Origin of the sequence: Streptomyces amritsarensis, from assembly GCF_001953875.1 — a bacterium.
In the GTDB taxonomy this organism is placed as follows: domain Bacteria; phylum Actinomycetota; class Actinomycetes; order Streptomycetales; family Streptomycetaceae; genus Streptomyces; species Streptomyces amritsarensis.
Window position 1 is genome coordinate 1 of sequence record NZ_MQUR01000025.1, and the last position, 56,449, is coordinate 56,449.

A 56,449-nucleotide genomic window follows, 5' to 3' on the forward strand; every position below is an offset into this window, starting at 1 on the left:
GAGCTGGGTCGACAGCGACGAGAGCTGATCTCGCCGCGGCGGGGCCGGGACGGTAGGGTCCCGGCCCCGCCGCGCATCACCGTGCGGTACGGCACTTTCCGCGATCGGTGACCGGAGCGCCGGGATCGCAGCCCTCACGGGGGCCGCTTGTCCAACCCGGCCAACCACGGAAGAGTGATCCTTCCGTACAGGCGGAAAACCGGTCCGTCCGCGCCACTACACTGCTCAACACATACGCGTCAGGCCCACAGTGTCGTGCGTCTTCCACGCGGCTACCCCCTCCACCGCCTGCGGCCGTCGGGACGGCCGTCCGCACTGGACTTGTGAGGATGACCCACGTGAGCTCGAAACCTGTCGTACTCATCGCCGAAGAGCTGTCGCCCGCCACGGTGGACGCGCTCGGTCCGGACTTCGAGATCCGGCACGTCAACGGTGCCGACCGCGCGGAGCTGCTGCCCGCGATCGCCGACGTCGACGCGATCCTCGTCCGCTCCGCGACGAAGGTCGACGCCGAGGCCATCGCCGCGGCGAAGAAGCTGAGGGTCGTCGCCCGCGCCGGCGTCGGACTGGACAACGTCGACGTCTCCGCCGCCACCAAGGCCGGCGTGATGGTCGTCAACGCCCCGACCTCGAACATCGTGACCGCCGCCGAGCTCGCCTGCGGCCTGCTCGTCGCCACCGCCCGCAACATCCCGCAGGCCAACACCGCCCTGAAGAACGGCGAGTGGAAGCGGAACAAGTACACGGGTGTCGAGCTCAGCGAGAAGACCCTCGGTGTCGTCGGCCTCGGCCGCATCGGCGTCCTCGTCGCCCAGCGCATGTCCGCCTTCGGCATGAAGATCGTCGCGTACGACCCCTACGTCCAGCCCGCGCGCGCCGCCCAGATGGGCGTGAAGATGCTGACGCTGGACGAGCTGCTGGAGGTCGCCGACTTCATCACGGTGCACCTGCCCAAGACCCCCGAGACCCTCGGTCTCATCGGCGACGAGGCCCTGCACAAGGTCAAGCCGTCCGTCCGCATCGTCAACGCCGCGCGCGGCGGCATCGTGGACGAGGCCGCCCTGTACTCCGCCATCAAGGAGGGCCGCGTCGCCGGCGCCGGCCTCGACGTGTACGCGAAGGAGCCCTGCACGGACTCCCCGCTCTTCGAGCTCGACCAGGTCGTCTGCACCCCGCACCTCGGCGCGTCCACGGACGAGGCCCAGGAGAAGGCCGGCGTCTCGGTCGCCAAGTCGGTGCGCCTCGCCCTCGCCGGCGAGCTCGTGCCGGACGCGGTCAACGTCCAGGGCGGCGTCATCGCCGAGGACGTCCGTCCGGGCCTGCCGCTCGCCGAGAAGCTCGGCCGCATCTTCACCGCCCTCGCGGGCGAGGTCGCGGTCCGCCTCGATGTCGAGGTCTGCGGCGAGATCACCCAGCACGACGTCAAGGTGCTCGAACTGTCCGCGCTCAAGGGTGTCTTCGAGGACGTCGTCGACGAGACGGTCTCCTACGTCAACGCCCCGCTGTTCGCGCAGGAGCGCGGTGTCGAGGTGCGCCTGACCACCAGCTCGGAGTCCCCGGACCACCGCAACGTGGTGACCGTCCGCGGCACCCTGTCGGACGGTCAGGAGGTGTCGGTCTCCGGCACCCTCGCCGGCCCGAAGCACCTTCAGAAGATCGTGGGCATCGGCGAGTACGACGTGGACCTGGCGCTCGCCGACTACATGGTCGTACTGCGCTACACCGACCGGCCCGGTGTCGTCGGCACCGTCGGCCGCGTCCTCGGCGAGGGCGGCCTGAACATCGCGGGCATGCAGGTCGCTCGTGCGGAGGAGCACGGCGAGGCCCTCGCGGTCCTCACCGTCGACGCCGAGGTGCCGGCGAACGTCCTCGCGGACATCGCCGCCGAGATCGGCGCCGTCTCGGCGCGCACCGTCAGCCTCGCCTGACGCCGCCACGGCAGTGACATGAGGAAGGGCCCGGGGGAGACCCCGGGCCCTGGCGCGTTCCGCCGCGCGACGCCGTCCCGCGCCGCACCGGCCGGTGGTACGCCGCCTCGTGCCCCCGCGCCCCGGCGAGCCGGCCGCCCCGAGCCGCAGCGTCCATGACGCTTGTATGGAACGCTTGTCCGGGACTGCCGTCCAGGACGGCTGTCTTGCTACGGTCAGGCCATGGGACACCGCGAAGACCTGCTTGAGGGCGCCAAGAAGTGCCTGGTGGAGAAGGGGTTCGTACGCACCACCGCACGCGACATCGTCAGCGCCTCGGGGACGAACCTGGCCTCCATCGGCTACCACTACGGCTCGAAGGACGCCCTGCTCGCCGAGGCGTTCACCGGGCTGATGGAGCAGTGGGGAGCGGTCTTCCAGGACGGCCTGGACGGTGAGGGCGGATCGGCGGAGCGCTTCCGTGCCCTGTGGGAGGGCGTCCTCGCGCAGCACGAGAAGTCCGCGCCCGTGTGGGCGGCGAGCCTGGAGGTGGCCCTCGGCCGTGACCAGCGGCCGGACCTGCGGGCCATGCTCGCGGCCTCGCAGGCCGAGGGGCGCCGCAGGCTGGCCTCGCTGCTCACCGGCACCCCGGAGGGCGAGCTCGACGAGCGGGACGTGCGCACCGTGGGCTCCTTCTACCAGGCGCTGCTCGACGGCCTGATGGTCCAGCGGCTCTTCGACCCGGAATCGGCAGCCACCGCCGAGGAGCTCACCGAGGGCATGCGCCGGGCCGCCGAGGCGATGATCCGGCCGGGGGAGCGGGCCGGAGGGCGGCCTGCACCGTGAAGAAGACCCGCCGCGGGTGAATTCCGCCGGGGGCCGGCGCGTCGGCGCGCGACGGGTCACCGCTTGACCACCGGCCCAAGGCGGCGTCCCAGCCCCGGCCCGGCACGGATGAACCCACGGGGGCCGGCGCCGAGCGGCCGCACGAGCTCCCCGCTGCTCGCGCCGCGCGCCTCTGCGCGCTGCTCGGGCCGTACGCGCCGCTCGGGCCGAACGGTGAGGGCTCCCCGCCCGCCTGACGCGCCGTCGAGCGGTACCCATGGCCCGGCCCCACGCGCCCCGCGCCGTACAGGCCCGCCCCTTCAGGCCAGGCGGGAGGCCTTGAGGGCCATGTGGAGCAGCAGGCGGTCCTCGCCCGCGTCGAGGTCGAGGCCGGTCAGCTGTTCGACGCGGCCGAGGCGGTAGTAGAGGGTCTGGCGGTGGATGCCGAGGGCGGCGGCGGCGCGGCCCGCCTGGCCTGCGCAGTCCAGGAACACCTCGGCGGTGCGGGCCAGTTCGCGATGGGCCGGGGCGAGCAGGGTGCGGGCCGCCGGATCGTCCACCGGGTCGGCGGCCAGGCCCGCCAGCAGCCGGTAGGGGCCGATCTGCGACCACTGGGCGACCGGGCCGAGCCGGGGCTCGGCGACGGCCGCGCGGGCCGCGGCCACGGCCTGCTCCCAGGCGGCGGGCAGTTCGGCGAGGCCGCGTACGGGGTCGGCGACCCCTGCGGTCATCCGGAGCGGGCCGGTCGCCGCCGCGGGCCCGGCTCCCGCGGACGGTGCGGGCGCCGCCTCGGCGCGGGATGCGGCGGAGCCCGCGCCGGCCGCTGCCGCCGCCGGCTGCGCCGCGCGCGGCAGCAGCCGTGCCACCGCCGTCAGCGCCGGAGCCAGCGCGTCCGTCGAGCGCAGCCGCAGCAGTACGGCCAGGGCCAGGCCGCCCGCGGGCCCGGCGGCGGACGCGTCGCCCGGCTCCCCGGCGCCGCCGCCCCGCCGGGGCACGACGCACACGGCCGCCGCGCCCGGCACGGACGCGGGGGCCTCGCCGGGCCACGGCGCGATGCAGACCGCCGCGTGCAGGCCGTCCCCGCCCGGCCCGAGGGCGGCCCGCAGTGCGGCCACCGCCATGTCCTGCTGCCACCCCCGCCCGGCCGTGAGCACCGCCTGGAACTCCCGCGACAGGTCCGCGCCCGCCTTCGCCTCCTCGGCGAGCAGCACCCCGATCCGCTGGGCCACCTCCATGGCCGCGGCCAGCGCCGCGGGGTCGGGGCCGGGCTTGCCGGGCTCCTGGTCGAGCAGCCACACGTAGCCCTGCACGATGCCCCGGAACCGCACCGGCAGGCAGATCCGCCCCCGGAACACTCCTGCGTCGGGCGCCGCCGGGATGCGGACGGGACCGGTGGCGCGGGCGATGCCGAAGCCCTCGAACCACGACCGCACGGCCGCCGTCGACTGCCGGGTCAGGATCGAGCGGGTCCGCACCGGGTCCATGGCCAGATCGTCGTCGCTGTCGTGGGCACCGAAGGCGATGAGGCGGAAGTCCCGGTTCTCCAGGGTCGCCGGGGCGCCGAGGAGCGCCGAGATCTCGTCCACCAGGTCCTGGTAATCGCCCTTCACCCGGCCATTCTCCCACTCCCGCCCCTCCTCTTCAGACAGATGTATGAGATCGCGGACACGGATGCGTGACAGCTGTCGATGGCAGAGGATCAAAGCGATCCTTAGGTTTCACGGTGGTTTTACTTGCGCTTTTCTTCTGCCACCCGCTGGAGGTGCCCCGTGCTGGGTCCCGTGATCCTCGCCGCTTCGCGCAGCGACAAGATGCGTCGTATCGTCTCGGCCGCCCCGGTGACCAAGCCCGTGGTGAACCGTTTCATCCCCGGCGAGACGGTCGACCAGGTCATCCCGATCGTCGAGGACCTCACGCAGGCCGGCCTCGAGGTCACCCTCGACGTCGTCGGTGAGGACATCACCGAGGTGGAGCAGTCCCACGCCGCGCGCGACGCCTACCTCCAGCTCATCGAGCGCCTCGCGGAGCTCGGCCTCGGCGAGAAGGCCGAGATGTCCGTCAAGCTGTCCATGTTCGGCCAGGCCCTGGAGGGCGGCCACGAGCTGGCGCTCGCCAACGTCCGCCCGGTCGTCGAGGCCGCCGCCGCCATCGGCACCACCGTCACGCTGGACGCCGAGGACCACACCACCCTCGACTCGATGTTCGCCATCCACGAGGAGCTGCGGAAGGACTTCCCGCAGACCGGCTGCGTGATCCAGGCGTACCTCTTCCGCACCGAGGCCGACGCCCGCCGGCTGGCCGCGAACGGCAGCCGCGTGCGGATCGTCAAGGGCGCCTACAAGGAGCCCGCCGAGGTCGCGTACCAGGACAAGGCGGAGATCGACAAGGCGTACGTCCGCATCCTGAAGATCCTGATGGACGGCGAGGGCTACCCGATGATCGGGTCCCACGACCCGCGTCTGATCGCCATCGGCCAGGAGCTCGCCCGCAAGGCCGGGCGCAAGCTGGACGAGTACGAATTCCAGATGCTGTACGGCATCCGCAGCGAGGAGCACCTGCGGCTCGCCGCCGAGGGGCACCGGATGCGTGTCTACACCGCGTACGGGACGGACTGGTACGGCTACTTCATGCGCCGCCTCGCGGAGAAGCCGGCCAACCTGCTCTTCTTCGTCCGCTCGATGATCACCAAGAACTAGCCAAGAACCAGGTCTAAGGAGTTGTCAGCCCCCATGGATGCTGTGACCCAGGTCCCCGCGCCGGTCAACGAGCCGGTCCACTCGTACGCCCCCGGGACCCCGGAGCGCGCGCGTCTCGAGGCGCAGCTCAAGCTGCTGTCCGAGAACCCGGTCGACCTTCCGATGACGATCAACGGCGTCAAGCGGATGGGCGGCGGCGAGCGTTTCGACGTGGTTCAGCCGCACGACCACAAGTCGGTGCTCGGCACGTACGCCAACGCCACCCAGGCCGACGCGCAGGAGGCCATCGACGCCGCCCTGGCCGCCGCCCCGGCCTGGCGCGCGATGTCCTTCGACGACCGCGCCGCGATCATCCTGCGCGCCGCCGAGCTGCTGTCCGGCCCGTGGCGCGAGAAGCTCGCCGCCTCCACCATGCTCGGCCAGTCGAAGACCGCCCAGCAGGCGGAGATCGACACCCCGTGCGAGCTCGTCGACTTCTGGCGCTTCAACGTCCACTTCGCCCGCCAGATCCTGGCCGAGCAGCCGGTCGCGAACTCCGCCGGCGTGTGGAACCGCAGCGACCACCGCCCGCTCGAAGGCTTCGTCTACGCGATCACGCCGTTCAACTTCACGGCCATCGCCGGCAACCTGCCGACCGCTCCCGCCCTGATGGGCAACGTGGTCCTGTGGAAGCCGTCCCCGACGCAGACCCACTCCGCGGTCCTCCTCATGGAGCTCCTGGAGGAGGCCGGCCTGCCCAAGGGCGTCATCAACCTGGTGACCGGCGACGGCATCGCCGTGTCCGAGGTGGCCCTGAACCACCCCGAGCTCGCCGGCATCCACTTCACCGGCTCGACCAAGACCTTCCAGTACCTGTGGAAGACGGTCGGCAACAACATCGAGACGTACAAGTCCTACCCCCGCCTGGTCGGCGAGACCGGCGGCAAGGACTTCGTCGTCGCGCACCCGTCCGCGGACCGCGCGATCCTCAAGACCGCCCTGACCCGCGGCTCCTTCGAGTTCCAGGGCCAGAAGTGCTCGGCGTCCTCGCGCGCCTACATCCCGGCCTCCATCTGGAACGACGGCTTCAAGGAGGCCTTCGCGGCCGAGGTCGACGGCATCACCATGGGCCCGGTCACCGACCTGTCCAACTTCATCGGCGCCGTCATCGACGACCGCTCCTTCGCGAAGAACAAGGCCGCGATCGACCGGGCCAAGGCCGACCCGACCTGCGAGATCGTCGCCGGCGGCACCTACGACGACTCCGAGGGCTACTTCGTCCGCCCGACCGTCATCGTCTGCACCGACCCGGAGAACGAGGTCTTCACGACCGAGTACTTCGGCCCGATCCTGGCGATCCACGTCTACGAGGACGAGAACTACGACGCCATGCTGGCGCAGATGGAGTCCGTCTCGGCCTACGCCCTGACCGGCTCGATCATCGCCGCGGACCGCTACGCGGCGGCGGACGCAATGGAGAAGCTCCGCTTCGCGGCGGGCAACTTCTACATCAACGACAAGTCCACCGGCGCCGTCGTCGGCCAGCAGCCCTTCGGCGGCGGCCGCGCCTCCGGCACCAACGACAAGGCCGGCGCCGCGTCGAACCTGCTCCGCTGGACCTCGACCCGCTCCATCAAGGAGACCCTGGTCCCGCCGACCGAGTACGGCTACCCCCACATGGGCTGATCCCGGCCCCCAGCGACCCCGCCCCCGTTCCGGTACCCCCAAGTCCGGAACGGGGGCGGTTTCCATTTCCCGGCCGGACAACTCCTGCTGGCGGGACACCGCAGGACCGGGTGCGGATCGGGATGCGGCTCGCGGAGGCGCTCGGCGGCGGCGGGCAGGCCGCGGCGGCCCCGGAACAGGGCCCGGAGCCGCCCGGCGGGGAAGTCGTCACACCTCGACGATGACCTGGTCGAGGGACTTGCGGACGAGGTCCGGGACCACGCAGTCGTCCGCCGGGTAGCCGACCGGGATGACCGCGAAGGCCTTCTCGTTCGCCGGCCGGTTCAGGACGTGGCCGAGGAAGCGCATGGGGCTCGGCGTGTGGATCAGCGCGGCCAGGCCGCTCAGGTGCAGGGCGGTCAGGAGCATGCCGACCGCGATGCCGACCGACTCGTCCACGTAGTAGTGCTTGCGCTTCGTACCGTCGGGGCCGAGCCAGTACCGCTGCTGGAAGACCACGATCAGCGCGGGGGCGTCCGTCAGGTGGGTCTTCACGGCGTCCGTGCCGAGCGGGCGCAGCGCCGCCAGCCACTCGTCGCCGAGCCGGCCGTCGTAGGAGAGCTCCTCCTCCTGCTCGGCGGCCGCGCGGATCTGCCGGCGCACGGCCGGGTCCTTGACCAGGACGAAGGTCCACGGCTGCTGGTGCGCACCGGACGGCGCCGTCGCCGCGCACGCGATGGCGTCCCGGACGGCCTGCTCGGGCACGGGGTCGGGGGAGAAGTGGCGTACGGTCCGCCGCTCGTCCATCCGGGCCCGCAACCCGGCGGCGCGCGCCAGGGACTCGTGCTGCGGCATGCGCTCGGGCCGGTAGGGGGCGGGGCGGTACGGCTGGCCGTGGGTGGGGATCCACTGCTGGGTATCGGGCGACATGGGGCGAGTCTGCCGACGCATTGGTCCAGACCGCTAGAGCCGCTTCGGCCGATGGCGGCCGGTGTGCGGCGTTCGGTGTCCGCAATGCGGTGCCGAAGGTGGCCCCGCCCTTGGTACGTTCGCGGGATGAGCGACTGGGACGCGGAGGCGGTACGGGCCCGGCTGCGCGCGAAGCACTTCCGCCACGAGCTGAGGCCGCCGCTCGCCGAGGCGGAGGTCCGGGCCTTCGAGGAGGAGCACGGCATCCGGCTGCCCGAGGAGTACCGGACGTTCGTCACGACGGTCGGCGACGGCCCGGCGGGCCCCGAGGACCGCCGGTTCGACGAGGCCGAGGGGCTGACCCTCGGCACGCTCATGCCGGCCGAGGAGGGCTGCGGCATCTACTTGAGGCTGATCCTGAGCGGGCCCCTGGCCGGCCAGGTCTGGCACGTGGACCAGGATTTCGGCTGCCACATGCCTGAGAGCCCGGACTTCCGCACCTGGTACACCGACTGGCTGGAGCAGTGATGGACACGCGGACCGCGCACACCTCGCAACTGTCATCCGACGAGCTCCGCGCGATCCGGGCGCTGCTCGACGACGCCTTCGAAGGGGACTTCGCCGACGAGGACTTCGAGCACGCGCTCGGTGGGATGCACGTGCTGATCGGGGTGGACGGCCGGCTCGCAGCGCACGGCAGCGTCGTGCAGCGGCGGGTCCTGCACCGCGGCCGGGCCCTGCGCACCGGATACGTCGAGGCCGTGGCCGTACGGGCCGACCTGCGCCGCCGCGGTCTCGGCGGGCAGGTGATGGCCCGGCTGGAGCAGGTCGTGGCGGGTGCCTACGTGCTGGGCGCGCTGTCGGCGTCCGAGGAGGGGGCCGGGCTGTACCTGGCCCGCGGCTGGTCGGTGTGGCCGGGCGAGGTGGGGGCGCTCTCCCCGGACGGGCCGGTGCGGCTGCCCGAGGAGGAGGGCTCCACCTATGTGTGGGCGCCGCCCGGCGGGGTCCGGCCGGACCCCGCCGCGCGGCTCGACTTCGACTGGCGCGACGGGGACGTCCTCTAGGCCGGAGGGGTCACGACCCCGAGACGCTCGCCGAGCCCGTCTCGATGTGGCCCGTGTAGCGGCGCGACCAGGTGCCGTCGGAGTCGGCCAGGACCGTGAAGTCGTACCAGCCCTTGTGGTACGCCACCGCGTTGAAGAAGTCCTCACGGGAGGAGTTCGCCGGGACGGTGTACGTCCACGGCCCGTCCGAGCGGTAGGCGTTGGAGCGGATCGTGAAGGTGACGGGGGAGGCGGAGGAGTTCGCCATCTTGAACCAGATCGCCGTCCTGCCGGTCCCGGGCTCCACCGCGAACCGCGCCGCCACCTCGATCGCCCTGCCCGCCTTGGACGCGTCGCCGATGAAGCGCCGCAGGAAGCGGTTCGGCCCGTACATCGAGATGTCGTACTTGCCGGAGCCGTGACCCAGTCCGATGTGGAAGTAGTCCGTCGAGGTACCGCCCGGGTCCACCGTGTACTGCCAGGCCGCCGTGTCCCGGTGCTGGTGCGGATGGATCGAGAAGTGCGCGGGCCGCTTGGCCTGGCTGCCCTGGTTCGTCATCGAGAACCAGGCGGTGATCTGCCCGGCCGCCCCGAACTCGAAGCGGTCCAGATTGCCGTTGACCTGGTACGGGAGGGCGCGCGCCGGCCGGGTGCCGGGCTCCTGCGCCGGCAGGGCGTTGTCCTGCGGCACCGGGTTGGGCAGCGGGGCGCAGTTCGCCTGGCCGATCACCTTGGCGGTCGACGGCAGGCCCGCGGGGACGCCGTAGACGGGCCGGGTGAAATCGAAGACCCCGGTCAGGTCGCCCACCACCCTGCGGCGCCAGGCGCTGATGTTCGGGCAGGCGGCGGGGGTGCCGAGGGCGGCCGTCCAGGTCTCCATGAAACGGAGCACCGAGGTGTGGTCGAAGACCTCCGAACTGACCCATCCACCGCGCGTCCACGGGGACATGACCAGCATGGGGACGCGGAAGCCGAGCCCGATCGGAAGGCCGTCCAGGTACTCGCCGGGGGTTCCGGGCGGGGCGATCGGCGGCGGCACGTGGTCGAAGAAGCCGTCGTTCTCGTCGTAGTTGAGGAACAGGACGGTGGAGTCGAAGACCTCGGGGTTCGCCGCGAGGGCGCGGTAGACCAGGTCCACGAAGTGCGCGCCGTCGCCGGGCGGGGCGTACGGGTGCTCGGAGAAGGCCTCGTTCGCGACGACCCAGGACACCTGGGGCAGGGTGCCCGCGAGGACGTCGGCGCGGATGGCGGCCGCGATGTCGTCCGGGGTGGAGCCGGTGACCTTGGGGACCGAGCCCATGCCGCGGTCCCACAGCGGGTTCCCGGGGGCCGCGTCGGTGAAGTTCTTGAAGTAGGCGAGGCCGTTGTCACCGTAGTTGTCCTGGGCGTTCTGGTAGACCTTCCAGGTCATCCCGGCGCGCTGCAGGGCCTCCGCGTACGTCTCCCAGGTCAGCCCGGACTCCTCGCCGCCGTCCTTGCTGGCGGCGTCGATCTTCCCGCTCCACAGGAACGTGCGGTTCGGACCGGTCGCGCTGAGGGCGGAGCAGAAGTACGCGTCGCACACCGTGTAGTGGTCGGCGAGGGCGTAGTGGAAGGGGATGTCGCCCCGGTCCAGGTGGCCCAGGGTGCGGGTGTTGCCGACGCCCAGGACCCAGTTGTCCATCCGGCCCTTGTTCCAGGCCGCGTGCTGCGAGGTCCAGCTGTGCGGGAGGTCGCCGCTGCACTGGGCCAGGGTCGCACCGTCCGCGCCGCCCGCCGGCGGGGTGGCGGACAGCTTCCACGGGTACTGCCGGGCACCCCAGTTGGGCTGGTTGAAGGTGCCCCAGCCGCCCGGGATGTTCCCGGCGGCGCGGTCGCCGAACCCGCGGACGCCCCTGAGCCTGCCGAAGTAGTGGTCGAAGCTGCGGTTCTCCTGCATCAGGACCACCACGTGCTTCACGTCGGTGATGGTGCCGCTCGCCGTGGCCGCGGCCGCCGACGAGGGCGCGGCCACGGGCAGGGCCGCCCCCGCCACCAGCCCGGCGCCGATTCCCACGAAACCTCTTCGGCTGATCGGTGTCACTGGCCCCTCGCCTCCCACTCCGGTGCCCCGGTGGCACATCGACGGCAAGGGTGGCGGGGCCGCCTCCAAAGGTCTACAGCCGTGCGGCAAGAGTTCGGTGAACTTCCGGGTGGCCCGGATCAGCTGCCGACCCGCACCAGCATCTTGCCGGTGTTCTCCCCGCGGAGCATGCCGCGGAAGGCGTCCACCGTGTGCTCGAAGCCCTGCACAACGGTGGTGTCGGTGCCGATCCGGCCACTGCGCAGATGGGGGACGAGGTAGTCCTCCAACTCGCCTTGCAGATTGGTGTGATGGCGAACCAATACGCCCTCCAGGCGCAGCGACTTGTGTACGACCTCGAAGAGGTTGCGGGGCGCGGCGGGGGAGCGGTCGCCGTTGTAGGTGGAGACGGCGCCGACCCAGGCGATCCGGCCGAACTCGCGCAGCGCGCCGATCGCGCCCTCCAGGTGCTCGCCTCCCACGTTGTCCACGTAGACGTCGATGCCCTCGGGAGCGGCCTTCGCCAACTGCTCGCCGACCGGGCCGTCGTGGTAGTCGAAGGCCGCGTCGAAGCCGAGGACGTCCGTGAGGTGGGCGGCCTTGGCCGCGGAGCCGGCGCTGCCGATGATCCGCCGGGCGCCCAGCAGCCGCGCGATGTGCCCGGTGGCGGTGCCGACCCCGCCCGCCGCGGCGGAGACGAACAGGTCCTCGCCCTCGCGGAGCGCCGCGGTCCGGGTCAGTGCGGCGTACGCCGTCAGGCCGGTGCCGCCGAGGATCGACAGGTACGCCTCCAGCGGGACGCCCGCGTGCCCGCGCAGCTTGCGGGTGCCGTCCCGGCCGAGGGAGACGAGCGCGTGCGTGCGCCAGCCCTCGCGGTGGAAGACCAGGTCGCCCACGCGCAGCCCCGGGTCGCGGGAGGCGATCACGCGGCCCACCGAGCGGCCCTCCAGCGGGGTGTTCAGCGCGAAGCCGCCCTCGCCGCCGTCCATCAGGCCGCGGTGGTACGGGTCCACGGAGAGCAGGAGGTTCTCCACCAGGGCGGTGCCGGGCTGCGGCTCGGGGACCGGGGAGGAGACGTAGGCGAAGTCGGAGGCGGCGGGGAAGCCGTCGGGGCGGGCGATCTGGTGGACGGCGCGAGCGGTGTGCGTGGTCATGGCCCGAACGCTAGGAAGGAATCGGGGAACCGGGCAGGGGGTTGGGCTCATGGAAGTCACCTGTCCATGAACGTCACTCATACAGCGAGGTGGGGGCCCCGATGCCCGATCTCCTCCCGCAGGAACTGCGGATCCTGGTCGCCGTCGCGGAAGCCCGCGGCTTCTCCGCCGCGGCTGCGGTGCTCGGCCTCACCCAGTCGGCCGTGTCGCACTCGGTACGCGGGAGCGAGGCCAAGCTCGGCGCGGTGCTCTTCGAGCGCGGGCGCTCCGGGGCGTCGCCCACACCGGCGGGGGAGCGGGTGGTCGGCCACGCCCGCCGCATCCTGCGGCTGTACGAGGCCATGGGCGCGCAGGCGCGCGGCGCGGGCCGCGACGGGGGCGGCGACCGGCTCGGCGGCGTACTGCGGATCGCGGCGTTCCGCAGCGCCGCCCTGCACCTGCTGCCGCCCGCCCTGGAACGGCTGACCGCCCGGCACCCCGGCATCCGGCCCGAGGTCCGCGTGGTGCGGGAGATCGGCGCCGGCGCGGCCGGGGAAGTGGCGGCGGGCCGCGCCGACCTGGGCATCGCCACCCTGGGCGGTTCGCAGGACGCGGCGCCGCCCGGCCTGCTGACGGGTGTGCTCGCGCAGGAGGCGTACCACCTGGTGCACCCGGCGGGGCATCCCGACCCGAGATCGCTGCCCCTCATGGACTGGGACGAGAACTGCGGCTCCTACACCCGCGCCTGGTGGCGCGCCCAGGACTGGATCCCGCGGGCGGCGGTCATGGCGGAGGACGACGCGATGGTGCTGACCCTGGTCGGCCGCGGGCTCGGCATGGCGATCATGCCCGAGCTCTCCCTGAGGGAGGCGACCGAGGCGGTGGAAATCACCGGATTGGGCCCGCAGGGGCCCGTGAGGCAGGTGGGATACGTCACTACGCCGGAAGCCGCCTCAACTCCCACCATCAGGGCCCTGATCAGGGAACTTCGCTCCGAGAGAGGCTGAAACGGACTCCGCGGGAGCGGCTTTTCGGGGGGATCCGCGTCTCAGATAGTAGGAAGTCCGAGTAACTGCCGAGACATACAGCGGGACCTGCCCTAGCTTTGTAGGAGCCGAACGTCTCGCCGATCAGGCGAATGGCGGTCGAGAGCGCGCGCCCCTGGCAGGCAACCCCTGCGGCGCCCTGCTCCCCGCCTCTTCCGGCGCCTTGAAGGAACCCCTCATCCGTGGCCCCGCCACGCCGTGATCTCAAGGAGTCGATCACCATGACCGCAACCACCGCCACCCGCCGCGTCCGCCACGCCTCCGCCTCGGCCGACGAGCGCAAGAACGCCGCCGCCGCCCTGCAGCGCGCCCTCGACCGCCGCGACAACGGCGGCTCGACCGGCCACTGACACCTTCCCGGGCGACATTTCACGTCCACATCGTGGACGTGAAATGTCTGAGGACTGGACACGGAGTACGGTTTCGCCATGTCGACCAGCATCAATCTCGCAGTGATCCCCGGTGATGGCATCGGCCAGGAAGTCGTGGCTCAGGGACTCAAGGTCCTTACCGCGGTCCTGCCCCAGGATGTGAAGCTGGAGACCAGGCAATACGACCTCGGCGCCCAGCGCTGGCACCGCACCGGCGAGACCCTCCCGGACGCGGAGCTCGAGGCCCTCAAGCACCACGACGCGATCCTGCTGGGCGCCATCGGCGACCCCTCGGTCCCGTCCGGTGTGCTGGAGCGCGGCCTGCTGCTGAAGCTGCGCTTCGCCTTCGACCACTTCATCAACCTGCGCCCCTCGAAGCTGTTCCCCAACACCGCCACCCCGCTGGCGGGCCGCCCGGACATCGACTTCGTCGTGGTCCGCGAGGGCACCGAGGGCCCGTACACCGGCAACGGCGGCAGCCTGCGCACCGGCACCCCCGCCGAGGTTGCCACCGAGGTCAGCGTCAACACCGCGTACGGTGTCGAGCGCGTCGTCCGCGACGCGTACGAGCGGGCCAACTCCCGCCCCCGCAAGAAGCTGACGCTGGTCCACAAGAACAACGTCCTCGTGTACGCGGGCCACATGTGGAAGAACATCTTCGACAAGGTCGGCCAGGAGTACCCCGAGGTCACCACGGACTACCTGCACGTCGACGCGGCGACGATCTTCTTCGTCACCCAGCCGGAGCGCTTCGACGTCATCGTCACGGACAACCTCTTCGGTGACATCCTCACCGACCTGGCCGCCGCCGTCACCGGCGGAATCGGCCTGGCCGCCTCCGGGAACATCAACCCGACCGGCGCCTTCCCGTCCATGTTCGAGCCCGTCCACGGCTCGGCCCCGGACATCGCCGGCACCGGCAAGGCCGACCCGACCGCGACGATCCTCTCCGTCGCCCTCCTGCTGCGCCACCTGGGCTACGAGGCCGAGGCCGTCCGCATCGAGGACGCGGTCTGCGCCGACCTCGCGGAGCGCGACGGAACCTTCCGCTCCACCGACGCGATCGGCGACGCCCTCGCCGCGCGAGTAGCCGGCTGACCCGGCCGCTCCACCCCAGGAAGCCGCCGGGTCACAATGGGACCCGGCGGCTTCTCCTGTGCGGCCCCGGGTGCCACCATCTCCCCTGGGCCGCAATCCCCCGCTTCTCCGAAGCCTGCCCGCGCGCGATAATCGAACGCGAGGCCGCGGAATGCGGGGAAGCTCGGACGTCCTAGTACGCCGTGAGCGCGGTCCGCCATACACAACCGGTGAAGGACAAGCACTCATGACGACGCCCACGATCGAGCTCAAGCCCTCCTCGAACCCGCTGTCCGACGCGGAGCGCGAGGCGATCCTGGCCAGCCCCGGCTTCGGCCGCCACTTCACCGACCACATGGTGACGATCAAGTGGACCGAGGGCCGCGGATGGCACGACGCCGAACTGGTCCCGTACGCGCCGCTCTCGATCGACCCGGCGAACATGACCCTGCACTACGCGCAGACGATCTTCGAGGGCCTGAAGGCCTACCGCCAGCCCGACGGCACCGTCGCCACCTTCCGCCCCGAGGCCAACGCCGCACGCTTCCAGGCCTCGGCCCGCCGCATGGCGATGCCGGAGCTGCCGGTCGAGCTCTTCATCGAGGCCTGCGACGCCCTGATCAAGCAGGACCGCGCCTGGGTGCCCGACTCCGGCGAGGCCTCGCTGTACCTGCGGCCCTTCATGTTCGCCTCCGAGGTCGGCCTCGGCGTCCGCCCGGCCAACGAGTTCCTCTTCATCGTCATCGCCTCGCCCGCCGGCGCGTACTTCCCCGGCGGGGTCAAGCCCGTCTCCGTGTGGCTCTCCGAGGACTACGTCCGCGCGGTCAAGGGCGGCACCGGCGCGGCCAAGACCGGCGGCAACTACGCCGCCTCGCTGGTCGCCCAGGCCCAGGCCGCCTCGCACGGCTGCGACCAGGTGGTCTGGCTCGACGCCGTCGAGCACCGCTGGATCGAGGAGATGGGCGGCATGAACCTGTACTTCGTGTACGGCGACCGCATCGTCACCCCCGAGCTCACCGGCTCGCTGCTCCCCGGCATCACCCGCGACTCCCTCCTCACCATCGCCCGCGACCTCGGCTACACCGCCGAAGAGGGCCGCCTGACCACCGAGGACTGGCAGCGCGACAACGCCGACGGCACCCTCACCGAGGTGTTCGCCTGCGGCACCGCCGCCGTCATCACCCCGGTCGGCTCGGTCAAGTCCGAGCGCGCCAATTGGACCCAGGGCGACGGCGAGCCCGGCGAGGTCACCATGCGCCTGCGCAAGGCGCTGCTGGACCTCCAGACCGGCCACGCCGCCGACACCCACGGCTGGATGCACCCCCTCGGCTAGGCCGCGTACGCGAGCGGGCCCGCACCTTCCGGATCTCCGGGGTGCGGGCCCGCTCGCTTATGGGACCTCAGGCGTTCGCGGGCTCCTCGGCCGCGGCGACCGCCGCCGCCGCGGCCGGAGCTCGGCGGGCGGTGAGTGCGGCGTACACGAGCCCGCCGGTGAGGCCGGAGAGGACGAAGGAGCAGTCCACGCCGCCGGTGAGGGCCAGCAGCGGGCCCTCGTGGAAGGGGGTGGTGACGGCGAGCAGGCCGACGGCCGCGCCGATCGCCCAGGAGGCGGTGGCCGCGACGTTCCAGCCGGAGCGGTACCAGTACACGCCGCCCACCGAGCGGCGGTTGAAGACCTGGAGCGCGTCGGCGTCGTAGACCCCGCGGCAGCGCACGTGGCCGATCAGGGTGATCACGGCCCACGGGGTGCCGATCGCGGTCAGCACCAGGACGAACGAGGTCATCGCGGACTGCACGTCCCACTCGAAGGACCCGATGAAGACGAAGGCGGTCGCGACGGCCGCGGCGATCACGGTGGCGGTGGTGCGGGTCGCCCGCGGGACGATCGCGTCGAGGTCCAGGCCCATGGAGTAGAGCATCAGCCCCGCGTTGCCCACCGAGCCGGCCGCCGCGGCCGCCAGCAGCGGGAGCAGGTACCAGTACGGGGCGGCCTCGACGAGCGGTCCGGCGTAGTCCAGGCCCGCCCGGGCGGCCAGTGCCGTGTAGGTGCCGAAGAGCTGCGGGATCAGCAGACCGATCAGCAGGCCGAAGGCGGTGGCCCACAGGACCTTGCGCGAGCTGTGCCGGCGCGGGGAGATGTAGCGCGTGTAGTCGCCCAGCAGGGTGATGAAGGCGACGGGCCCGCTGAGCCCGGCGGCGACGGCGGCCAGCAGCCACGTCGGCCAGAAGGAGCCGAGCAGGTAGGGGGTCTCGGGCGGTGCGGCGGTGGTGAAGTCCGGGGCGTAGGCGACGAGGCCGACGGCCAGGAGCGCCACCATCCCGATGGACAGGACCTTGCTCATACGCAGCAGCAGCCGGTAGCCGAAGACGGCCGCGACGACGGTACACGCGGCGAGCAGGCCGTACATCACGGCCCGCGACAGGCCGGTGTCCGGGAGCCCGGTGAGCCGCGCGAGGGTGCCGACCATCACGTCGCCGCCGATCCACAGCGTGAGCGCGGTGTAGCCGAGCGAGAGCAGCAGGCCGACCACCGACCCCACGAGCCGGCCGCGCACACCGAACTGCGCGCCGCTGGAGGTGGAGAGGTTGGTCGCGGTGCGCAGGGAGACGAGCGCCAGCGGCGCGGTGAAGGCGATGCCGACGAGGGTGCCGGTCACGATGGCCGTGACCGAGGGCCACAGGCCCAGTCCGAAGGACGGGGGCAGCCAGCCGAAGACGATCACGCCGAGGCACAGGTTGGAGCCGAGCAGGATCGATATCAGGTCACGGGGACCGCTCGTCCGCTCCTCCTCCGGGATGGTGTCGACTCCGCGCTGTTCGATGGGCATGGGGGGACTCCCTTGGCAGGGCGGGGGGTGGTTGCGCTTGTGTTTGAGCGACACTCAATGTGACGCACGCCCTGCGCCCAGGTCAATGATTCCCCACAACGAAATGAAGAGTTAGAGTGATGCTCTAACTCTTCGACTCAAGAGGTGGTGGATCGGCGTGCGGCTGACCCCAACGGAGCGCGACCGGCTGCTGCTCCGCAGCGCTGCGGAACTGGCCAGGGCCCGGCGGGCCCGTGGCCTGAAGCTCAACGTCCCGGAGGCCACCGCGCTGATCGCGGACACCGTCTGCGAGGCCGCGCGCGACGGCAAACGCCTCGCCGAGGCCATCGAGGAGGCCCGCAGCGTGCTGGGCCCGGACGACGTCCTGCCGGGCGTCGCCGACGTGGTCACCGAGGTCCACGTGGAGGCCGTCTTCGACGACGGATCCCGCCTCGCCGTGGTCCCGGCCCCCGTCCGGGGCGCGGTGCCGCTCGGCGACGACGCCCCGGGCGCCGTCGTCCCCGGCCCCGGCGTCCCCCAGCCGGAGCCGGTCGTGCACCTGCACGTGCGCAACACCGCCGACGTCCCGGTGAGCGTGACCTCGCACTTCCACTTCTTCGAGGCGAACCCCCGCCTGGACTTCGACCGCGCCGCGGCCTACGGCATGCGGCTGTGCGTGCCGGCGGGCTCGTCCGTACGGTTCGACCCCCGCGGCGAGGGCGACGTCGGCCTCGTGCCCATCGGCGGCGACCGCATCGCGATCGGCTTCGCGGGCCTGGTCGACGGCCCGCTCGACGCCCCCGGTGCCAGGCAGGAGGCCCTGCGCCGCGCTGCCGCCTGCGGCTACCTGGGCGCCACCCAGGCCGGGGCCGGCCAGAGCGACCCCACCGACCGCCCGGAAGGGACCACGGAATGAGCAGGCAGACCCCGCACACCGACCACAGTGCGCACTGCGCGCCCGGCAGCCGGCACATCGATCCGCACGAGTACGCGGCCGTCTTCGGCCCCCGCGCGGGGGACCGGGTGCGGCTCGGCGACTCCGGGCTGACCGTCCGGGTGGAGTCGGACGCGCAGAAACCGGGGGACGAGTTCCTGGCGGGCTTCGGCAAGACCGCCCGGGACGGCCTGCATCTGAAGGGGGCCGCGGTCCGCGACACCTGCGACGTCGTGATCAGCAACGTCCTGGTCATCGACGCCGTCCTCGGCATCCGCAAGGTCTCCATCGGCATCCGCGAGGGCCGCATCCACGCCATCGGCCGGGCCGGCAACCCCGACACCCTCGACGGCGTCGACGTCGTCGTCGGCACCGGCACCTCGATCGTCTCCGGCGAGGGCCTGATCGCCACCGCCGGCGCCGTGGACACCCACGTCCACCTGCTGTCCCCGCGCATCATGGAGGCCTCGCTCGCCGCGGGCGTCACCACCGTCATCGGCCAGGAGTTCGGCCCGGTGTGGGGCGTCGGCGTCAACTCCCCGTGGGCCCTGAAGCACGCCTTCAACGCCTTCGACGCCTGGCCCGTGAACATCGGCTTCCTCGCCCGCGGCTCCTCCTCCGACGCCGCCCCCCTCGTCGAGGCACTCGCCGAGGGCGGCGCCAGCGGCTTCAAGGTGCACGAGGACATGGGCGCCCACACCCGGGCCCTGGACACGGCGCTGCGGGTGGCCGAGGAGCACGACGTGCAGGTCGCCCTGCACAGCGACGGCCTCAACGAATGCCTGTCCGTCGAGGACACCCTGCGGGTGCTGGAGGGCCGGACCATCCACGCCTTCCACATCGAGGGCTGCGGCGGCGGACACGTCCCGAACGTGCTGAAGATGGCGGGCGTGCCGAACGTGATCGGCTCCTCCACCAACCCCACGCTGCCCTTCGGCCGGGACGCGGTCGCCGAGCACTACGGCATGATCGTCTCCGTCCACGACCTCAAGCCCGACCTCCCCGGCGACGCCGCCATGGCCCGCGACCGGATCCGGGCCGGGACGATGGGCGCCGAGGACGTCCTGCACGACCTGGGCGCGATCGGCATCACCTCCTCCGACGCCCAGGGCATGGGCCGCGCCGGCGAGACCATCCGCCGCACCTTCGCGATGGCCGCGAAGATGAAGGGCGAGCTCGGCCCGCTGGAGGGCGACGGCGAGGGCGACGACAACGCCCGCGTGCTGCGCTACATGGCCAAGCTGACCATCAACCCGGCCATCGCCCACGGCCTGGCGCACGAGATCGGCTCCATCGAGGTCGGCAAGCTCGCCGACATCGTGCTCTGGCGCCCCCAGTTCTTCGGGGCCAAGCCGCAGCTCGTCCTGAAGTCCGGCTTCCCCGCCTACGGCGTCACCGGCGACCCCAACGCCGCCACCGACACCTGCGAACCCCTCGTCCTCGGCCCGCAGTTCGGCTCGTACGGAGCCACCGCGGCCGACATCTCCGTCGCGTTCGTCTCCGCCGCGGCCGCGGCCCTGGGCAGCGACGAGATGCCGACCCGCCGCCGCCGGGTCGCCGTCCGCGGCACCCGCGGCATCGGACCCGGCGACCTGCTCCTCAACTCCCGGGTGGGTGCCGTCGACGTGGACGCGCGCAGCGGACTGGTCTCGCTCGACGGGGAACCCCTGCGCTCCGAAGCCGCCGCATCGGTCTCGCTCAACCGCCTGTACTTCCTGTAAGCCAGCACAGCGTTAAGGACCTGCCTGCCATGACCGCCAAGCCCGTGCACAACGGATTCCGGATGCCCGCCGAGTGGACGCCCCACGAGCGCACCTGGATGGCCTGGCCCAGCCCGAACCCGACCTTCACCAACGACCACGAGCTCGCCGAGGCCCGCGAGGCCTGGGGCGCCGTCGCCCGCGCGGTCCGCGCCCACGAGCCCGTGACCCTCGTCGTCTCCCCGGGCGACGCCGAGAACGCCCGCGCGATCGCCGGCGCCGGCGACGGCCACGCACTCCACGTGGTCGAACGCGAGCTCGACGACGCCTGGATGCGCGACATCGGCCCGACCTTCGTCACCAACGACGCCGGCGAGCTGGCCGCCGTCGACTGGACCTTCAACGGCTGGGGCGCCCAGGAATGGGCCCGCTGGGACCACGACTCGAAGATCGCCCGCCAGATCTCGGACCTGCTCGGCACCCGCACGTTCAGCACTGCGCTGGTCAACGAGGGCGGCGCCATCCACGTCGACGGCGAGGGCACCGTGCTGCTCACCGACACCGTCCAGCTCGGCAAGGGCCGCAACCCCGACTGGACCCGCGAACAGGTCGAGACCGAGATCCACGCCCACCTCGGCACCAGCAAGGCGATCTGGCTGCCGTACGGCCTGGCCGGCGACTACGGCACCTACGGCACCCAGGGCCACGTCGACATCGTCGCGGCCTTCGCCCGCCCCGGCGTGGTCATGGTGCACACCCAGCCCGACCCCTCGCACCCGGACCACGAGCGCTGCAAGACCATCGCGGCGATCCTGCGCGCGTCGAGCGACGCCCGGGGCCGACAGCTGGAGGTCGTGGAGATCCCCGCGCCGACCGTGCTGGAGGAGGACGGCGAGTGGGTGGACTACTCCTACATCAACCACTACCTGTGCAACGACGGCGTCGTGCTCTGCTCCTTCGACGACCCGCGCGACGAGGAGGCCGCCGAGATCTTCCGCGGCCTGTTCCCCGAACGGACCGTGACCCTCGTTGACGCACGTACGATTTTCGCCGGGGGTGGCGGCATCCACTGCATCACCCAGCAGCAGCCGAAGGTCTGATCCGCGGACGAACGGCGGCCGAGCGACGAGGAGTGGTCCATGGCGGCGGGCGGAGTACCGGTACGGGCGGCGCGCAAGAACGCGCCCCCGCGCGAGGACGTACTCGTAGCCGCCATGGCCACGATCGCCGAGCGCGGGCTCGAAGGCCTCACCATGGCCGGTCTGGGCCGCGAGGTCGGCATGAGCAGCGGCCACCTCCTCTACTACTTCCGGAGCAAGGACGAGCTCCTGCTCCAGACGCTGGAGTGGAGCGAGGCCGAACTGGGCAGCGCGCGGCGGGCCCTGCTCGCCCGCCGCGGCCCGGTGGCCGAGCGCCTGCAGGCGTACGTGGACCTCTACGTGCCCACGCAGGCCCGCGACCCGCACTGGACGCTGTGGCTGGAGGTGTGGAACCGCTCGCAGAACGCCGGCCCGCAGGAGCGCGACCGCCAGGCGGCCATCGAGGGCGCCTGGCACCGCGACCTGGTGGCGCTGCTCGCCGAGGGCATCTCGCGCGGGGAGTTCCGCCCGGTGGACGCCGAGCGCGTGGCGACCCGCATCCGCGCCCTGCTCGACGGCTTCAGCATCCAGCTGGCGGTGGGGCTCCCCACGCTCGACCGGACGGCCATCCTGGCCCACGTGAGCGAGTTCCTCACCGACACCCTGGCCCTTCGCCCGTAGCCCCGCGGCGGCGCGGCGTCCGCCGCGGAGAGCGCTGCCCGCATGGTGAGATGCCTGTCCATCCGCTGCGAGCGGTGTGGCACACTGCGAGCGTGCCTGCTCAGCTCATGATTATCGCCAGCAGCGCGCCGGTCCCCAGTGGCCGCTGAACCGTGGAAGAACTTCGCGGACGCGGCCACCGTGCCTCGGACCCGCGTGCAGACCTCTCGCTACCCGCGAGAGGTTTTTTCGTTTCCCGGCCCATCCCTGCCGGGAGCGGACTGCGCGCGATGATGGGGCAGTGACGGCGGCCTTCCCATGGGCGGGTTTCACGGACCACTCATCCGACAGGAGTCAGATCAGCATGACGACGACACCAGAGGCGGCAACTGCGCTGTCCGGAGGCCTGGACGACAGCTTCCACGTCTTCGACACCACCCTGCGCGACGGCGCCCAGCGCGAGGGCATCAACCTCACGGTCGCCGACAAGCTGACGATCGCCCGCCATCTGGACGACTTCGGAGTGGGCTTCATCGAGGGCGGCTGGCCCGGCGCCAACCCCCGCGACACCGAGTTCTTCGCCCGCGCCCGCGCGGAGATCGACTTCAAGAACGCCCAGCTGGTCGCCTTCGGCGCCACCCGCCGGGCCGGCGGCTCGGCCGACCAGGACCCGCAGGTACGGGCCCTGCTGGAGTCCGGCGCCCCGGTGATCACGCTCGTCGCCAAGTCCCACGACCGCCACGTCGAGCTCGCCCTGCGCACCACCCTCGACGAGAACCTGGAGATGGTCCGGGACACCGTCTCCCACCTGGTGGCCCAGGGCCGCCGGGTCTTCGTCGACTGCGAGCACTTCTTCGACGGCTACCGGGCCAACGCCGAGTACGCGAAGGCCGTCGTGCGCACCGCGCACGAGGCCGGCGCCGACGTCGTCATCCTCTGCGACACCAACGGGGGCATGCTGCCCGCCCAGGTGGCGGCGACCGTCGCCACCGTCCTCGCCGACACCGGCGCCCGCCTCGGCATCCACGCCCAGGACGACACCGGCTGCGCCGTCGCCAACACCCTCGCCGCCGTCGACGCCGGCGCCACCCACGTCCAGTGCACCGCGAACGGCTACGGCGAGCGCGTCGGCAACGCCAACCTCTTCCCCGTCGTCGCCGCACTGGAGATCAAGTACGGGCGCAAGGTGCTCCCCGACGGCGCGCTCGCCGAGATGACCCGGATCTCGCACGCCATCGCCGAGGTCGTCAACCTGACGCCCTCCACCCACCAGCCCTACGTCGGCGTCTCCGCCTTCGCCCACAAGGCGGGCCTGCACGCCTCGGCGATCAAGGTCGACCCCGACCTCTATCAGCACATCGACCCCGAGCGGGTCGGCAACACCATGCGGATGCTGGTCTCCGACATGGCCGGCCGGGCCTCCATCGAACTCAAGGGCAAGGAGCTCGGCGTCGAGCTCGGCGGGGACCGCGCGCTGATCTCCCGGGTCGTGGAGCGGGTCAAGGAACGCGAGCTCCAGGGCTACACCTACGAGGCGGCCGACGCCTCCTTCGAACTGCTGCTGCGGGCCGAGGCCGAGGGGCGGGCCCGCAAGTACTTCCGCATCGAGTCCTGGCGGGCGATCGTCGAGGACCGCCCGGACGGCACCCACGCCAACGAGGCCACGGTCAAGCTGTGGGCCAAGGGCGAGCGGATCGTCGCGACGGCCGAGGGCAACGGCCCGGTCAACGCGCTGGACCGGGCCCTGCGGGTGGCGCTGGAGCGGTTCTACCCGCAGCTCGCCAAGTTCGAGCTGGTCGACTACAAGGTCCGCATCCTGGAGGGCACCCACGGCACGGAGTCCACCACGCGCGTGCTCGTCGCCACGACGGACGGGGTCCGCGAGTGGTCGACGGTCGGCGTCGCGCCGAACGTGATCGCCGCCTCGTGGCAGGCCCTGGAGGACGCCTTCACCTACGGCCTCCTCCACGCGGGCGTCGAGCCGGCGGAGTAGCTCGCGGGAGTCCGGCCTCCGGGCCCGGGATCCCTTATGTCCTGCTCACACGGGAAAGTACCGGTTCGGGTAGCGTCATGGATATGAGGACCAGGCTGATATCCATACGTTTGGGATCGTTGCTTTCCGGTCTGCTGCTGGCCCTCGGTGCGACCGCCCTGGCGGCCGCACCGCAGGCATCGGCCGCCACCGGGGTCGCCGCCGTGGCCGAGGCCCTCAAGGAGGGTCCCGTCTACGTCGATCCGCGGGCCGCGGCGCAGCTGCCCGAGGCCGAGGCCGAAGCACTCGCGAAGAAGATCGAGGCCGCCGGGAAGCCGGTCTTCGTCGCCGTGCTCCCGGCCACCGCCGAATTCCCGCAGGACAAGGTGCTGGCCGCGGTCCGTGCGCAGACCGGCATCACCGGGCTCTACGCGATCCGGCTCGGCGAAGGCTTCAACGCCGGCGCGGACCGTGCGGTCATGCCGGCCAACGCCGTGCGCAACCTCACCGAAGCGGTCAAGACGGGCGCCCCCGTCGACGCGAGCACCCAGCTCAACAACTTCGTCGACCAGGCCCTGACCCAGGCCAGGGGCAGCGCCCCCGACTCCTGGGGCACCACCGGCGCCGAAGACGGCGTCCCGGTCGGCGGTCTGGTCACCCTCGGCGCGGTGGCCGCGATCGGCGGCGGCGGCGCCTACGCGCTGGTCCGCCGGAACCGGAAGAAGAAGGAAGAGGCCCGGCGCGAGGCCGTCGAGCGGCTGAGCGTGGTCGTGGACGAGGACATCACGGCCTTCGGCGAGGAGTTGGAGCGCCTGGACTTCCACCCCGGCGAACCCGGCGCCGACGACGCCATGCGCGCGGACTACGAGCGGGGGCTCGACTCGTACGAGAAGGCCAAGCAGATCATGGCCTCCGTGCAGCGCCCGGAAGAGGTCACCGGGGTGACCCAGGCCCTGGAGGACGGCCGGTACGCCCTGGCCTGCCTGGACGCGCGCCGGAGGGGCGAGCCGGTGCCCGAGCGGCGGCTGCCCTGCTTCTTCGACCCGCGCCACGGGCCGAGCACCGAGGACGCGGCGTGGGCCCCGGCCGCGGGGGCCGCGCGTACCGTGCCCGTGTGCACGGCGGACGCGGTGCGGCTGCGCGACGGACTGGACCCGGCCGTGCGCACGGTCGACACCGAGCGCGGACCGCGGCCGTACTACGACGCCGGCCCGGCGTACGGACCCTGGGCCGGCGGCTACTTCGGCGGCGGCCTCCTGCCCGGCCTGCTCATGGGCACGATGCTCGGTTCGATCATGTCGACGCCGGCCTACGCCGCGGACTACGGCGGCGGCCTGGGCGACGGCTTCGGCGGCGGGGACTACTCGGGGGCCGACTTCAACCCGTCCGACTTCGGGGGCGGGGACTTCGGCGGGGGAGGCGGGTTCGACGGCGGCGGATTCGACGGGGGCGGATTCTAGAGCGCACCGCCCCCGGGCCGCCGTGCGCCGGGTCAGGCCTGCTTGATGGCGGAGATGTCGAAGGTCAGCTTCACCTTGTCGCTGACCACGACACCGCCGGTCTCCAGGGCCGCGTTCCAGGTCAGACCCCAGTCCGAGCGCAGGATGTCGGCGCTGCCCTCGAACCCGACGCGCTGGTTGCCGTACGGGTCGGTGGCGGAGCCGTTGAACTCCAGGTCGATGGAGAGCGGCCGGATGACGTCCTTGATGGTGAGGTCGCCGGTGATCCGGTAGGTGTCCCCGCCGAGGAACGCGGCCTCGGTGGAGCGGAAGGTCATCAGCGGGAAGGTCTCGGCGTCGAAGAAGTCGGCGCTGCGCAGGTGCCCGTCGCGGTCGGCGATACCGGTGTCCACGGAGGCGATCTTCACGTCGATGGAGGCCGTGGAGCGGGCCGGGTCGGAACCGTCCAGGTGCAGGGTGCCCTCGTGGTCGGCGAAGGAGCCGCGGACATTGGTCACCATCGCGTGGCGGACGGTGAAGCCGATGCTGCTGTGGGCCGGGTCGATGACGTAGTCGCCGGTGAGGGCGGCGAGCGCCGGGTCCACCTCCAGGGTGGCGACGGCGGCGGTGTTCTCCTGGGTGCGGCGGTTGAAGAGACCCATGACTTACTCCTCGGATCGTGGTTCCGTGTGGGGGGCGCCGAGACTGTTGAAGGTTCAACGACTTCGACACGAGAGACACTAGAACCATTCCGTTCAAATTTCAACCACTGCTCGGGGTGTCGGCGAAATCTGTGAAGGTCCTACAACCGCGGATGGCGCCATCTGGCGGAGTCCTTACTTCCACCGGTGGTTCTGTGCGGGCCGGACAGCGGAAGACTCCCGAGACTGTGCGGAATGAACGGAGGTTTTTCATCACGATCTTCGTAAGGTCGGTACATGACCGTTGTGGACCAGATCCCGAGCGAGCCGACGGACGCCCGTGGGCGCGTGGCCGAGCTGCACTCCCTGCGCGAGCAGGCGCGGCGTGGACCGAGTGACCGTGCGACCGAGGCCCAGCACGCGAAGGGCAAGCTGACGGCGCGCGAGCGCATCGCACTGCTCCTCGACGAGGGTTCCTTCAGGGAGGTCGAGCAGCTGCGCCGCCACCGCGCGACCGGCTTCGGCCTGGAGAGCAAGAAGCCGTACACCGACGGTGTCATCACCGGCTGGGGCACGGTCGAGGGCCGCACGGTCTTCGTCTACGCGCACGACTTCCGGATCTTCGGCGGCGCCCTGGGCGAGGCCCACGCCACCAAGATCCACAAGATCATGGACATGGCCATCGCGGCCGGGGCCCCGCTGGTCTCCCTCAACGACGGCGCCGGCGCCCGTATCCAGGAGGGCGTCTCCGCCCTCGCCGGCTACGGCGGCATCTTCCAGCGCAACACCAAGGCCTCGGGTGTCATCCCGCAGATCTCGGTGATGCTCGGCCCGTGCGCCGGCGGAGCCGCGTACTCCCCGGCCCTCACGGACTTCGTCTTCATGGTCCGTGACACCTCGCAGATGTTCATCACCGGCCCCGACGTGGTCCGCGCGGTGACCGGCGAGGAGATCACCCAGAACGGCCTCGGCGGCGCCGACGTGCACGCCGAGACCTCGGGCGTCGCGCACTTCGCGTACGACGACGAGGAGACCTGCATCTCCGAGGTGCGCTACCTCATCTCGATGCTCCCCTCGAACAACCGCGAGAACCCGCCCGTCCACGAGACGAGCGACCCGGCCGACCGCCGCAGCGAGGTCCTCCTGGACCTGGTGCCCGCGGACGGCAACCGCCCGTACGACATGCACAAGGTCATCGAGGAGCTCGTCGACGACGGCGACGTCCTGGAGATCCACGAGCGCTGGGCCCGCAACATCATCTGCGCCCTGGCGCGGATGGACGGCCAGGTCGTCGGCATCGTCGCCAACCAGCCCGCCCACCTCGCCGGCGTCCTCGACATCGAGGCCTCCGAGAAGTCCGCGCGCTTCGTCCAGATGTGCGACGCCTTCAACATCCCGATCATCACGCTGCTGGACGTCCCCGGCTTCCTGCCGGGCGTCGACCAGGAGCACGGCGGCATCATCCGCCACGGCGCCAAGCTGCTGTACGCGTACTGCAACGCCACCGTCCCGCGGATCTCGCTGATCCTGCGCAAGGCCTACGGCGGCGCGTACATCGTCATGGACTCCCAGTCCATCGGCGCCGACATCACCTACGCCTGGCCCACCAACGAGATCGCCGTGATGGGCGCCGAGGGCGCGGCCAACGTCATCTTCCGCAAGCAGATCGCGGACGCCGAGGACCCCGAGGCCATGCGCACGCGCATGGTCAAGGAGTACAAGTCCGAGCTGATGCACCCGTACTACGCGGCCGAGCGCGGCCTCGTCGACGACGTCATCGACCCCGCCGAGACCCGCGAGGTGCTCGTCAGCGCCCTCGCGATGCTCCGCAACAAGCACGCCGATCTGCCGTCCCGCAAGCACGGCAACCCGCCGCAGTAACAGCGAAGGAGATCTGCCACCCCATGACCAACGCCTCTGACACCCTGCTCCGCGTCGAGAAGGGCAACGCCGCGCCCGAGGAGCTGGCCGCGATCACCGCGATCCTGCTCGCCCGCGCCGCCGCCACGCCCGAGGAGACCACGGTCCGCCTGCCGCGCCAGGCCGGCTGGCGCCGTCTCGAGCGCACCCCGGGCTTCCGCGCCCCGCACAGCTGGCAGGGCTGAGCACCGGGCCCTCCCGGAACCAGGCCGAAGGCCCCGCACCCCCTCCAGGGTGCGGGGCCTTCCGCGTACACGGGCGCGCGCACGGCCACCGGCGCCGCCGACCGCGCCCCGCGCGTGCCGCGTAGGGCCCGCACACGGCGAAGGCCCCCGCGTCGTGGACACAGGGGCCTGTCGGGTGCGGCCGGTTCCTACCGCAGGCGCGCCATGAGGGCGTGCTCGACGAGCGTGATCAGCGCGCTCTTGGCGTCCGCGCGGTGGCGGGCGTCCGTGGTGATGATGGGGGCGTCCGGGCCGATCTGCAGGGCCTCGCGGACTTCCTCCGGCGTGTAGGGCTGGTGCCCGTCGAAGCCGTTGAGGGCGATGACGAAGGGCAGGCCGCTGTTCTCGAAGTAGTCGACCGCGGGGAAGCAGTCGGCGAGACGGCGCGTGTCGACGAGCACGACGGCGCCGATGGCGCCGCGGACGAGGTCGTCCCACATGAACCAGAAGCGGTCCTGGCCCGGCGTACCGAAGAGGTACAGGATCAGGTCCTGGTCGAGCGTGATGCGTCCGAAGTCCATGGCGACCGTCGTGGTCGTCTTGTCACCGGTGTGGGTGAGGTCGTCGATACCGGCGGAGGCGCTGGTCATGACGGCTTCGGTGCGCAGCGGGTTGATCTCGGACACGGCTCCGACGAACGTGGTCTTGCCCACGCCGAAGCCGCCCGCCACCACGATCTTCGCGGAGGTGGTGGAGCGGGGAGCCGCTCCGCTAGATGTTCCGAAGGCCACTGAGCACCCTTTCGAGCAGCGTTACATCCGGCGTGCCGCCGGCCTCTCCATTGCCCGGCTGGTGGATGGCCACCATGCCGGCCTCGGCCAGGTCGGCCACGAGGATGCGTGCCACACCGAGCGGCATGGACAGCAGCGCGGAGACCTCGGCGACCGACTTGACCTCGCGGCACAGGGTGCAGATGCGCTGGTGCTCCGGGAGCAGGCCGGACAGGTGCATCGGATCGGCGGTGGTGCTGACCAGTGCCTCGATGGCGAGCTGGTAGCGGGGCCGGGTCCGGCCGCCGGTCATCGCATAGGGACGCACCAACGGCTGATCGCCTTCCGAGTACGAATCTCCGTACGCATCGGGGTAGGCGGGGGGCGGGGTCATGGATCCTCCGGGCTGGACAGCAGTGGTCAGCGTGCCGTCTGACGGGGCGGCCGGTGGGGGGAACGGTATGACGGCCTGGCGGTGGTACTGGATTCCGGGGCGTGGGCCCCGGTCTCCCGACCGGTAGTACCGTCCGGCCGGGAGAGGGGAAGTCAGCCGAGCAGGCTTCCCTGCAGTTCGGCGCGCAGGTCCGGGGTGAGGACACTGCCCGCGCGATCCACCAGAAGAGCCATCTCGTAGCCCACGAGGCCGATGTCGCACTCCGGGTGCGCCAGGACGGCCAGCGAGGATCCGTCGGAGACGGACATGAGGAACAGGAAACCCCGGTCCATCTCGACCACGGTCTGATTGACGGCGCCACCTTCGAAGATGCGGGAGGCACCGGCGGTCAGCGAGGTCAGTCCGGAGGCCACGGCCGCCAGCTGATCGGCGCGGTCGCGGGGGAATCCGTCGGACATCGCCAGAAGGAGGCCGTCGGCGGAGACCACCACCGTGTGGGACACCCCGGGGGTGTTGTCCACGAAGTTGGTGATCAACCAGTTCAGGTTCTGTGCCGCCTGGCTCATCGAACTCAACTATCGCTCCTGCTGGTAAGTGGGGTCGATGTGGTAACTGCCGGTCGTCTGGCTGTTGTTGCCAGCCTGACGGCCCTGCTGGATACCGCGTCGGAGGTTGGTCAGACGGCCGCGGACGTCGTCCGGCGCCCGCGAGACCTGCGGACCCGCCTGTGCGTCGGACTGCTGCTGCGCCGTGCCGGCCACGAGGTTCGCCCGCGGGACCCGGCGGGGCAGCCCCGACGTCGTGATGCCGCCGGCGGCGGGCTGGCGCACGCGCTCGGCCTGCCGCATCAGCTCGTCGTTCGGCGAGGACTTCCAGCTGACGGTCGGCATGCTGCCGGTCGTCGCCTGGGCGGGCTCGGCCGCGTGCTCCTGGCCGCGCTGCGGCAGCTGGTGCTGCTGCGGGGCCGACGGAGCGGACTGCTGCGGCTGCTGGGGTACGGCCGGGACCTGCGCGGGGGGCTGCTGCCCCTCCTCGCGGAACCAGTTCGACTCCAGCGTGTCGAAGATCGGGCTGCGGGCGTCACCGGAGCTCTGGGCCGGCGGCAGCGCCTCGGGCCGGTGCGCCTGCGGCAGCCGCGGAGCCTCGGGCCGGGCGGACGGTACGGGTGCGTACTCGCCGCCCTGCTGCGGGGCCTGCTGCTGCATGTGCTGGGGCTGCTGCGGGGCCTGCGGCTGGCGGGCGAACCCGCCGACACCGGGGCCGCCGGGCCGCTGGGGCTGGTAGCCCGGGCGCTCGAACTGACCGGTGCTGGACGGGTCGACGGGGCCCCGTACGTCCGGACGCTCGAACTGGCCGGTGGTGCTGCCCGTGCCGTCGCCCTGGGGCATCGGCGCGTTGAAGTCCGGGCGCGCGAACTCGGCCGTCGAGCCGGGGCCCGAGAGCTCGTCGTGGCCGCGGGCCTGGTCGGAGCCCCAGCTGGTGCTCTGCGAGCCGGCCAGCTCCGGACGGGCGGCGGCGCCGCCGCGCGGCGGCAGCTGCGGCCGCTGGCCGCCCTGCGCGGGACCGGCCGGCTGCTGCTGGGCCTGCTGGGGCTGCTGAGCCTGCGGCTGCGGCTGCGGACGCTCGAAGCCGTTGCCCTGCTGGAAGCCGGAGGCACCGGCGGGCGCCGGACGGGCCCCGGGGCCACCGCCGAAGCCGACGCTGGGGACCGGACCGCGTGTCGGCAGGGGGCTGCCGGCGCCGAAGGCACCCTGGCCCTGTCCCGCGGTGGTCTGGCCCTGCTGCGGACGGGCTCCGGGAGCACCGGGACCGCCCTGCTGCGGGGACCGGCCGCCCTGCGGACGCTGCTGGCCGGCACCGCCGTCGCGACCCGGCAGGGCGGCGCGCTGGCCACCGCCGACCTGGCCGCGCTGGGCGCCCGCGCCCACGGAGGGACGTCCGCCCGGACCGGGCACGGAGGCCTGGGCACCGGGGCCGCCCTGGGCGCCGCCCGGACCGCCCTGACCCGGCGTCGGGCCCGGCTTCTTGCCGCCCTGGGCGACGTCCACCGGGAGCATGACGAGGGCCGTCGTACCACCCGAGTCGGAGGGGCGCAGCTGGATGCGGATGCCGTGTCGCAGGGACAGGCGGCCGACCACGAACAGGCCCATGCGGCGGGAGACGGAGACGTCCACGGTGGGCGGCGACGCGAGTCGCTCGTTGATCGCGGCGAGGTCCTCCGGGGAGAGGCCGATACCGGTGTCGTGGATCTCGACGAGCACGCGGCCGTCGGGCAGCGCGTGACCGGTGACCTTGACCTTGGTCTGCGGGGAGGAGAACGAGGTGGCGTTCTCCAGCAGCTCCGCGAGCACGTGCACGAGGTCGTTGACGACGCGGCCGGCGACGTCGGTACCGGGCACCGAGGCCAGCTCGACGCGCTCGTACTGCTCCACCTCGGACGCGGCGGCGCGGAGCACGTCGACGAGCGGGACGGGGCGGGTCCACCGGCGGCCCGGCTCCTCGCCCGCGAGGACGAGGAGGTTCTCGCCGTTACGGCGCATGCGGGTCGCGAGGTGGTCGAGCTTGAAGAGCGAGGACAGCTGGTCCGGGTCGGCCTCGCGCGACTCCAGTTCGGAGATGAGCGAGAGCTGACGCTGGATGAGGCCCTGCGAGCGGCGCGAGAGGTTGGTGAACATCGCGTTGACGTTGCCTCGCAGGAGGGCCTGCTCGGCGGCGAGGCGGACGGCCTCGCGGTGCACGTCGTCGAACGCCGCGGCCACCTGGCCGATCTCGTCCCGGGTGTGCACGCCGACCGACTCCACGGACGTGTCCACGTCTTGCGGGTCGGACTCGGAGAGCTGCTTGACCAGCTCGGGCAGGCGGTCCTGGGCGACGCGCGTCGCGGTGTCCTGCAGGCGGCGCAGCGAGCGGATCATCGAGCGGGCCATGACGAAGGCGCCGACGAGGGAGACACCGAGGACGAGGAGGATCAGCGCACCGTTGATGATGGCGTCCTGCTGGGCCTCGTTCTTCAGCTCGCGGGCCTTCTGCTCCATCTCCTCGAGCAGGGTCAGCTCGATGACCTTCATCGCCTGGAGCTTGGTGCCGTCCGCGTCGTACCAGTCCAGCCAGGACCGGTTCTTCTCACGCAGGAAGGCGTCCTGGCTGGCCAGCACGCGGCGTGCGTAGTGGTCGGCGCTGGAGATCTCGGAGTTGCTGTCGCCCAGACCCGCGAGGAGTTCCTCGGTGCGGCCCTGGTAGACGAGCTCGAAGGTCGTCTTCGCCTGCTGCTCGCCCTTCTGGGCGGAGAGGGCGTAGAGGCGGTCGTTCTCCTGCAGCCTGCCCTGCTTGTCCGAGGTCTCGGGCAGCGAGGCGGCGATGATCGCGCGCTGGATGGAGGCGTACTCCTTGGCGGCGGAGAACGCGGCCAGGGCACGGGTACGCTTGATCATCTCCGGGTTGGAGGTGGCCTGCGCCATGTCCTGGGAGAGCGAGAGCAGCGAGACGATCATCGCGTTGTACTCGCTGACGGTCTGCTGGGCGCCGTTGACGTACGCCTTGCTGCGGATCGTCTCGATGTTCGTGAGCTGACGGCCGATCTGCAGCACGTTGTTGCGGATCGACTTGAGGGTGTCGTCCTTCTCGCCCGTGCTGTCGACCTTGTCGGTCGCGGCGGCGAAGGCCTTGGCGGCGGTGTCGGTCTGCGCGCGGGCGCCGTCGACACTGCTGTTGCTCTTGCCCTGCGACAGCGTGAGCGGACCTGCGGAGAGGTCGCGCTCCTCCTGGAGCATGGCGGCCAGGTTGGTGGCCTGTCGCGTCATCGTCGTCAGCAGCTGCATGTGCTCCAGCTGCGCGATGTCGTTGAGCGAGTCGTTGATGCGGAAGCCACCGAGCGTGGTGGCGGCGACGACCGGCAGGGTCAGCAGCGACACGAGTCGCGTGCTGATGCGCCAGTTCTGCATGGCGAGGCGAGAGCCGGGCCCACTGGGGGCCTTCGGTATCGCCGCGTCCTGCTCGGTCGACCCGGCCTTGCCCTTGTCCTTGGACCTGGCCTTCACGGACTTCACGCGGCCCTTGGCCTTCACCGCTGCGGAGGCGTCGGGGCCTGCGCCCTCGACAGCCGGCCCGCGGTTCTGGGCGTGCTGGGGCGAGGAGCCACGGTCGGTCCCGCCGCGCGGCTCCTGCTCCGCCGCAGCGCTGCCATCCCTCTTGAATCGTCCCTGCACTAGCGTCGCAACCTCTGGACCAGGCGTCCCGCCGGGCGACCGGCGGAACGGTGTCGAGTCGTGGGGCGCTTTCGGCCCCATGGTGGTCGTCGGTGACCGGCGCGTCTCCCTTTCCGTCCGCCGCTCGGCGCTGTGTCGCGCCACCTGCGCGCCGGACTGAGTCCCGCGGCGGTCCCGCGAATTCCAGCACAGTGGCGGATCTCCAACAAGGTGCGCGGGTTCCCCCGGAGAGTCGGTCACGGCATGTGACAGAGGTGCTACGCGATGTGCGACCGCATTCGGTTGAAATCGGACTTACGTCATCCAAACAACATGGCTGGCAAGGTGTCCCAGTCGCGATGATCAGGAGCGGAATGACGCATTCAGTGACGCAATGTCCGTTTCGGCGGGTCTCGTTGACTGTCCGTTATGGAAGTAATGTCTGGTCACGGGTGAGCAAACTCACATAGCCGTGGCCATTACTTCCCGGTTCGGCAGGGGATTCAGATGTTTAGCCTTGCCCCTTAAAGGGTTGGCGCAAGGGCTGGTGCGCGCGCCGGCCGACATCCACAGACCGAACCGAGGACCCCGAACTCCGATGAAGACGACGACGATGTTCCGCAACATAGCCAACCCCCGCCGCACCACCCTCGCGCACCTCAAGGACGCCGAGGAGCTGCAGGCGGCCCCGGCCACCCCGGAGCACGCCGTCGAGCTGCCGACGCAGACCGCCAACCCCCGGCGCACGGTCCTCATGGACGCGCCGGTCGCCGCCGCCGCGCAGTAAGCCGCCCCGCACGGAACGTGAAGCGCCGCTGCCCGCCGCGTTAGCCTGGGGACCTCAGACTCCAGCCGGCGTCCAACACAAGAGGGGCAGACGCAACACGTGCGCATCGCCAGGTTCTCGATCGACGGCAATGTCGCGTTCGGCGCGGTCGAGGGCGACGCCGCCCCCGGCAACGAAGCGTCGCTCGTGCTCGACATCATCAAGGGCATCCCGTTCGCGGACTTCGAGCTCTCGGGTACCAAGGTCCCGCTGAGCAAGGTCCGGCTCCTGCCGCCCGTGCTCCCGAACAAGGTCGTGGCCATCGGCCGCAACTACGCGGAGCACGCGGCGGAGCTCGGCAACGAGGTCCCTGAGACCCCCATCACCTTCTTCAAGCCGTCCACCTCGGTGGTCGGCCCGGGTGACCCGATCACCTACCCCTCCTTCTCCCAGGACCTCCACCACGAGGCGGAGCTCGCCGTGGTCATCGGCCGCATGTGCCGCGAGGTCCCCAGGGAGCGCGTCAAGGACGTCATCCTCGGCTACACCTGCGCCAACGACGTCACGGCGCGCGACGTCCAGCAGCGGGAGAAGCAGTGGGCCCGGGCCAAGGGCTTCGACAGCTCCTGCCCCCTCGGACCCTGGATCGAGACGGACCTCGACCCGGGCGACCTGGCCATCCAGTGCACGGTCAACGGCCGGCAGCGCCAGCTGGGCCGCACCAGTGACATGGTCCGCTCCATCGAGGACCTGGTCGTCCACATCACCGAGGCCATGACGCTGCTCCCCGGCGACGTCATCCTCACGGGGACCCCGGCCGGAGTCGGCCCCCTCAACGTCGGCGACGAGGTCGCCGTCACCATCGAAGGCATCGGCACTCTCACCAACAAGGTGATCAAGCGTGGTTAACGGACCCTCCCCCAAGCTCTCGGCCCCGCTCGAGCAGGGGGTACTCCCTCGCGTACGTTTCTGTCCCTCCCCGACCGGCAACCCCCACGTGGGCCTGGTCCGCACCGCCCTCTTCAACTGGGCGTTCGCGCGCCACCACGGCGGTACGTTCGTCTTCCGCATCGAGGACACCGACGCGGCCCGCGACTCCGAGGAGTCCTACGACCAGCTGCTCGACTCGCTGAAGTGGCTCGGCTTCACCTGGGACGAGGGCCCCGAGGTCGGCGGCCCGCACGCCCCGTACCGCCAGTCCGAGCGCATGGACATCTACAAGGACGTCGCCCAGAAGCTGCTGGACGGCGGCTACGCCTACCACTGCTACTGCAGCACCGAGGAGCTCGACGCGCGCCGCGCCGCCGCCCGCGCCGCCGGCAAGCCCTCCGGCTACGACGGCCACTGCCGCGAGCTCACCACCGTGCAGATCGAGGCGTACCAGGGCGAGCACCGCCCCGCGATCGTCCGCTTCCGGATGCCCGACGAGCCCATCACCTTCACCGACCTGGTGCGCGGCGAGCTGACCTTCACCCCGGACAACGTGCCGGACTTCGGCATCGTCCGGGCCAACGGCGCCCCGCTCTACACCCTGGTCAACCCGGTGGACGACGCGCTGATGGAGATCACGCACGTCCTGCGCGGCGAGGACCTCCTCTCGTCGACCCCGCGCCAGATCGCCCTGTACAAGGCGCTGATCGAGCTGGGCGTCGCCAAGGGCACCCCCGCCTTCGGCCACCTGCCGTACGTGATGGGCGAGGGCAACAAGAAGCTCTCCAAGCGCGACCCCGAGGCCTCGCTCAACCTCTACCGCGAGCGCGGCTTCCTCCCCGAGGGCCTGCTGAACTACCTCTCGCTCCTCGGCTGGTCCTTCTCCAAGGACCAGGACGTCTTCTCGATCGAGGAGATGGTCCAGAGGTTCGACATCGACGGCGTCAACGCCAACCCGGCGCGCTTCGACCTGAAGAAGGCCGAGTCGATCAACGGCGACCACATCCGCCTGCTCGACCCGAAGGTCTTCGCGGACCGCTGCGCCCCCTGGCTGCAGGCCCCGCACGCCAACTGGGAGCCGGAGGACTTCGACCCCGAGGCCTGGGAGCGCATCGCGCCGTACGCCCAGACGCGCGTGGGCGTCCTGTCGGAGATCACCGCCAACGTCGACTTCCTGTTCCGCAAGGAGCCCGTCGAGGACCAGGCGTCCTGGGACAAGGCGATGAAGGGCGACCCGGCGGCCCTGCTGACCACCGCCCGCGAGAAGCTGGCCGACGCCGACTGGTCGGACCCCGAGTCCCTCAAGCAGGCCGTCCTGGCAGCCGGCGAGGCCCACGGCCTCAAGCTCGGCAAGGCCCAGGCCCCCGTCCGCGTGGCCGTCACCGGCCGCACGGTCGGCCTGCCGCTCTTCGAGTCCCTGGAGATCCTGGGCAAGGAGCGTTCGCTGGCCCGCATCGACGCGGCCCTGGCCAAGCTGGCCGGCTGACCCGCGCCGGCACCGTCACGTCCCGCAGGGGGCGGCGCCCGGACCCGGGCCGCCGCCCCCTGCGGCGTTGTCGGCGGGGCCGTGGATCGTGACGGACTTCCCCATCGTGCCCACCTCGCAGGTGCCCGCGGCGTAGGCTCGGGCACATGCCGATCCGCGCCGTGCTGTGGGACATCGACGACACCCTCTTCGACTACACGGGGGCCGACGCGGCCGGTCTCGCGGCGCAGCTGGAGGCCGAGCGGCTCGCCGAGCGCTACGGGACGCCCGCGCAGGCGCTCGCCCGCTGGCGGGAGATCACCGACCGCCACTGGGCGAACTTCGCCGCGGGCGTGGGGACCTTCCAGGGGCAGCGGCAGGAGCGGGTGCGGGAGTTCCTCGACGAGCCCGGCATGACCGCGGCCGAGGCCGACGCCTGGTTCGACAGCTACGTCGAGCACTACAAGACCGCCTGGACCGTCTTCCCCGACGTCGTGCCCGCGCTCGACGCCCTCGCGGCCGACTACCGGCACGGGGTGCTCTCCAACTCCTCCACGGCCAACCAGGACCCCAAACTGCGCCAGCTCGGCTTGCGCGAACGCTTCGAGGTGCTGGTCTGCGCCGTCGAGCTCGGCGTCAGCAAGCCCGAGGCGGAGGCGTTCCTCGCCGCGTGCGATGCGCTCGGGCTGCCGCCGCAGGACGTGGCGTACGTGGGGGACCAGCCGGAGATCGACGCGCGGGGGGCCCGCGACGCGGGGCTGCTGGCCGTCTGGATCGACCGGGACGGCCGCAGGGGGCCCGGCCCCGAGGGGGCGCACCGGATCGAAGGCCTTGACCGGCTGCCCGAGCTGCTGGCACGGGATACCCGTTTTGGAGCACGGTCAGGCATCCGGTAATGTTCTTTCTGCGCCGCCGGAGCGGGCCGAAAGGCCGGACGGAGGCGCCACTCGAAAGAAAAATCCCCCAGGGGGTTGACTTTCGGTGGGGTATAGTGTAATTGGCAACACGAGGGTTTCTGGTTCCCTTATTCTAGGTTCGAGTCCTGGTACCCCAGCGCAGTGCAGTAGTAACGCAGTGCTTTGCCCCCGTTGTGTAGCGGCCTAGCACGCCGCCCTCTCAAGGCGGTAGCGCCGGTTCGAATCCGGTCGGGGGTACAGATCCTTCCCGCAAGATCTCCTTTTGGGTAGCTCCCGGACGTCTTGATGCAGGATCGCTAGGGCCCCCGTTGTGTAGCGGCCTAGCACGCCGCCCTCTCAAGGCGGTAGCGCCGGTTCGAATCCGGTCGGGGGTACTGGTCTGGTATAGACCACATTGGGCTATGGTGTAATTGGCAACACGAAGGTTTCTGGTTCCTTTGTTCTAGGTTCGAGTCCTGGTAGCCCAGCGCAGTACAAGCAAGCCCCCGTTGTGTAGCGGCCTAGCACGCCGCCCTCTCAAGGCGGTAGCGCCGGTTCGAATCCGGTCGGGGGTACGCACTGAAGAGGCCCTCCGCATTCATCGCGGAGGGCCTCTTCGCTGTGCGCCGACCCTTCCGGCGCGAGTACAAGTACGGGCCCGGAGGCGCGTGTTCGGACGTGTGCGGCGTCGAACGCGCCCCCGGGCCCGGGGGTGAACGGAGGGGGTGGGGGCGTCAGCCGGAGCGGCGCAGCGCCTCCGTGAGCCGGGCGGCCGCGTCGATGACGGCCTGGGCGTGCATCCGGCCCGGGTGCCGGGTCAGCCGCTCGATCGGCCCGGAGACCGACACGGAGGCCACCACGCGGTTCGACGGCCCGCGCACCGGTGCCGAGACGGACGCCACGCCGGGCTCCCGCTCGCCGATCGACTGCGCCCAGCCGCGGCGCCGTACGCCCGAGAGCGCCGTCGCCGTGAAGCGCGCGCCCTGGAGGCCGCGGTGGAGCCGCTCGGGCTCCTCCCAGGCCATCAGGATCTGCGCGGCCGAGCCGGCCTTCATCGGCAGGGTCGAGCCGACGGGGACGGTGTCGCGAAGGCCGGACAGCCGTTCCGCCGCCGCCACGCAGATGCGCATGTCTCCCTGACGGCGGTAGAGCTGTGCGCTCTCGCCCGTCACGTCCCGGAGGTGGGTGAGTACCGGTCCCGCCGTGGCCAGCAGGCGGTCCTCGCCGGCCGCGGCGGCGAGCTCCGCCAGCCGCGGACCGAGGATGAACCGGCCCTGCATGTCCCTCGCCACCATCCGGTGGTGTTCCAGTGCCACGGCAAGGCGATGTGCCGTGGGTCGTGCGAGCCCTGTCGCCGCGACCAGCCCGGCGAGGGTGGCCGGACCGGACTCCAGTGCGCTCAATACCAGAGCTGCCTTGTCGAGAACGCCGACGCCGCTAGAGTTGTCCATGAAACGATATTCGCGTCTCACACTGTGAAACGCAAGTTCAATTTTTCCAAGAACCAGCGAGTCTGTATGTGCGGGTCCACGAACCACTGGGTCCGAGCGCCGTCGTCCGGGACGTGGGGTACGGGCGGCCGGCGGCACAGATCTCTATGAAGCGCCGGCACAACCCGCCGGCCGGAGGGAAAGCGATGGGTAGGACACTCGCGGAGAAGGTCTGGGACGACCATGTCGTCCGGCGCGCCGAAGGCGAGCCCGACCTCCTCTTCATCGATCTGCACCTGCTGCACGAGGTGACCAGCCCGCAGGCCTTCGAAGGTCTGCGCCAGGCCGGCCGCAAGGTCCGACGCCTCGACCTCACCATCGCGACCGAGGACCACAACACCCCCACCCTCGACATCGACAAGCCGATCGCGGACCCGGTCTCCCGCGCCCAGCTGGAGACGCTGCGGGCGAACTGCGCCGAGTTCGGCGTGCGCCTGCACTCGCTGGGCGACGTCGAGCAGGGCGTCGTCCACGTCGTGGGACCGCAGCTGGGCCTGACCCAGCCCGGCACCACCGTGGTCTGCGGCGACTCGCACACCTCCACGCACGGCGCCTTCGGCGCGCTGGCCTTCGGCATCGGCACCAGCCAGGTCGAGCACGTGCTGGCCACCCAGACCCTGCCGCTGGCCCGCCCGAAGACGATGGCGATCACGGTCACCGGCGAGCTGGCCGAGGGTGTCACCGCGAAGGACCTGATCCTGGCGATCATCGCCCGGATCGGCACCGGTGGCGGCCAGGGCTACATCCTGGAGTACCGCGGCGAGGCCATCGAGCGGCTCTCGATGGAAGCCCGCATGACCATCTGCAACATGTCGATCGAGGCCGGCGCCCGGGCAGGCATGATCGCCCCCGACCAGACCACCTTCGACTACCTCCAGGGCCGCGACCACGCCCCCGTCGGCGAGGACTGGGACGCGGCCGTCGCCTACTGGAAGACCCTGCGCACCGACGAGGACGCCGTCTTCGACGCCGAGGTCGTCATCGACGGCGCCGCGCTGTCCCCGTTCGTCACCTGGGGCACCAACCCGGGCCAGGGCGCGCCGCTGTCGGCCCACGTCCCCGACCCGGCTTCGTACGAGGACGCTTCGGAGCGCCTCGCGGCCGAAAAGGCCCTGGAGTACATGGGGTTGACCGCCGGACAGCCGCTGCGCGACATCAAGGTCGACACCGTCTTCGTAGGTTCCTGCACCAACGGCCGCATCGAGGACCTGCGCGCCGTCGCGGGGATCATCGAGGGCCGCAAAGTCGCCGATGGCGTACGGATGCTGGTCGTCCCGGGCTCGGTCCGCGTCGCCCTCCAGGCCGTGGAAGAGGGCCTGGACAAGGTCTTCAAGGAGGCCGGCGCCGAGTGGCGGCACGCGGGCTGTTCGATGTGCCTGGGCATGAACCCCGACCAACTGGCGCCCGGTGAACGCTCCGCGTCCACCTCCAACCGCAACTTCGAGGGCCGGCAGGGCAAGGGCGGGCGCACCCACCTGGTCTCCCCGCAGGTGGCCGCCGCCACCGCGGTGCTGGGCCATCTGGCCTCGCCCGCCGACCTGTCCGCCGCCGACGCGACCGCCGGAGTCTGAACCATGGAAGCCTTCACCGTCCACACCGGCCGGGCCGTCCCGCTGCGCCGCAGCAACGTCGACACCGACCAGATCATCCCGGCCCACTGGCTCAAGAAGATCACCCGCGACGGCTTCGAGGACGGGCTCTTCGAGGCCTGGCGCAAGGACCCGGAGTTCGTCACGAACCGCCCGGAGCGCGCCGGCGCGACCGTGCTCGTCGCCGGCCCCGACTTCGGCACCGGATCCTCGCGCGAGCACGCCGTCTGGGCCCTGCAGAACTTCGGGTTCAAGGCGGTCATCTCCTCCCGCTTCGCCGACATCTTCCGCGGGAACTCGCTGAAGAACGGCCTGCTGACCGTCGTCCTCCCGCAGGAGACCGTCGACCGGCTGTGGGAGCTGACCGAGGCCGACCCGACCGCCGAGATCACCGTCGACCTGGTCGACCGCCAGGTGCGCGCGGAAGGCGTCGTGGCCGAGTTCGAACTGGACGACAACGCCCGCTGGCGTCTGCTGGAAGGCCTGGACGACATCTCGCTCACCCTTCAGAACGAAGCGGACATCGCCACCTACGAAAGCGCCCGCCCGGCCTTCAAGCCGCGCACGATTCAGGCCTGATTCCTGCCTGATCAGCGCTTATTCACCCCCGGGTGATCACGCCGACAACACTGTGCCCCCCGCCTTCCGGCGGGGGGCACAGCCGTTTGTTGAGGCCCCGTGAGGCGACAACTCGCCCCAGATGGCACAATCTGTGCATGGAACGCGACAGTCAACTCGAGCTCTACGAACTCGTCGCGGACCGGCTGAAAGAAGCACACACACGGGTGCGCTCACTGCAAGTCCCGGAGGGCGTAAGGATGGCGCTGTCCCGGAAGCTGTTGGTCGCCACAGCCGCGGCGAAGCATGACCTCGCCGATGCGGCAAGGCGCCTGGACAGGTTGATGAAGGACCTCGACGAGGGTCGATTCCCTGAAGGCGACTGATGCGAAGGAACTCCGTAACCGCCTCCGGCGTTGCGGCACTAGGGTGATTAGCCCGTTTCGTGTTTGATTTGCGGTATATATCCGCCTAACGTGCGAAATAAGCTTGAACACATTCGTTCTGGCGAAGTCTCCGAAGGGGAAGACGTGAACAAGGCGCAGCTCGTAGAAGCGATTGCCGACAAGCTGGGCGGCCGCCAGCAGGCCGCGGACGCTGTCGACGCGGTACTGGACGCCATCGTCCGCGCTACCGTCGCGGGCGACCGGGTCTCGGTCACGGGCTTCGGCTCGTTCGAGAAGGTCGACCGTCCGGCCCGTTACGCCCGCAACCCGCAGACGGGTGAGCGCGTCCGGGTCAAGAAGACCTCCGTGCCCCGATTCCGCGCCGGCCAGGGCTTCAAGGACCTGGTCAGCGGCACCAAGAAGCTGCCCAAGGGCGGCGAGGTGTCGGTGAAGAAGGCGCCCAAGGGCAGCCTCACCGGCGGTGCCTCCGCCACGGTCAAGAAGGCCGCGGCGAAGAAGGCCACCACCGCCAAGAAGGCCGCGGCAAAGACCACGGTCGCAAAGAAGACCGCGGCGAAGAAGACCACCGCGACCGCCAAGAAGGCGGCCGTGAAGAGCACCGCCACGGCGAAGAAGGCGACGACCGCCGCCAAGAAGGCCACCACCGCCAAGACCACCGCCGCGGCCAAGAAGACCACCGCCGCCGCGAAGAAGACCGCCCCGGCGGCCAAGAAGGCCACCGCAGCGACGAAGGCGCCGGCCAAGAAGACGGCGACCCGGAAGGCCACCGCGAAGAAGACCACCGCCCGCAAGAAGTAGGGGCACGAGTCACACACGCCGGGCCGGCTTCCCCTCGGGGAGGCCGGCCCGCGGTGCGTTCCGCGGCCGCCGGGCGCCGCGCGGACGTCCCGGCGGACCGGCTCAGAAGGTCTGGAGCGTGATCAGGGTGATCCGCAGGTCCGCGCCCTTGCCGTCGGTCTCGATGCGGACCCGCTGACCGGGACGCAGCAGCCGCAGACCGCCCGCGTCGAACGCCGGGGCCTCGAAGGACACCGGGGTGCCGTCGTCCAGCAGCACACTTCCGCTGCGGGTCTGGGAGTCGTACGTGTACGCGGTCGCCTGCATACCCGCACTGTATCGGGCCGTGTGACGCCCCACACCGAGGGCGAGCGCCGTCCGCAGGTCCGCGGCCGTGTCCACGTCCCGCCGTACGCTGTCGACGTCCGCCAGTGCGATTTCGACGGCTCCCGACGCGGAATGCCTGGCCCGCGACGGACCCCCGAAGGACGGCGCCAATTCCACGTCCGGTGCGGCGGAAAGCAGAGTCGTCCCGATTCCGGCCGCATCCGCCAGAAATGCCCGCGGAAATACCGAGGCGTTTTCGAGCACGCGTAGCAATTCAGGGGGCCGCAGCGCCGGCAGGTCGGCGTTCATCGCCGCGACCGCGGCTCCGGGCCGCCGCCGCCGCGCCGCCCGCGCTCCGTGGGCCAGCGCCGCGTTGAGCCCGGCCGCCGGGGCGTCCGGCACGATCCGGGCCCCCAGCCTGGCCAGTTCCGCACCCGCCGCGGCATCGTCCGTGACCACCACCACATCCGCGACCGCCGCGCAGGCCAGCGCCCCTGCCACGGTGTCCTGGGCGAAGGCCAGGGCGAGCCCCGGACGGGAGGCCCCCACCGCTGCCGCGAGACGGCTTTTGGCCACCGACAGAGGCTTCAGCGGGACCACCAGACTCCAGACGGCGTTCGTGACGGACCCCTTCCCTCCGGTGCGCTCCGGTCCCTTCCCGGGCCAAGGCCGGGTCATGGCCGGGTCATGTGTCGGCCCATTGTCGCCCCCGCCCCGACAGCCCGGGACCCCGGCGGTGCGGGCGGGGCGTACGGTGTTCTCGACAGAGACCGGGCCCGGGGTGACACTTGTCCGGCCGACGACGAGGTGCCCCAGCCGCGCACCGGTCCTAGAGGAAGGTGTCCGAGTGTCCCGCCGCAGAATCGGCTTCTGGTACCGCCTGGCGGCGGTCATCGCAAAACCGCCGCTGGTAGTGCTCTTCAAGCGGGACTGGCGGGGAATGGAGCACATTCCGGCCGAGGGCGGCTTTATCACCGCCGTCAATCACAACTCGTACCTGGACCCGCTCTCCTACGCGCACTTCCAGTACAACACCGGCCGGGTGCCCCGATTGCTCGCCAAGGCCGCCCTCTTCAAGGTCCCCATTGTCGGGGCGATCCTGCGCGGCAGCGGGCAGATCCCCGTCTACCGGGAGAGCACCAACGCCCTGGACGCATTCCGGGCCGCCGTCGACGCCATCGAGAGCGGTGAATGCGTCGCCTTTTACCCCGAGGGCACCCTCACCCGCGACCCCGACATGTGGCCGATGGCCGGCAAGACCGGCGCCGCCCGGGTCGCGCTGATCACCAAGGCGCCCGTCATTCCGGTGGCCCAGTGGGGCGCGAACCTCGCGATGCCGCCCTACGCCAAGGAGAACAAGGTCCGGCTGTTCCCGCGCAAGACCCTCCAGGTCCTCGCCGGCCCGCCCGTGGACCTCTCGGCCTTCTACGACCGGGAGCCCACCCCGGACGTCCTCAAGGAGGCCACCGCGGTCATCATGGCGGCCATCACCGGCCTCCTGGAGGAGGTGCGGGGGGAAACCGCGCCCGAGCAGCCGTACGACCATCGCAACGCCAGGGCGGAACAGCGGCGCAAGGCCGCAGGGGAGGGCATGAAGTGACACGTCCCGTGAAGGCGACCGTCTTCGGAACAGGCTCCTGGGGCACGGCCTTCGCCATCGTGCTCGCCGACGCCGGCTGCGAGGTGACCCTGTGGGGCCGCCGGACCGCGGTCGTCGACGCCATCAACACCGGCCGGACCAACCCGGACTACTTCCCCGGCGTGGAACTCCCCGCGAACATCCGGGCCACGGCCGACCCGGCCGAGGCCGCCGCGGGCGCCGACTTCACCGTCCTGGCCGTCCCCTCCCAGACCCTGCGCGAAAACCTCGCCGCCTGGGCCCCGCTGCTGGCCCCCGACACGGTGCTCGTCTCCCTCATGAAGGGCATCGAACTCGGCACCGCGAAGCGGATGAGCGAGGTCATCGAGGAGGTGGCCAAGGTCCCCGCCGAGCGCATCGCCGTCGTCACCGGCCCCAACCTGGCCGCCGAGATCGCCGCCCGCCAGCCCGCCGCCTCCGTCGTCGCCTGTGTGGACGAGGCCGTGGCCCAGCGCCTCCAGGCCGCCTGCCACACCGCGTACTTCCGCCCGTACACGAGCACCGACGTCATCGGCTGCGAGCTCGGCGGCGCCGTCAAGAACGTCATCGGCCTCGCCGTCGGCATCGCGGACGGCATGGGCCTCGGCGACAACACCAAGGGCTCGCTCATCACCCGCGGACTGGCCGAGGCGACCCGCCTGGGCGTGGCCATGGGCGCCGACCCGCTCACCTTCTCCGGCCTCGCGGGCCTCGGCGACCTGGTCGCCACCTGCTCCTCGCCGCTCTCCCGGAACCACACCTTCGGCACCAACCTCGGCCGCGGGATGACCCTGGAGGAGACCATCGCGGTCACCAAACAGACCGCCGAGGGAGTCAAGTCCTGCCAGTCGGTGGCCGATCTGGCGGGCCGCCACGGAGTGGACATGCCGATCACCGAGACCGTCGTGGACATCGTCCACCACGGCAAGCCCACCCTCGTGGCCCTGAAGGAGCTGATGGGCCGCAGCGCCAAACCGGAACGTCGCTAACTCCTTTCCGGACGCATGAGCGGGTACTCTCATGCCGATATGAGCAGCGAGAACCTCCCCCAGACCCCTGAGCAGCAGGGCCGCAAGCCCCGCGTGGCCGTCGTGTTCGGCGGCCGCAGCTCGGAACACGCCATCTCGGTCGTCACGGCGGGCGCCGTCCTGCGCTCCATCGACCGGTCCAAGTACGAGGTGCTGCCCATCGGCATCACCACGGACGGCCGGTGGGCGCTGACCGCCGACGAGCCCGCGCGGATGGCCATCGCAGACCGCAGGCTCCCGAGCGTCGAGGAGCTCGCCGAGTCCGAGGACGGCGCCGTCGTGCTCTCCGTCGACCCGGCCAGCCGCCAGGTCGTCTACACCGAGCCGGGCGCCGTCCCGAAGGCCCTGGGCGAGGTCGACGTCGTCTTCCCCGTGCTGCACGGCCCCTACGGCGAGGACGGCACCCTCCAGGGCCTCCTGGAGCTCTCCGGCATCCCCTACGTCGGCTCGGGCGTCCTCGCCTCGGCCGTCGGGCAGGACAAGGACTACATGAAGCGGGTGTTCACGTCCTTCGGGCTGAGCGTCGGCCCGTACGTGACCATCCGCCCCCGCGAGTGGGAAGCCGACCGGGACGCCGCGACGGCCAGGATCCTGGACTTCGCCGCCGAGCACGGCTGGCCGCTCTTCGTGAAGCCCGCCCGGGCCGGCTCCTCGATCGGCATCACCAAGGTCGACGACGCCTCCGGCCTGGAGGCCGCCGTCAAGGAGGCCCGCCGCCACGACCCGAAGATCATCGTCGAGGCGCTGCTGCGCGGCCGCGAGATCGAGTGCGGCGTCCTGGAGTTCGAGGACGGGCCGCGGGCGAGCGTGCCCGCCGAGATCCCGCCGGTGTCCAGCCACGACTTCTACGACTTCGAGGCGAAGTACATCGACTCCGCCTCCGGGATCGTGCCCGCCCCCCTCACCCCGGAGCAGACCGCCGAGGTGCAGCGGCTCGCGATCGAGGCCTTCGAGGCCGCGTCCTGCGAGGGCCTCGTGCGCGCCGACTTCTTCCTCACCGAGGACGGCGACTTCGTCATCAACGAGATCAACACGATGCCCGGTTTCACGCCGATCTCGATGTACCCGCTGATGTGGGAGAAGTCCGGCATCGCGTACCCGGAGCTGGTGGACCGCCTGATCCAGGCCGCCCTGCGCCGCTCCACGGGCCTGCGCTAGAAGGCACGTACAGAGCCGCCCGCCGACCGCCCTCCCACGGGGCGGCCGGCGGGCGGCGGTGTGCCGGAACTCAGTAGGAGGAGACGCCCTCGGGCACGGTCGCGGCGATCGCCGTGGACAGACCCACGAGCATCCCCGCGTCCGTGGCATGCTCCTTGTCGACCCGGACCTCCGTGTAGGCCAGCCGCAGCCCGGTGGTGAAACGGAAACCGCCGTCGCCGAGCTTCTCCAGCAGCCAGGCCACGTCGTTGACGTGGACGCCCTCCTGCTTCGGATCCAGCATCTTGGGGGGCTTGGCGATACCGCACCGCAGTACGATCGCCGAGCCGCCCCACGAGGCGGTCAGGTCGGACTCCGGTTCGGTCCGGGTCCGCGCCAGGCCGGCCACCGTCTCCGGGAGCTCCTTGTGCAGTGCCGCACAGAACCCCGCGACGTCGGCCGGTGGCGCGGGCGGCGGTTCCACCCGGGCCACCGAACCGCCCGGGGAGCATGCCGCCAGGGCGGACACGGCCAGGGCGACGGGCATGGCCAGGACACGGACGGGCCGGCGGTGGAGGGACATCACCGGCCAAGAGTAGACGGGGGCTACAGATGGACCACCGGGCAGGTCAGGGTGCGGGTGATCCCCTCCACCTGCTGGACCTTGGCCACGACCATGCGGCCGAGCTCGTCCACGGTGTCGGCCTGGGCGCGCACGATCACGTCGTACGGACCCGTCACGTCCTCGGCCTGGATCACCCCCGGGATCTGGCCGATGGACTCGGCGACGAACGACGCCTTGCCCACCTCGGTCTGGATAAGGATGTACGCCTGTACCACGGAACCTCCAGGGCGGCCACGAGGATCATTTCCCCTAATCTTCGGGTGGACCCCACACGATGGACAGGGCCGGGGGAAGAAGGGACGCCACGGTACCGCGTCGCCGTGCGCCACGGGGAGACCTGCGGGCCCGGCGCCACGCACAGCGGGGCGTGCGGAGAGCAGAAGTTGACGTATCTGTTGACGGTACCCAGAGCTGTGACGGCTCGCGACCGCAAGCGGACTGGGCAAGAAGGGGCACAGCGATGAAGGGCACTGTCGGCGAGCTGGGGGAGTTCGGGCTGATCAGGGAGCTCACCTCACGGCTCACCACCACCCCGGCGGTCCGGCTCGGACCCGGCGACGACGCCGCCGTGGTGTCGGCCCCCGACCGGCGGGTCGTGGCGAGCACCGACATCCTGCTGGAGGGCCGCCACTTCCGGCGCGACTGGTCCACGGCCTACGACGTGGGCCGCAAGGCCGCCGCGCAGAACCTGGCGGACATCGCGGCCATGGGAGCGGTGCCGACCGCGCTGCTGCTCGGCCTCGTCGTACCCGCCGAACTCCCGGTCACCTGGCCCACCGAGCTCATGGACGGCATCCGCGACGAGTGCCAGGTCGCCGGCGCGGCCGTGGTCGGCGGGGACGTGGTCCGCGGGGACACCATCACCGTCTCCATCACCGCCCTCGGCGACCTGCGCAACCACGAGCCCGTCCTGCGCTCCGGAGCCCAGCCCGGCGACGTCGTCGCCGTCACCGGCTGGCTCGGCTGGTCCGCGGCGGGCTTCGCCGTGCTCTCGCGCGGCTTCCGCTCCCCGCGGGCGTTCGTCGAGGCCCACCGGCGCCCCGAGCCGCCGTACCACGCCGGCCCCGCGGCCGCCGGGCTCGGCGCCAGCGCCATGACCGACGTCAGCGACGGCCTGATCGCCGACCTCGGGCACATCGCCGAGGCCAGCAAGGTACGGATCGACCTGCGCTCGGCCGCCGTCGACATCCCGACCCAGATGCACGACATCGGGCAGGCCGTCGGCGTCGACCCGCTCCAGTGGGTGCTCACCGGGGGAGAGGACCACGCGATCGTCGCCACCTTCCCGCCCGACGTGAAGCTGCCCGCCCGCTGGAAGGTCATCGGAGAGGTCCTCAACCGCTCCGCGCTGCCCCAGGTGACCGTCGACGGCGCGCCCTGGACCAGCACCGGCGGCTGGGACCACTTCGGGGCCGACCCGGCCGCCCAGGACGGCACGCCGTGAACGCGGCGCCGCCGCTGTGCCTGACCGTCGCCGGATCGGACTCCGGCGGCGGCGCGGGCATCCAGGCCGACCTCAAGACCATGCTGGCGCTCGGCGTCCACGGAATGAGCGTGGTGACCGCCGTGACCGCGCAGAACTCACTCGGTGTACGGGGAGCCTGGGAGCTGCCCGCCGAGGCCGTCACGGCCCAGTACCGGGCCGTCGTGGACGACATGGGGGTGCACGCCGTGAAGACCGGCATGCTCTCGTCCGCCGTCCTGGTGGAGACCGTCGCCGCGCTGCTGGCCGACACGGCGGCCCCCGCCGTCGTGGACCCCGTCGGCGTCTCCAAGCACGGGGACGCCCTGCTCGCCGCCTCCGCGCTGGACGCCGTACGCACGGAGCTGCTGCCGCGGGCCACCGTGGCCACACCCAACCTGGACGAGGTCGCCCAGCTCACCGGCATCGTCGTGGAGACCGAGGACGACATGCGCCGGGCCGCCGACGCCGTCCTCGGCCACGGGCCCCGCTGGGCGCTGATCAAGGGCGGGCACCTCGCGGCACACGGCGACGAGGCGGTGGACCTGCTCACCGACGGCACCAAGGAGCGGTGGCTGCGCGCCCCGCGCCACTCCAACCGCCACACCCACGGAACGGGCTGCACCCTCGCCAGCGCCATCGCGGCCGGCCTGGCCAAGGGCCTGGCGGTCCCTGAGGCCGTCACGGCCGCCAAGGAGTACGTCACGGGCGGCATCGCCGCCGGCTTCGCACTCGGCGCGGGCATCGGCCCGGTGGATCACGCCTGGCGGCTGCGCTGAACCCGCCCGGAGCGCCCCGGTCCCGGCCTGCGGGAGCCCCCGGACAAGGCAAAAGGCCGGTCCACCAGAGGTGGACCGGCCTTCTTGGCAACCGGAAGGGGCTGCGCTACGACGGGCGTCAGCGCGAGACCTTGCCGGCCTTGATGCACGAGGTGCAGGCGTTGAGGCGCTTCGGCGTCCCATTGACCACGGCACGAACGCGCTGGATGTTCGGGTTCCAGCGACGCGAGGTGCGGCGGTGCGAGTGGGAGATGTTGTTGCCGAAGCTCGGCCCCTTGGCGCAAACGTCGCAGTTGGCAGCCACAGGTCACTCCAAAGACTTCAGATGCAATTACAGTGAATCCGGCGCACCGGAATCAGAGGTCTGAAGTGGTTTGCCGGGGAAAAGACCCGACTCTCATCGGGCAACCGGAGCAGCATACAACGACTGCGCCCGTCCAAGAAAACTACCATGGCGGCCGGCGACCCCGCCCCGCGGTCAGGACCCCGGGAGCCCGGTCCTTCGTTACCCTGCGGTGAACCCTGGCCCGCACAAGGAGGAACGCCCGGTGCCGCACGAGCCTCAGCCGCAGCCCGCCGACGAGCTCGACGCCGAAGCCGTGCGCACCTGGAGCTCGCTCGCCCTGGCCGCGCTGGGCCGGGCCCGCGAGGACATCGACGCGATCAACGTGTACCCGGTCGCCGACGCGGACACCGGCACCAACCTCTACCTCACCGCCGAGTCGGCACACCGCGCGCTGGCCGAGGCCTTCGGCAACGCCGACCGCGCCGCCGCGGCACCCACGTCCCTGCCCGAAGCGGTACGGGCCTGGGCGCACGGCGCACTCGTCGGCGCCCGCGGGAACTCCGGGACGATCCTCGCGCAGCTGCTGCGCGGGGTGGCCGACGTCCTCGGCGCCGCGCCCGAGAGCGGGCGGACCGGCCCCGGCGGGCACCTGGCCCACGCCCTCACCCGGGCCGCGGAGGAGGCGTACGCGGCCGTCGCGCACCCGGTGGAGGGCACCATGCTCACCGTCGCGGGTGCCGCGGCGCGGGCCGGCGAAGCGGCCTCGGCGGCCGCCGGCACCGCCGCCGACGTGGCCCGCGCCGCCTACGACGCCGCCCGCGCCGCACTCGCCGAGACCCCCGGGCAGCTCGCCGTGCTGGGCCGGGCCGGGGTGGTCGACGCCGGCGGCTGCGGGCTGGTCGCCGTACTCGGCGCCCTCTGGCAGGCGCTGTCCGGCCAGGAGCCGGCCGCCGAACCCGTGGCCGGCCGGACCGCCGCGCCCGCGCCGCGGCCGGACGACCCGTGCGAACAGCACGAGGAGGGGCCCGCGTACGAGGTCATCTACCTGCTGGAGGCGTCCGAGGCGGCCGTCGCCGAACTGCGCGCGCAGCTCGACCGCCTCGGCGACTCCCTGGTCGTGGTCGGCGGCGACGGGCTGTGGAACGTCCACGTCCACGTCGACGACCCGGGCGCGGCCGTGGAGGCGGGGGTCGTCGCCGGGCGGCCGTACCGGATACGGATCACGCACTTCGGCGACGAGCGCCGCCGCGGCCGCGGCGAGCGCGCCCAGCGGGCCGTCGTCGCCGTGGTCCCCGGCGAGGGACTGGCGGGCCTGTGCGCCGAGGCCGGGGCGACGACCGTGCTCGTGCGCCCGGGAGAGGTCCCCGCCACCGCCGAGCTCCTCGACGCCGTCCGCCGCGCCCACGCCCGCGAGGTGGTGCTCCTGTCGGGCGGCGCCGAACTGCGGGCGGCGGCGGCCACGGCCGCCGAACAGGCCCGCGCCGAGGGCGTGCGGGTCGCCGTGATCCCCACCCGCTCCGCCGTCCAGGGCCTGGCCGCGCTCGCCGTGCACGACCCGGACGGCAGCTTCGACGAGGACGTGGTGGCCATGACCGCGGCCGCCGGCGCCACCCGCCACGGGGAACTGGCCTTCGCCGAACACCAGTCCTTCACCTCCGCCGGCATCTGCCAGGCCGGCGACGTGCTCGGCCTCATCGACGGCGACGTCGCCGTGATCGGCGCGGGCCTGGCCGAGACCGCCGAGGCCGTGCTGGACCGGATGCTGGGCTCCGGCGGCGAACTGGTCACCCTGGTCCTCGGCCCCGACGTGCCCGACGGCGTCGCCGAACGCCTCCAGGCCCACGTGCAGTCCGGCCACCTGGCCGTGGACACCGTCACCTACCGGGGCGGCGCGTACTCGGCGCCGCTCCTCATCGGGGTGGAATAGCAGGCTTGTCAGCGCCATGGTGTGCAATGGAACACGTGCCCGCGCTCGACGAAGACCTCAAGAAGACGCTCGGTCCCGCCACCGCCAAGGTGCTGGCCGAGCAGCTCGGCCTGCACACGGCCCTGGACCTGCTCCACCACTACCCGAGGCGGTACGCCGAGCGCGGTGAGCTGACCTCTCTGGCCGAGCTCGCCGACCAGATCGACGAGCACGTGACCGTCGTCGCGCAGGTCGCCGACGCCCGCGTCCTCACCTTCAACGGGGGCCGGGGCAAGCGGCTGGAGGTGACCATCACCGACGGCAGCGGCCGCCTCCAGCTGGTCTTCTTCGGCGCCGGGGTCCACAAGCCGCACAAGGAGCTGCTCCCCGGCAGCCGCGCGATGTTCGCGGGCAAGGTCTCCAGGTTCAACCACAAGCTCCAGCTGGCGCACCCGGCGTACGAGCCGCTCGGCGCGGACGCCTCCGACCGCGACGCCGCCACCGCCTTCGCCAACCAGCTCATCCCGATCTACCCGGCCTGCGCGAAGCTGGAGTCCTGGAAGATCGCCAAGTGCGTGGACGCCGTACTCCCCGCCGCCCGGGAGGCCGTGGACCCGCTGCCGCCCGCCCTGCGCGAGGGCCGCGGGCTGGTCCCGCTCACCGAAGCCCTGCTGAAGATCCACCGGCCGGCCACCAAGGCCGACATCGAGGACGCCCGGCAGCGCCTGAAGTGGGACGAGGCCTTCGTCCTCCAGGTCGCCCTGGCCCGTCGCCGCCACGCCGACTCCCAGCTGCCGGCCGTCCCCCGCCGCCCCGCCCCCGGCGGCCTGCTCGACGCCTTCGACGCCAAACTCCCCTTCACCCTCACCGAGGGCCAGCAGAAGGTCTCCAAGGAGATCTTCGACGACCTCGCCACCAGCCACCCCATGCACCGCCTCCTCCAGGGCGAGGTCGGCAGCGGAAAGACGATGGTGGCCCTGCGGGCCATGCTGGCCGTGGTGGACTCCGGCGGGCAGGCGGCGATGCTCGCGCCCACCGAGGTGCTCGCCCAGCAGCACCACCGCTCCATCGTCGAGATGATGGGCGAGCTGGCCGAGGGCGGCATGCTCGGCGGCTCCGACCAGGGCACCAAGGTCGTGCTGCTCACCGGGTCGATGGGGGTGCCGGCGCGCCGCCAGGCCCTGCTCGACCTGGTCACCGGCGAGGCCGGGATCGTCATCGGCACGCACGCCCTGATCGAGGACAAGGTGCAGTTCCACGACCTCGGCCTGGTCGTCGTGGACGAGCAGCACCGCTTCGGAGTGGAGCAGCGCGACGCGCTCCGCTCCAAGGGCAAGCAGCCGCCGCACCTGCTGGTGATGACGGCCACCCCGATCCCGCGCACCGTCGCGATGACCGTCTTCGGCGACCTGGAGACCTCCGTCCTGGACCAGCTGCCCGCCGGGCGCTCGCCGATCGCCACCCACGTGGTGCCGGCCAAGGACAAGCCGCACTTCCTCGCCCGGGCCTGGGAGCGGGTCCGCGAGGAGGTGGACAAGGGCCACCAGGCGTACGTGGTCTGCCCGCGCATCGGCGACGGGGAGGACGACCCCAAGAAGAAGCAGGCCGCGGAAGAGGCCGACAGGCGGCCGCCGCTCGCGGTCCTGGAGATCGCCGAGCAACTGGGCCGCGGACCGCTGGCCGGGCTGGGCGTCGAGGTGCTGCACGGCCGGATGGACCCCGCCGACAAGGACGACGTCATGCGCCGGTTCGCGGCCGGCGAGGTGAAGGTGCTCGTCGCCACCACCGTCATCGAGGTCGGGGTGAACGTCCCCAACTCCACCGTCATGGTGATCATGGACGCGGACCGGTTCGGGGTCTCCCAGCTCCACCAGCTGCGCGGCCGCGTCGGCCGCGGCTCCGCCCCGGGCCTGTGCCTGCTGGTCAGCGAGATGCACGAGGCGAGCCCCGCCCGGGCCCGGCTCGCCGCCGTCGCCGCCACCCTCGACGGCTTCGAGCTCTCCCGGATCGACCTGGAACAGCGGCGCGAGGGCGACGTCCTGGGCCAGGCCCAGTCGGGCGTGCGCTCCTCGCTGCGCATGCTCGCCGTCATCGACGACGAGGAGGTCATCGCCCAGGCCCGGGAGGAGGCCACCCGCGTGGTGGCCGAGGATCCGGCGCTGGAGCGCCTGCCGGGCCTGCGGACCGCGCTGGACGCCCTGCTCGACACCGAGCGCGAGCAGTACCTGGAGAAGGGCTGAGCGGCACGACCTATCGTTGGAGTGCCGCGGCAGACCGCCGCGCGCCCCCTACCGCCGTACCGAAGGACCCCAGATGACCCGCGTGATCGCCGGCAGCGCCGGCGGGCGACGGCTGGCCGTGCCCCCCGGCACCGGCACCCGCCCGACCTCGGACCGGATGCGCGAAGGCCTCTTCTCCACCTGGGAGTCGCTGCACGGCGTCGAGGGGGCCCGGGTGCTCGACCTGTACGGCGGCTCCGGCGCCGTCGGCCTGGAGGCCCTCTCCCGGGGCGCGGAACACGCCCTCCTGGTCGAGGCGGACCCGAAGGCCGCCAAGGCGATCCGGGACAACATCAGCACGCTGGGCCTGCCGGGCGCCGAGTTCCGGGCCGGCAAGGCCGAGCAGATCGTCGCGGCCCGCGCGGGCGGGGACCCGTACGACGTCGTCTTCCTGGACCCGCCCTACGCCGTGGACAGCGCGGACCTGCGCGAGATCCTCCTCACACTCCGGTCCAATGGCTGGATCACGGACGACGCGCTCGTCACCGTGGAGCGCAGCACCAGGAGCGGTGCCTTCCCGTGGCCCGAGGGCTTCGAGCCGCTCCGGTCGCGCAAGTACGGCGAGGGCACCCTTTGGTACGGCCGCGCCGCCTCCACCCGCGAAGACTCATGAACGAGGGAGTTCAGTTGCGCCGCGCCGTCTGTCCGGGGTCCTTCGATCCCATCCACAACGGACACCTCGACATCATCGGACGCGCCTCCCGGCTGTACGACGTCGTGCACGTCGCCGTGGGGATCAACGAGTCCAAGCGGGGCCTGTTCACCGTCGAGGAGCGGATCGAGCTGATCCGCGAGGCGACGGCGGACTACGGCAACGTCCAGGTGGAGGCCTTCCGCGGGCTGCTCGTCGACTTCTGCAAGCAGCGGGACATCCCGGCCATCGTCAAGGGCCTGCGCGCGGTCAGCGACTTCGACTACGAGCTCCAGATGGCACAGATGAACCTGGGCCTGTCGGGCGTCGAGACGCTGTTCGTCCCGACCATCCCCTCCTACAGCTTCCTGTCCTCCTCGCTGGTCAAGGAGGTCGCGGCCTGGGGCGGCGACGTCGCCCACCTGCTGCCGGCGCACGTGCACGCGGCGCTCCTGGAGCGGCTGCGCGAACGCTGACCGGCTGATGGGCCGTCAGCCGGTGTCGGGGGCCCGCCCGCTGGCCGTACAGTCGTCCCGTCCGTCTCAGGAACCGCCTGAGGCCGAGAGAGTGCGAGCCCCCATGGACGTGCAGAAGAAGCTCGACGAGATCGTCGCGGCCGTCGGCGGCGCCCGGTCCATGCCGATGTCGGCCTCCTGCGTGATCAACCGCGCCGAGCTGCTCGCCCAGCTGGAAGAGGTCCGCCAGGCGCTCCCGGGCTCGCTCGCGCAGGCCCAGGAGCTCATCGGCGGCCGGGAGCAGATGGTCGAGGAGGCCCGCCGGGAGGCGGAGCGGATCATCGACGCGGCCCACAACCAGCGCGGTTCGCTGATCGCCGACACCGAGATCGCGCGCCGCTCCCAGGCCGAGGCGGACCGCATCCTGGAGGACGCCCGCCGGGAGGCCGAGCAGATCCGGGCCGAGGCCGACGACTACGTCGACAGCAAGCTCGCGAACTTCGAGGTCGTGCTGACCAAGACGATCGGCTCGGTGGACCGCGGCCGGGAGAAGCTGCTGGGCCGCGGGCCGGGCCTGGACGAGGACGGCTACCCGGACGCGGACGCGCCCGAGCGCAGCCACGACCCCCAGACGCAGCGGCAGCAGGCGGACGCGTACGTGGACACCAAGCTGGCGACCTTCGAGGCGGTGCTCTCCAAGACCCTGGAGGCCGTCGGCCGCGGCCGCCAGAAGCTGCTCGGCCGGGTCCCGACGGACGACCTCGGTGTGCACATGGCGGCCCAGGACGCGGCGGCGGGCCAGTCCTCGCGCTCGGCGAGCGACTCGGACTTCCTGGCGGGCCTGGCGGAACCCGAGCCCGCGCAGGGGCCGGCGCCCATCCCGGCCCAGCCGGAGCCCCTGTACGACTCGTACGCCTACCAGCAGCCCGCGGCCCAGCAGCAGGACGCGTACTCCTACCAGGACCCGTACGGCTACCAGCAGCAGCCGGACCCGTACTCCGGTGCGGACACCGGCTCCGGCGCAACGGCGTACGCCGCGCACTACGATGCGCAGCAGCCCGACCCGTACGCCGCCTACCAGCAGCCGCAGCAGGCCCAGCACCCGCAGCAGGCCCAGCAGTCCTCGCTCGACGAGACCAGCTTCTTCGACACGAGCATGATCAATCTGGACCAGCTGCGCCAGTACGAACAGGGCCGCTGACACCGGATTGGGCGCAGGGCCCCGCTCCGGGTATCCTGGCTGTTCGGTCGCGCGTATGCGTCGCGATCCATGCTGCCCGTGAGCGGCGGAATCTTTGATCTTCAGCGATCTGTGAAAGCAGGAACAGCCCTGAACACCCGCCTCGACCACCGCAACCCCCTCGTGTTCGACACGCACGAGCTGGGTCGGCGTCCTGGTGCCATGCAGCGGCTGTCCCGTGAGATCGGCGCACCGGCGGACCTCGGTCTGGCCGATGTGATCGGAGTGCCGGAAGGCGCCCCGGTGAAGCTCAACCTCCGCCTCGAGTCGGTCATGGAAGGGGTGCTTGTCACAGGCACCGTCCGTGCATCGGCGACGGGGGAGTGCGTAAGGTGTCTGGAGACCGTCGAGCGTGAGCTCAAGGCGGACTTCCAGGAGATGTTCTCGTACCCTGACGCCGACGACCGGGGCCGCGCCAAGGCGGAGCCGGCCGACGACGCCG

Annotated in this window: 51 protein-coding genes, 5 tRNA genes and 1 pseudogene (1 of these 57 cut by a window edge); 42 read left to right on the top strand and 15 right to left on the bottom strand. The window is 71.7% G+C overall.

Annotation, left to right across the window (positions count from 1 at the left end):
* The first annotated feature begins 338 nt into the window (after positions 1-338).
* Positions 339-1,928: a phosphoglycerate dehydrogenase gene (serA, locus tag AVW11_RS13480; protein WP_030846908.1), complete on the top strand. Its 1,590-nt coding sequence runs from the start codon at positions 339-341 to the stop codon at positions 1,926-1,928.
* 222 nt (positions 1,929-2,150) lie between these two features.
* Positions 2,151-2,753: a TetR/AcrR family transcriptional regulator gene (locus AVW11_RS13485; RefSeq protein WP_076044085.1), complete on the top strand. Its 603-nt coding sequence runs from the start codon at positions 2,151-2,153 to the stop codon at positions 2,751-2,753.
* A gap of 299 nt (positions 2,754-3,052) precedes the next feature.
* Here AVW11_RS13485 and AVW11_RS13490 read toward each other — a convergent pair whose 3' ends face one another.
* Entirely contained in the window at positions 3,053-4,342 is a 1,290-nt protein-coding gene (locus tag AVW11_RS13490; protein ID WP_030846923.1) for a PucR family transcriptional regulator, read from the bottom strand.
* A gap of 159 nt (positions 4,343-4,501) precedes the next feature.
* Here AVW11_RS13490 and AVW11_RS13495 point away from each other — a divergent pair, with 159 nt between their 5' ends.
* Both AVW11_RS13495 and pruA read left to right on the top strand, forming a co-directional pair.
* Positions 4,502-5,428, top strand: coding sequence for a proline dehydrogenase family protein (locus tag AVW11_RS13495; protein WP_076044086.1), 927 nt, complete (start codon positions 4,502-4,504; stop codon positions 5,426-5,428).
* Between the two features lie 33 nt (positions 5,429-5,461).
* Complete coding sequence (gene pruA / locus AVW11_RS13500) at positions 5,462-7,093, top strand: L-glutamate gamma-semialdehyde dehydrogenase (RefSeq protein WP_060176848.1); 1,632 nt, start codon at positions 5,462-5,464, stop codon at positions 7,091-7,093.
* A 207-nt stretch (positions 7,094-7,300) separates the two neighbouring features.
* Here pruA and AVW11_RS13505 read toward each other — a convergent pair whose 3' ends face one another.
* The gene (locus AVW11_RS13505) at positions 7,301-8,002 is read right to left on the bottom strand and encodes a nitroreductase family protein (protein ID WP_076044087.1); all 702 of its coding nucleotides are present in this window, start codon (positions 8,000-8,002) and stop codon (positions 7,301-7,303) included.
* Positions 8,003-8,128: 126 nt separating this feature from the next.
* Here AVW11_RS13505 and AVW11_RS13510 point away from each other — a divergent pair, with 126 nt between their 5' ends.
* Positions 8,129-8,509 carry an SMI1/KNR4 family protein gene (locus AVW11_RS13510; protein WP_030846934.1) on the top strand — a complete coding sequence of 127 codons (381 nt, stop codon included), beginning with the start codon at positions 8,129-8,131 and terminating at the stop codon, positions 8,507-8,509.
* Positions 8,509-9,045 (top strand): GNAT family N-acetyltransferase, encoded by a 537-nt coding sequence (locus tag AVW11_RS13515; protein ID WP_060176851.1) that lies wholly within the window; start codon positions 8,509-8,511, stop codon positions 9,043-9,045. The genes AVW11_RS13510 and AVW11_RS13515 overlap by 1 nt, the downstream gene beginning before the upstream one ends.
* A gap of 10 nt (positions 9,046-9,055) precedes the next feature.
* On the opposite strand, the gene AVW11_RS13520 is transcribed toward AVW11_RS13515, so the two are convergent.
* The gene (locus AVW11_RS13520) at positions 9,056-11,086 is read right to left on the bottom strand and encodes a phosphocholine-specific phospholipase C (RefSeq protein ID WP_076044088.1); all 2,031 of its coding nucleotides are present in this window, start codon (positions 11,084-11,086) and stop codon (positions 9,056-9,058) included.
* Positions 11,087-11,205: 119 nt separating this feature from the next.
* Positions 11,206-12,219, bottom strand: a complete 1,014-nt coding sequence (locus tag AVW11_RS13525; RefSeq protein ID WP_076044089.1) for an NADP-dependent oxidoreductase — start codon at positions 12,217-12,219, stop codon at positions 11,206-11,208.
* A 101-nt stretch (positions 12,220-12,320) separates the two neighbouring features.
* Between AVW11_RS13525 and AVW11_RS13530 the strand changes: the two genes are divergently transcribed.
* From AVW11_RS13530 to AVW11_RS13540, 4 genes are all read left to right on the top strand, one after another.
* Positions 12,321-13,205: a LysR family transcriptional regulator gene (locus AVW11_RS13530; RefSeq protein WP_076044090.1), complete on the top strand. Its 885-nt coding sequence runs from the start codon at positions 12,321-12,323 to the stop codon at positions 13,203-13,205.
* Between the two features lie 260 nt (positions 13,206-13,465).
* A complete protein-coding gene (locus AVW11_RS38965) occupies positions 13,466-13,594 on the top strand; it encodes a hypothetical protein (RefSeq protein ID WP_257856696.1) in 129 nt (42 codons plus the stop codon).
* A gap of 78 nt (positions 13,595-13,672) precedes the next feature.
* Entirely contained in the window at positions 13,673-14,713 is a 1,041-nt protein-coding gene (locus AVW11_RS13535) for a 3-isopropylmalate dehydrogenase (RefSeq protein WP_060176855.1), read from the top strand.
* 226 nt (positions 14,714-14,939) lie between these two features.
* Positions 14,940-16,025, top strand: a complete 1,086-nt coding sequence (locus AVW11_RS13540) for a branched-chain amino acid aminotransferase (RefSeq protein WP_076044091.1) — start codon at positions 14,940-14,942, stop codon at positions 16,023-16,025.
* Positions 16,026-16,092: 67 nt separating this feature from the next.
* On the opposite strand, the gene AVW11_RS13545 is transcribed toward AVW11_RS13540, so the two are convergent.
* Positions 16,093-17,520, bottom strand: a complete 1,428-nt coding sequence (locus tag AVW11_RS13545; protein WP_076044092.1) for a cytosine permease — start codon at positions 17,518-17,520, stop codon at positions 16,093-16,095.
* A gap of 157 nt (positions 17,521-17,677) precedes the next feature.
* Here AVW11_RS13545 and ureA point away from each other — a divergent pair, with 157 nt between their 5' ends.
* The 6 genes from ureA (at position 17,678) to AVW11_RS13575 (ending at position 25,304) form a co-directional block, all read left to right on the top strand.
* Entirely contained in the window at positions 17,678-18,415 is a 738-nt protein-coding gene (gene ureA / locus AVW11_RS13550; protein WP_060176858.1) for an urease subunit gamma, read from the top strand.
* Positions 18,412-20,154 (top strand): urease subunit alpha, encoded by a 1,743-nt coding sequence (locus tag AVW11_RS13555; RefSeq protein WP_051700258.1) that lies wholly within the window; start codon positions 18,412-18,414, stop codon positions 20,152-20,154. Before ureA ends, AVW11_RS13555 begins: the two co-directional genes overlap by 4 nt.
* Positions 20,155-20,183: 29 nt before the next feature.
* Complete coding sequence (locus AVW11_RS13560) at positions 20,184-21,233, top strand: agmatine deiminase family protein (protein ID WP_076044093.1); 1,050 nt, start codon at positions 20,184-20,186, stop codon at positions 21,231-21,233.
* 39 nt (positions 21,234-21,272) lie between these two features.
* Complete coding sequence (locus AVW11_RS13565; RefSeq protein ID WP_076044094.1) at positions 21,273-21,893, top strand: TetR/AcrR family transcriptional regulator; 621 nt, start codon at positions 21,273-21,275, stop codon at positions 21,891-21,893.
* 343 nt (positions 21,894-22,236) lie between these two features.
* Entirely contained in the window at positions 22,237-23,865 is a 1,629-nt protein-coding gene (gene cimA / locus AVW11_RS13570) for a citramalate synthase (RefSeq protein ID WP_030846967.1), read from the top strand.
* A gap of 83 nt (positions 23,866-23,948) precedes the next feature.
* Positions 23,949-25,304 (top strand): hypothetical protein, encoded by a 1,356-nt coding sequence (locus AVW11_RS13575; RefSeq protein ID WP_030846970.1) that lies wholly within the window; start codon positions 23,949-23,951, stop codon positions 25,302-25,304.
* 32 nt (positions 25,305-25,336) lie between these two features.
* Here AVW11_RS13575 and AVW11_RS13580 read toward each other — a convergent pair whose 3' ends face one another.
* Positions 25,337-25,945 (bottom strand): YceI family protein, encoded by a 609-nt coding sequence (locus AVW11_RS13580; protein WP_076044095.1) that lies wholly within the window; start codon positions 25,943-25,945, stop codon positions 25,337-25,339.
* Between the two features lie 276 nt (positions 25,946-26,221).
* Between AVW11_RS13580 and AVW11_RS13585 the strand changes: the two genes are divergently transcribed.
* Together AVW11_RS13585 and AVW11_RS13590 are read left to right on the top strand one after the other, a co-directional pair.
* Positions 26,222-27,805, top strand: coding sequence for an acyl-CoA carboxylase subunit beta (locus AVW11_RS13585; protein ID WP_030846976.1), 1,584 nt, complete (start codon positions 26,222-26,224; stop codon positions 27,803-27,805).
* Positions 27,806-27,828: 23 nt separating this feature from the next.
* Positions 27,829-28,029, top strand: coding sequence for an acyl-CoA carboxylase subunit epsilon (locus tag AVW11_RS13590; RefSeq protein ID WP_030846979.1), 201 nt, complete (start codon positions 27,829-27,831; stop codon positions 28,027-28,029).
* A gap of 188 nt (positions 28,030-28,217) precedes the next feature.
* Here AVW11_RS13590 and AVW11_RS13595 read toward each other — a convergent pair whose 3' ends face one another.
* The 4 genes from AVW11_RS13595 to AVW11_RS13610 all read right to left on the bottom strand — a co-directional run bounded on the left by AVW11_RS13595 (position 28,218) and on the right by AVW11_RS13610 (position 33,377).
* Positions 28,218-28,799, bottom strand: a complete 582-nt coding sequence (locus AVW11_RS13595; protein ID WP_076044096.1) for a GTP-binding protein — start codon at positions 28,797-28,799, stop codon at positions 28,218-28,220.
* A complete protein-coding gene (locus tag AVW11_RS13600; protein WP_030037344.1) occupies positions 28,780-29,172 on the bottom strand; it encodes a DUF742 domain-containing protein in 393 nt (130 codons plus the stop codon). Before AVW11_RS13600 ends, AVW11_RS13595 begins: the two co-directional genes overlap by 20 nt.
* Before the next feature lie 152 nt (positions 29,173-29,324).
* Positions 29,325-29,738 (bottom strand): roadblock/LC7 domain-containing protein, encoded by a 414-nt coding sequence (locus tag AVW11_RS13605; RefSeq protein ID WP_030846990.1) that lies wholly within the window; start codon positions 29,736-29,738, stop codon positions 29,325-29,327.
* Positions 29,739-29,747: 9 nt separating this feature from the next.
* Positions 29,748-33,377, bottom strand: a complete 3,630-nt coding sequence (locus tag AVW11_RS13610) for a sensor histidine kinase (RefSeq protein WP_060176864.1) — start codon at positions 33,375-33,377, stop codon at positions 29,748-29,750.
* Between the two features lie 577 nt (positions 33,378-33,954).
* Here AVW11_RS13610 and AVW11_RS13615 point away from each other — a divergent pair.
* The 9 genes from AVW11_RS13615 (at position 33,955) to AVW11_RS13655 (ending at position 37,988) form a co-directional block, all read left to right on the top strand.
* Entirely contained in the window at positions 33,955-34,143 is a 189-nt protein-coding gene (locus AVW11_RS13615) for a hypothetical protein (RefSeq protein WP_030029864.1), read from the top strand.
* A 99-nt stretch (positions 34,144-34,242) separates the two neighbouring features.
* The gene (locus tag AVW11_RS13620; protein WP_030846996.1) at positions 34,243-35,031 is read left to right on the top strand and encodes a fumarylacetoacetate hydrolase family protein; all 789 of its coding nucleotides are present in this window, start codon (positions 34,243-34,245) and stop codon (positions 35,029-35,031) included.
* Positions 35,024-36,538, top strand: a complete 1,515-nt coding sequence (gene gltX / locus AVW11_RS13625; RefSeq protein ID WP_076044097.1) for a glutamate--tRNA ligase — start codon at positions 35,024-35,026, stop codon at positions 36,536-36,538. The genes AVW11_RS13620 and gltX overlap by 8 nt, the downstream gene beginning before the upstream one ends.
* Before the next feature lie 146 nt (positions 36,539-36,684).
* Complete coding sequence (locus AVW11_RS13630) at positions 36,685-37,413, top strand: HAD family hydrolase (RefSeq protein ID WP_030847001.1); 729 nt, start codon at positions 36,685-36,687, stop codon at positions 37,411-37,413.
* 86 nt (positions 37,414-37,499) lie between these two features.
* Positions 37,500-37,571: transfer RNA gene (locus AVW11_RS13635), tRNA-Gln, on the top strand.
* A gap of 27 nt (positions 37,572-37,598) precedes the next feature.
* A tRNA-Glu gene (locus AVW11_RS13640) sits at positions 37,599-37,671 on the top strand.
* 64 nt (positions 37,672-37,735) lie between these two features.
* Positions 37,736-37,808, top strand: a tRNA-Glu gene (locus AVW11_RS13645).
* A gap of 21 nt (positions 37,809-37,829) precedes the next feature.
* Positions 37,830-37,901: transfer RNA gene (locus AVW11_RS13650), tRNA-Gln, on the top strand.
* Between the two features lie 14 nt (positions 37,902-37,915).
* Positions 37,916-37,988: transfer RNA gene (locus AVW11_RS13655), tRNA-Glu, on the top strand.
* Positions 37,989-38,147: 159 nt separating this feature from the next.
* Here AVW11_RS13655 and ndgR read toward each other — a convergent pair.
* Entirely contained in the window at positions 38,148-38,864 is a 717-nt protein-coding gene (gene ndgR, locus AVW11_RS13660; RefSeq protein WP_007266782.1) for an IclR family transcriptional regulator NdgR, read from the bottom strand.
* Between the two features lie 185 nt (positions 38,865-39,049).
* Between ndgR and leuC the strand changes: the two genes are divergently transcribed.
* The 4 genes from leuC (at position 39,050) to AVW11_RS13680 (ending at position 42,255) form a co-directional block, all read left to right on the top strand.
* On the top strand, positions 39,050-40,474 hold the full coding sequence (gene leuC, locus AVW11_RS13665; RefSeq protein WP_030847004.1) for a 3-isopropylmalate dehydratase large subunit: 1,425 nt from the start codon (positions 39,050-39,052) through the stop codon (positions 40,472-40,474).
* Between the two features lie 3 nt (positions 40,475-40,477).
* Positions 40,478-41,071: a 3-isopropylmalate dehydratase small subunit gene (leuD, locus tag AVW11_RS13670; RefSeq protein ID WP_030847006.1), complete on the top strand. Its 594-nt coding sequence runs from the start codon at positions 40,478-40,480 to the stop codon at positions 41,069-41,071.
* Between the two features lie 137 nt (positions 41,072-41,208).
* Positions 41,209-41,436 (top strand): SCO5555 family protein, encoded by a 228-nt coding sequence (locus AVW11_RS13675; protein ID WP_030847009.1) that lies wholly within the window; start codon positions 41,209-41,211, stop codon positions 41,434-41,436.
* Positions 41,437-41,580: 144 nt separating this feature from the next.
* A complete protein-coding gene (locus AVW11_RS13680) occupies positions 41,581-42,255 on the top strand; it encodes an HU family DNA-binding protein (RefSeq protein WP_060176866.1) in 675 nt (224 codons plus the stop codon).
* Positions 42,256-42,561: 306 nt separating this feature from the next.
* On the opposite strand, the pseudogene cofC reads toward AVW11_RS13680, so the two are convergent.
* Positions 42,562-43,164: pseudogene (gene cofC, locus AVW11_RS13685) on the bottom strand (2-phospho-L-lactate guanylyltransferase); the annotation flags it as partial.
* 244 nt (positions 43,165-43,408) lie between these two features.
* On the opposite strand from cofC, the gene AVW11_RS13690 reads away from it, so the two are divergent.
* The 3 genes from AVW11_RS13690 to AVW11_RS13700 are packed head-to-tail and all read left to right on the top strand — an operon-like array spanning position 43,409 to position 46,365.
* The gene (locus AVW11_RS13690) at positions 43,409-44,161 is read left to right on the top strand and encodes a lysophospholipid acyltransferase family protein (protein ID WP_030847018.1); all 753 of its coding nucleotides are present in this window, start codon (positions 43,409-43,411) and stop codon (positions 44,159-44,161) included.
* Positions 44,158-45,168 carry an NAD(P)H-dependent glycerol-3-phosphate dehydrogenase gene (locus AVW11_RS13695; RefSeq protein ID WP_030847021.1) on the top strand — a complete coding sequence of 337 codons (1,011 nt, stop codon included), beginning with the start codon at positions 44,158-44,160 and terminating at the stop codon, positions 45,166-45,168. Before AVW11_RS13690 ends, AVW11_RS13695 begins: the two co-directional genes overlap by 4 nt.
* 39 nt (positions 45,169-45,207) lie before the next feature.
* Positions 45,208-46,365 carry a D-alanine--D-alanine ligase family protein gene (locus AVW11_RS13700; RefSeq protein WP_030847023.1) on the top strand — a complete coding sequence of 386 codons (1,158 nt, stop codon included), beginning with the start codon at positions 45,208-45,210 and terminating at the stop codon, positions 46,363-46,365.
* Positions 46,366-46,435: 70 nt separating this feature from the next.
* Here AVW11_RS13700 and AVW11_RS13705 read toward each other — a convergent pair whose 3' ends face one another.
* Together AVW11_RS13705 and AVW11_RS13710 are read right to left on the bottom strand one after the other, a co-directional pair.
* Positions 46,436-46,927 (bottom strand): DUF3515 family protein, encoded by a 492-nt coding sequence (locus AVW11_RS13705; RefSeq protein ID WP_030847026.1) that lies wholly within the window; start codon positions 46,925-46,927, stop codon positions 46,436-46,438.
* Positions 46,928-46,950: 23 nt separating this feature from the next.
* Entirely contained in the window at positions 46,951-47,184 is a 234-nt protein-coding gene (locus AVW11_RS13710; RefSeq protein ID WP_030028650.1) for an Lrp/AsnC family transcriptional regulator, read from the bottom strand.
* Positions 47,185-47,429: 245 nt separating this feature from the next.
* Here AVW11_RS13710 and AVW11_RS13715 point away from each other — a divergent pair, with 245 nt between their 5' ends.
* Together AVW11_RS13715 and thiD are read left to right on the top strand one after the other, a co-directional pair.
* Positions 47,430-48,413, top strand: a complete 984-nt coding sequence (locus AVW11_RS13715) for a thiamine-phosphate kinase (protein WP_030847029.1) — start codon at positions 47,430-47,432, stop codon at positions 48,411-48,413.
* On the top strand, positions 48,410-49,210 hold the full coding sequence (gene thiD / locus AVW11_RS13720; protein ID WP_076044099.1) for a bifunctional hydroxymethylpyrimidine kinase/phosphomethylpyrimidine kinase: 801 nt from the start codon (positions 48,410-48,412) through the stop codon (positions 49,208-49,210). Before AVW11_RS13715 ends, thiD begins: the two co-directional genes overlap by 4 nt.
* 118 nt (positions 49,211-49,328) lie before the next feature.
* Here the strand turns inward: thiD and rpmB are convergent, their stop codons facing one another.
* A complete protein-coding gene (rpmB, locus tag AVW11_RS13725) occupies positions 49,329-49,514 on the bottom strand; it encodes a 50S ribosomal protein L28 (protein ID WP_007266795.1) in 186 nt (61 codons plus the stop codon).
* Positions 49,515-49,758: 244 nt separating this feature from the next.
* Between rpmB and AVW11_RS13730 the strand changes: the two genes are divergently transcribed.
* The 6 genes from AVW11_RS13730 to AVW11_RS13755 all read left to right on the top strand — a co-directional run.
* Complete coding sequence (locus AVW11_RS13730) at positions 49,759-51,423, top strand: DAK2 domain-containing protein (RefSeq protein WP_060176867.1); 1,665 nt, start codon at positions 49,759-49,761, stop codon at positions 51,421-51,423.
* Between the two features lie 26 nt (positions 51,424-51,449).
* Positions 51,450-53,642, top strand: coding sequence for an ATP-dependent DNA helicase RecG (gene recG, locus AVW11_RS13735; RefSeq protein ID WP_199838136.1), 2,193 nt, complete (start codon positions 51,450-51,452; stop codon positions 53,640-53,642).
* A 73-nt stretch (positions 53,643-53,715) separates the two neighbouring features.
* Positions 53,716-54,294, top strand: coding sequence for a 16S rRNA (guanine(966)-N(2))-methyltransferase RsmD (gene rsmD / locus AVW11_RS13740; protein ID WP_060176868.1), 579 nt, complete (start codon positions 53,716-53,718; stop codon positions 54,292-54,294).
* A 14-nt stretch (positions 54,295-54,308) separates the two neighbouring features.
* Positions 54,309-54,788 carry a pantetheine-phosphate adenylyltransferase gene (coaD, locus tag AVW11_RS13745; protein WP_030847041.1) on the top strand — a complete coding sequence of 160 codons (480 nt, stop codon included), beginning with the start codon at positions 54,309-54,311 and terminating at the stop codon, positions 54,786-54,788.
* A gap of 103 nt (positions 54,789-54,891) precedes the next feature.
* Positions 54,892-55,968 carry an ATP synthase F0 subunit B gene (locus tag AVW11_RS13750; protein ID WP_076044100.1) on the top strand — a complete coding sequence of 359 codons (1,077 nt, stop codon included), beginning with the start codon at positions 54,892-54,894 and terminating at the stop codon, positions 55,966-55,968.
* A 78-nt stretch (positions 55,969-56,046) separates the two neighbouring features.
* On the top strand, positions 56,047-56,449 hold the 5' portion of the coding sequence (locus AVW11_RS13755; protein WP_234331022.1) for a YceD family protein. Its footprint extends 299 nt past the window's final position; only the first 403 of its 702 coding nucleotides appear in the window; its start codon is at positions 56,047-56,049; its stop codon lies off the right edge, out of view.

Excerpts from the sequence above, each read along its gene's own strand:
- AVW11_RS13485 (WP_076044085.1), top strand. The coding sequence starts at position 2,151 with ATGGGACACCGCGAAGACCTGCTTGAGGGCGCCAAGAAGTGCCTGGTG.
- pruA (WP_060176848.1), top strand. The coding sequence starts at position 5,462 with ATGGATGCTGTGACCCAGGTCCCCGCGCCGGTCAACGAGCCGGTCCAC.
- AVW11_RS13505 (WP_076044087.1), bottom strand. The coding sequence starts at position 8,002 with ATGTCGCCCGATACCCAGCAGTGGATCCCCACCCACGGCCAGCCGTAC.
- AVW11_RS13510 (WP_030846934.1), top strand. The coding sequence starts at position 8,129 with ATGAGCGACTGGGACGCGGAGGCGGTACGGGCCCGGCTGCGCGCGAAG.
- AVW11_RS13515 (WP_060176851.1), top strand. The coding sequence starts at position 8,509 with ATGGACACGCGGACCGCGCACACCTCGCAACTGTCATCCGACGAGCTC.
- AVW11_RS13525 (WP_076044089.1), bottom strand. The coding sequence starts at position 12,219 with ATGACCACGCACACCGCTCGCGCCGTCCACCAGATCGCCCGCCCCGAC.
- AVW11_RS13530 (WP_076044090.1), top strand. The coding sequence starts at position 12,321 with ATGCCCGATCTCCTCCCGCAGGAACTGCGGATCCTGGTCGCCGTCGCG.
- AVW11_RS38965 (WP_257856696.1), top strand. The coding sequence starts at position 13,466 with ATGACCGCAACCACCGCCACCCGCCGCGTCCGCCACGCCTCCGCCTCG.
- AVW11_RS13535 (WP_060176855.1), top strand. The coding sequence starts at position 13,673 with ATGTCGACCAGCATCAATCTCGCAGTGATCCCCGGTGATGGCATCGGC.
- AVW11_RS13540 (WP_076044091.1), top strand. The coding sequence starts at position 14,940 with ATGACGACGCCCACGATCGAGCTCAAGCCCTCCTCGAACCCGCTGTCC.
- AVW11_RS13545 (WP_076044092.1), bottom strand. The coding sequence starts at position 17,520 with ATGCCCATCGAACAGCGCGGAGTCGACACCATCCCGGAGGAGGAGCGG.
- AVW11_RS13555 (WP_051700258.1), top strand. The coding sequence starts at position 18,412 with ATGAGCAGGCAGACCCCGCACACCGACCACAGTGCGCACTGCGCGCCC.
- AVW11_RS13560 (WP_076044093.1), top strand. The coding sequence starts at position 20,184 with ATGACCGCCAAGCCCGTGCACAACGGATTCCGGATGCCCGCCGAGTGG.
- AVW11_RS13565 (WP_076044094.1), top strand. The coding sequence starts at position 21,273 with ATGGCGGCGGGCGGAGTACCGGTACGGGCGGCGCGCAAGAACGCGCCC.
- cimA (WP_030846967.1), top strand. The coding sequence starts at position 22,237 with ATGACGACGACACCAGAGGCGGCAACTGCGCTGTCCGGAGGCCTGGAC.
- AVW11_RS13575 (WP_030846970.1), top strand. The coding sequence starts at position 23,949 with ATGAGGACCAGGCTGATATCCATACGTTTGGGATCGTTGCTTTCCGGT.
- AVW11_RS13580 (WP_076044095.1), bottom strand. The coding sequence starts at position 25,945 with ATGGGTCTCTTCAACCGCCGCACCCAGGAGAACACCGCCGCCGTCGCC.
- AVW11_RS13585 (WP_030846976.1), top strand. The coding sequence starts at position 26,222 with ATGACCGTTGTGGACCAGATCCCGAGCGAGCCGACGGACGCCCGTGGG.
- AVW11_RS13590 (WP_030846979.1), top strand. The coding sequence starts at position 27,829 with ATGACCAACGCCTCTGACACCCTGCTCCGCGTCGAGAAGGGCAACGCC.
- AVW11_RS13600 (WP_030037344.1), bottom strand. The coding sequence starts at position 29,172 with ATGACCCCGCCCCCCGCCTACCCCGATGCGTACGGAGATTCGTACTCG.
- AVW11_RS13605 (WP_030846990.1), bottom strand. The coding sequence starts at position 29,738 with ATGAGCCAGGCGGCACAGAACCTGAACTGGTTGATCACCAACTTCGTG.
- AVW11_RS13615 (WP_030029864.1), top strand. The coding sequence starts at position 33,955 with ATGAAGACGACGACGATGTTCCGCAACATAGCCAACCCCCGCCGCACC.
- AVW11_RS13630 (WP_030847001.1), top strand. The coding sequence starts at position 36,685 with ATGCCGATCCGCGCCGTGCTGTGGGACATCGACGACACCCTCTTCGAC.
- ndgR (WP_007266782.1), bottom strand. The coding sequence starts at position 38,864 with ATGGACAACTCTAGCGGCGTCGGCGTTCTCGACAAGGCAGCTCTGGTA.
- leuC (WP_030847004.1), top strand. The coding sequence starts at position 39,050 with ATGGGTAGGACACTCGCGGAGAAGGTCTGGGACGACCATGTCGTCCGG.
- leuD (WP_030847006.1), top strand. The coding sequence starts at position 40,478 with ATGGAAGCCTTCACCGTCCACACCGGCCGGGCCGTCCCGCTGCGCCGC.
- AVW11_RS13675 (WP_030847009.1), top strand. The coding sequence starts at position 41,209 with ATGGAACGCGACAGTCAACTCGAGCTCTACGAACTCGTCGCGGACCGG.
- AVW11_RS13700 (WP_030847023.1), top strand. The coding sequence starts at position 45,208 with ATGAGCAGCGAGAACCTCCCCCAGACCCCTGAGCAGCAGGGCCGCAAG.
- AVW11_RS13705 (WP_030847026.1), bottom strand. The coding sequence starts at position 46,927 with ATGTCCCTCCACCGCCGGCCCGTCCGTGTCCTGGCCATGCCCGTCGCC.
- AVW11_RS13715 (WP_030847029.1), top strand. The coding sequence starts at position 47,430 with ATGAAGGGCACTGTCGGCGAGCTGGGGGAGTTCGGGCTGATCAGGGAG.
- recG (WP_199838136.1), top strand. The coding sequence starts at position 51,450 with ATGGAACACGTGCCCGCGCTCGACGAAGACCTCAAGAAGACGCTCGGT.
- rsmD (WP_060176868.1), top strand. The coding sequence starts at position 53,716 with ATGACCCGCGTGATCGCCGGCAGCGCCGGCGGGCGACGGCTGGCCGTG.
- AVW11_RS13750 (WP_076044100.1), top strand. The coding sequence starts at position 54,892 with ATGGACGTGCAGAAGAAGCTCGACGAGATCGTCGCGGCCGTCGGCGGC.